This is a genomic window from Ruegeria sp. (assembly GCF_965199275.1).
Lineage (GTDB): Bacteria > Pseudomonadota > Alphaproteobacteria > Rhodobacterales > Rhodobacteraceae > Ruegeria.
Genome location: NZ_CBDAQX010000009.1, coordinates 1 through 57281, shown reverse-complemented (window position 1 = coordinate 57281; position 57281 = coordinate 1). Strand labels below are relative to the sequence as shown.

Annotated in this window: 56 protein-coding genes and 1 pseudogene (1 of these 57 running past the window's edge); 25 read left to right on the top strand and 32 right to left on the bottom strand. The window is 55.9% G+C overall.

All coding sequences use genetic code 11. The features are described from left to right. The 16 genes from ACOERD_RS06035 to ACOERD_RS05960 form a co-directional block, all read right to left on the bottom strand. Positions 1-268: the 5' end (the start) of an NAD-dependent epimerase/dehydratase family protein gene (locus ACOERD_RS06035; protein ID WP_419738387.1), read on the bottom strand. The gene continues 464 nt to the left of window position 1, outside the view; only the first 268 of its 732 coding nucleotides appear in the window; its start codon is at positions 266-268; its stop codon lies off the left edge, out of view. A gap of 250 nt (positions 269-518) precedes the next feature. Beyond that, positions 519-2495, bottom strand: a complete 1977-nt coding sequence (locus tag ACOERD_RS06030; protein ID WP_419738360.1) for a tyramine oxidase — start codon at positions 2493-2495, stop codon at positions 519-521. A gap of 22 nt (positions 2496-2517) precedes the next feature. Then, positions 2518-3924, bottom strand: a complete 1407-nt coding sequence (locus ACOERD_RS06025) for an aldehyde dehydrogenase family protein (protein ID WP_419738361.1) — start codon at positions 3922-3924, stop codon at positions 2518-2520. A 110-nt stretch (positions 3925-4034) separates the two neighbouring features. Then, positions 4035-5006, bottom strand: a complete 972-nt coding sequence (locus tag ACOERD_RS06020; RefSeq protein ID WP_419738362.1) for a helix-turn-helix domain-containing protein — start codon at positions 5004-5006, stop codon at positions 4035-4037. A gap of 538 nt (positions 5007-5544) precedes the next feature. Continuing rightward, the gene (locus ACOERD_RS06015) at positions 5545-6306 is read right to left on the bottom strand and encodes a Phenylacetic acid catabolic protein (protein ID WP_419738386.1); all 762 of its coding nucleotides are present in this window, start codon (positions 6304-6306) and stop codon (positions 5545-5547) included. 13 nt (positions 6307-6319) lie between these two features. Continuing rightward, positions 6320-7393: a 2Fe-2S iron-sulfur cluster-binding protein gene (locus tag ACOERD_RS06010; RefSeq protein WP_419738366.1), complete on the bottom strand. Its 1074-nt coding sequence runs from the start codon at positions 7391-7393 to the stop codon at positions 6320-6322. A gap of 13 nt (positions 7394-7406) precedes the next feature. Then, positions 7407-7868: a 1,2-phenylacetyl-CoA epoxidase subunit PaaD gene (gene paaD, locus ACOERD_RS06005; protein WP_419738367.1), complete on the bottom strand. Its 462-nt coding sequence runs from the start codon at positions 7866-7868 to the stop codon at positions 7407-7409. A gap of 6 nt (positions 7869-7874) precedes the next feature. Beyond that, positions 7875-8633: a 1,2-phenylacetyl-CoA epoxidase subunit PaaC gene (gene paaC / locus ACOERD_RS06000; RefSeq protein WP_419738368.1), complete on the bottom strand. Its 759-nt coding sequence runs from the start codon at positions 8631-8633 to the stop codon at positions 7875-7877. Beyond that, a complete protein-coding gene (gene paaB, locus ACOERD_RS05995; protein ID WP_170336421.1) occupies positions 8633-8917 on the bottom strand; it encodes a 1,2-phenylacetyl-CoA epoxidase subunit PaaB in 285 nt (94 codons plus the stop codon). The genes paaC (ACOERD_RS06000) and paaB (ACOERD_RS05995) overlap by 1 nt, the downstream gene beginning before the upstream one ends. Positions 8918-8940: 23 nt before the next feature. Further along, positions 8941-9972, bottom strand: coding sequence for an IS110 family transposase (locus ACOERD_RS05990; protein WP_419738385.1), 1032 nt, complete (start codon positions 9970-9972; stop codon positions 8941-8943). A gap of 354 nt (positions 9973-10326) precedes the next feature. Then, positions 10327-11184: a cytochrome P450 gene (locus ACOERD_RS05985; RefSeq protein WP_419738384.1), complete on the bottom strand. Its 858-nt coding sequence runs from the start codon at positions 11182-11184 to the stop codon at positions 10327-10329. Continuing rightward, entirely contained in the window at positions 11165-11515 is a 351-nt protein-coding gene (locus ACOERD_RS05980; protein WP_419738383.1) for a hypothetical protein, read from the bottom strand. Before ACOERD_RS05980 ends, ACOERD_RS05985 begins: the two co-directional genes overlap by 20 nt. Further along, on the bottom strand, positions 11515-12867 hold the full coding sequence (locus ACOERD_RS05975) for a TRAP transporter large permease (RefSeq protein WP_419738382.1): 1353 nt from the start codon (positions 12865-12867) through the stop codon (positions 11515-11517). The genes ACOERD_RS05980 and ACOERD_RS05975 overlap by 1 nt, the downstream gene beginning before the upstream one ends. After that, on the bottom strand, positions 12864-13370 hold the full coding sequence (locus ACOERD_RS05970) for a TRAP transporter small permease (RefSeq protein ID WP_419738381.1): 507 nt from the start codon (positions 13368-13370) through the stop codon (positions 12864-12866). Before ACOERD_RS05970 ends, ACOERD_RS05975 begins: the two co-directional genes overlap by 4 nt. 57 nt (positions 13371-13427) lie before the next feature. Continuing rightward, a complete protein-coding gene (locus ACOERD_RS05965) occupies positions 13428-14447 on the bottom strand; it encodes a TRAP transporter substrate-binding protein (RefSeq protein ID WP_419738380.1) in 1020 nt (339 codons plus the stop codon). 70 nt (positions 14448-14517) lie between these two features. Next, positions 14518-16551 (bottom strand): FAD-dependent oxidoreductase, encoded by a 2034-nt coding sequence (locus ACOERD_RS05960; protein ID WP_419738379.1) that lies wholly within the window; start codon positions 16549-16551, stop codon positions 14518-14520. Between the two features lie 103 nt (positions 16552-16654). On the opposite strand from ACOERD_RS05960, the gene paaG reads away from it, so the two are divergent. From paaG to ACOERD_RS05935, 5 genes are all read left to right on the top strand, one after another. Next, positions 16655-17440 carry a 2-(1,2-epoxy-1,2-dihydrophenyl)acetyl-CoA isomerase PaaG gene (paaG, locus tag ACOERD_RS05955; protein ID WP_419738378.1) on the top strand — a complete coding sequence of 262 codons (786 nt, stop codon included), beginning with the start codon at positions 16655-16657 and terminating at the stop codon, positions 17438-17440. A gap of 2 nt (positions 17441-17442) precedes the next feature. Then, positions 17443-17868: a hydroxyphenylacetyl-CoA thioesterase PaaI gene (gene paaI / locus ACOERD_RS05950; RefSeq protein WP_170693251.1), complete on the top strand. Its 426-nt coding sequence runs from the start codon at positions 17443-17445 to the stop codon at positions 17866-17868. 258 nt (positions 17869-18126) lie between these two features. Further along, positions 18127-19158 carry an IS110 family transposase gene (locus tag ACOERD_RS05945; protein ID WP_419737929.1) on the top strand — a complete coding sequence of 344 codons (1032 nt, stop codon included), beginning with the start codon at positions 18127-18129 and terminating at the stop codon, positions 19156-19158. A 22-nt stretch (positions 19159-19180) separates the two neighbouring features. Further along, complete coding sequence (gene paaK, locus ACOERD_RS05940) at positions 19181-20491, top strand: phenylacetate--CoA ligase PaaK (protein WP_170375277.1); 1311 nt, start codon at positions 19181-19183, stop codon at positions 20489-20491. Positions 20492-20494: 3 nt separating this feature from the next. Next, complete coding sequence (locus ACOERD_RS05935; RefSeq protein WP_170473483.1) at positions 20495-21091, top strand: TetR/AcrR family transcriptional regulator; 597 nt, start codon at positions 20495-20497, stop codon at positions 21089-21091. Here ACOERD_RS05935 and ACOERD_RS05930 read toward each other — a convergent pair. Beyond that, a complete protein-coding gene (locus ACOERD_RS05930) occupies positions 21040-21255 on the bottom strand; it encodes a hypothetical protein (RefSeq protein WP_419738377.1) in 216 nt (71 codons plus the stop codon). The genes ACOERD_RS05935 and ACOERD_RS05930 overlap by 52 nt on opposite strands. Here ACOERD_RS05930 and ACOERD_RS05925 point away from each other — a divergent pair. After that, positions 21248-22990: an IS1634 family transposase gene (locus ACOERD_RS05925; protein WP_419737624.1), complete on the top strand. Its 1743-nt coding sequence runs from the start codon at positions 21248-21250 to the stop codon at positions 22988-22990. The genes ACOERD_RS05930 and ACOERD_RS05925 overlap by 8 nt on opposite strands. A 325-nt stretch (positions 22991-23315) precedes the next feature. Here the strand turns inward: ACOERD_RS05925 and ACOERD_RS05920 are convergent, their stop codons facing one another. Continuing rightward, the gene (locus ACOERD_RS05920) at positions 23316-23744 is read right to left on the bottom strand and encodes a CAP domain-containing protein (protein WP_419738376.1); all 429 of its coding nucleotides are present in this window, start codon (positions 23742-23744) and stop codon (positions 23316-23318) included. Positions 23745-23959: 215 nt separating this feature from the next. Here ACOERD_RS05920 and ACOERD_RS05915 point away from each other — a divergent pair. After that, positions 23960-24661: pseudogene (locus tag ACOERD_RS05915) on the top strand (IS6 family transposase). A gap of 522 nt (positions 24662-25183) precedes the next feature. On the opposite strand, the gene istB (ACOERD_RS05910) reads toward ACOERD_RS05915, so the two are convergent. From istB (ACOERD_RS05910) to ACOERD_RS05880, 7 genes are all read right to left on the bottom strand, one after another. Further along, complete coding sequence (gene istB / locus ACOERD_RS05910) at positions 25184-25915, bottom strand: IS21-like element helper ATPase IstB (RefSeq protein ID WP_419737606.1); 732 nt, start codon at positions 25913-25915, stop codon at positions 25184-25186. Then, positions 25902-27410 (bottom strand): IS21 family transposase, encoded by a 1509-nt coding sequence (gene istA / locus ACOERD_RS05905; RefSeq protein ID WP_419737605.1) that lies wholly within the window; start codon positions 27408-27410, stop codon positions 25902-25904. Before istA (ACOERD_RS05905) ends, istB (ACOERD_RS05910) begins: the two co-directional genes overlap by 14 nt. Positions 27411-27807: 397 nt before the next feature. Continuing rightward, the gene (locus ACOERD_RS05900; RefSeq protein ID WP_419738375.1) at positions 27808-28149 is read right to left on the bottom strand and encodes a hypothetical protein; all 342 of its coding nucleotides are present in this window, start codon (positions 28147-28149) and stop codon (positions 27808-27810) included. A gap of 197 nt (positions 28150-28346) precedes the next feature. Further along, complete coding sequence (locus ACOERD_RS05895) at positions 28347-29528, bottom strand: ISNCY family transposase (protein WP_419737600.1); 1182 nt, start codon at positions 29526-29528, stop codon at positions 28347-28349. Beyond that, positions 29482-30720 (bottom strand): choline-sulfatase, encoded by a 1239-nt coding sequence (gene betC / locus ACOERD_RS05890; RefSeq protein ID WP_419738374.1) that lies wholly within the window; start codon positions 30718-30720, stop codon positions 29482-29484. Before betC ends, ACOERD_RS05895 begins: the two co-directional genes overlap by 47 nt. A 1-nt stretch (position 30721) precedes the next feature. After that, positions 30722-31639 carry an ABC transporter permease gene (locus ACOERD_RS05885; RefSeq protein WP_419738373.1) on the bottom strand — a complete coding sequence of 306 codons (918 nt, stop codon included), beginning with the start codon at positions 31637-31639 and terminating at the stop codon, positions 30722-30724. Positions 31640-31650: 11 nt separating this feature from the next. Next, on the bottom strand, positions 31651-32103 hold the full coding sequence (locus ACOERD_RS05880; RefSeq protein ID WP_419738372.1) for a hypothetical protein: 453 nt from the start codon (positions 32101-32103) through the stop codon (positions 31651-31653). A gap of 130 nt (positions 32104-32233) precedes the next feature. Between ACOERD_RS05880 and istA (ACOERD_RS05875) the strand changes: the two genes are divergently transcribed. The 12 genes from istA (ACOERD_RS05875) (at position 32234) to ACOERD_RS05820 (ending at position 42743) form a co-directional block, all read left to right on the top strand. Further along, the gene (gene istA / locus ACOERD_RS05875) at positions 32234-33742 is read left to right on the top strand and encodes an IS21 family transposase (RefSeq protein ID WP_419737605.1); all 1509 of its coding nucleotides are present in this window, start codon (positions 32234-32236) and stop codon (positions 33740-33742) included. Continuing rightward, positions 33729-34460: an IS21-like element helper ATPase IstB gene (gene istB / locus ACOERD_RS05870; RefSeq protein ID WP_419737606.1), complete on the top strand. Its 732-nt coding sequence runs from the start codon at positions 33729-33731 to the stop codon at positions 34458-34460. The genes istA (ACOERD_RS05875) and istB (ACOERD_RS05870) overlap by 14 nt, the downstream gene beginning before the upstream one ends. Before the next feature lie 189 nt (positions 34461-34649). Then, positions 34650-35330, top strand: a complete 681-nt coding sequence (locus ACOERD_RS05865) for a PaaX family transcriptional regulator C-terminal domain-containing protein (RefSeq protein ID WP_419738371.1) — start codon at positions 34650-34652, stop codon at positions 35328-35330. 195 nt (positions 35331-35525) lie between these two features. Next, positions 35526-36728: a 3-oxoadipyl-CoA thiolase gene (pcaF, locus tag ACOERD_RS05860; protein ID WP_419738533.1), complete on the top strand. Its 1203-nt coding sequence runs from the start codon at positions 35526-35528 to the stop codon at positions 36726-36728. 129 nt (positions 36729-36857) lie between these two features. Further along, a complete protein-coding gene (locus ACOERD_RS05855) occupies positions 36858-37307 on the top strand; it encodes a hypothetical protein (protein ID WP_419738370.1) in 450 nt (149 codons plus the stop codon). A 24-nt stretch (positions 37308-37331) separates the two neighbouring features. Continuing rightward, positions 37332-38309 (top strand): 1,2-phenylacetyl-CoA epoxidase subunit PaaA, encoded by a 978-nt coding sequence (paaA, locus tag ACOERD_RS05850; RefSeq protein WP_419738369.1) that lies wholly within the window; start codon positions 37332-37334, stop codon positions 38307-38309. A 23-nt stretch (positions 38310-38332) separates the two neighbouring features. Then, positions 38333-38617, top strand: a complete 285-nt coding sequence (paaB, locus tag ACOERD_RS05845) for a 1,2-phenylacetyl-CoA epoxidase subunit PaaB (protein ID WP_170336421.1) — start codon at positions 38333-38335, stop codon at positions 38615-38617. Continuing rightward, complete coding sequence (gene paaC, locus ACOERD_RS05840; RefSeq protein WP_419738368.1) at positions 38617-39375, top strand: 1,2-phenylacetyl-CoA epoxidase subunit PaaC; 759 nt, start codon at positions 38617-38619, stop codon at positions 39373-39375. The genes paaB (ACOERD_RS05845) and paaC (ACOERD_RS05840) overlap by 1 nt, the downstream gene beginning before the upstream one ends. A 6-nt stretch (positions 39376-39381) precedes the next feature. Continuing rightward, the gene (paaD, locus tag ACOERD_RS05835) at positions 39382-39843 is read left to right on the top strand and encodes a 1,2-phenylacetyl-CoA epoxidase subunit PaaD (RefSeq protein WP_419738367.1); all 462 of its coding nucleotides are present in this window, start codon (positions 39382-39384) and stop codon (positions 39841-39843) included. Between the two features lie 13 nt (positions 39844-39856). Continuing rightward, positions 39857-40930 carry a 2Fe-2S iron-sulfur cluster-binding protein gene (locus ACOERD_RS05830; RefSeq protein WP_419738366.1) on the top strand — a complete coding sequence of 358 codons (1074 nt, stop codon included), beginning with the start codon at positions 39857-39859 and terminating at the stop codon, positions 40928-40930. 13 nt (positions 40931-40943) lie between these two features. Continuing rightward, positions 40944-41705, top strand: a complete 762-nt coding sequence (locus ACOERD_RS05825; RefSeq protein WP_419738365.1) for a Phenylacetic acid catabolic protein — start codon at positions 40944-40946, stop codon at positions 41703-41705. A 126-nt stretch (positions 41706-41831) separates the two neighbouring features. Further along, positions 41832-42743 carry a GlxA family transcriptional regulator gene (locus tag ACOERD_RS05820; protein ID WP_419738364.1) on the top strand — a complete coding sequence of 304 codons (912 nt, stop codon included), beginning with the start codon at positions 41832-41834 and terminating at the stop codon, positions 42741-42743. Between the two features lie 3 nt (positions 42744-42746). Here the strand turns inward: ACOERD_RS05820 and ACOERD_RS05815 are convergent, their stop codons facing one another. Further along, positions 42747-43136, bottom strand: a complete 390-nt coding sequence (locus tag ACOERD_RS05815; protein WP_419738363.1) for a hypothetical protein — start codon at positions 43134-43136, stop codon at positions 42747-42749. Between the two features lie 188 nt (positions 43137-43324). Here ACOERD_RS05815 and ACOERD_RS05810 point away from each other — a divergent pair, with 188 nt between their 5' ends. From ACOERD_RS05810 to ACOERD_RS05800, 3 genes are all read left to right on the top strand, one after another. After that, the gene (locus tag ACOERD_RS05810) at positions 43325-44296 is read left to right on the top strand and encodes a helix-turn-helix domain-containing protein (RefSeq protein ID WP_419738362.1); all 972 of its coding nucleotides are present in this window, start codon (positions 43325-43327) and stop codon (positions 44294-44296) included. 110 nt (positions 44297-44406) lie between these two features. Next, positions 44407-45813 (top strand): aldehyde dehydrogenase family protein, encoded by a 1407-nt coding sequence (locus tag ACOERD_RS05805; RefSeq protein ID WP_419738361.1) that lies wholly within the window; start codon positions 44407-44409, stop codon positions 45811-45813. A 22-nt stretch (positions 45814-45835) separates the two neighbouring features. Continuing rightward, the gene (locus tag ACOERD_RS05800; RefSeq protein WP_419738360.1) at positions 45836-47812 is read left to right on the top strand and encodes a tyramine oxidase; all 1977 of its coding nucleotides are present in this window, start codon (positions 45836-45838) and stop codon (positions 47810-47812) included. Positions 47813-48129: 317 nt separating this feature from the next. Here ACOERD_RS05800 and ACOERD_RS05795 read toward each other — a convergent pair whose 3' ends face one another. The 5 genes from ACOERD_RS05795 to hmgA are packed head-to-tail and all read right to left on the bottom strand — an operon-like array spanning position 48130 to position 53617. Further along, complete coding sequence (locus ACOERD_RS05795; protein ID WP_170375314.1) at positions 48130-48318, bottom strand: DUF2783 domain-containing protein; 189 nt, start codon at positions 48316-48318, stop codon at positions 48130-48132. Between the two features lie 4 nt (positions 48319-48322). After that, positions 48323-49936 (bottom strand): FAD-dependent oxidoreductase, encoded by a 1614-nt coding sequence (locus ACOERD_RS05790; protein ID WP_419738359.1) that lies wholly within the window; start codon positions 49934-49936, stop codon positions 48323-48325. A 41-nt stretch (positions 49937-49977) separates the two neighbouring features. Next, the gene (locus ACOERD_RS05785; protein ID WP_170475171.1) at positions 49978-50928 is read right to left on the bottom strand and encodes an MBL fold metallo-hydrolase; all 951 of its coding nucleotides are present in this window, start codon (positions 50926-50928) and stop codon (positions 49978-49980) included. A gap of 36 nt (positions 50929-50964) precedes the next feature. Next, complete coding sequence (fahA, locus tag ACOERD_RS05780) at positions 50965-52224, bottom strand: fumarylacetoacetase (RefSeq protein ID WP_419738358.1); 1260 nt, start codon at positions 52222-52224, stop codon at positions 50965-50967. Positions 52225-52261: 37 nt separating this feature from the next. Next, positions 52262-53617 carry a homogentisate 1,2-dioxygenase gene (hmgA, locus tag ACOERD_RS05775; protein WP_419738357.1) on the bottom strand — a complete coding sequence of 452 codons (1356 nt, stop codon included), beginning with the start codon at positions 53615-53617 and terminating at the stop codon, positions 52262-52264. Positions 53618-53753: 136 nt separating this feature from the next. On the opposite strand from hmgA, the gene ACOERD_RS05770 reads away from it, so the two are divergent. Beyond that, positions 53754-54191, top strand: coding sequence for a MarR family winged helix-turn-helix transcriptional regulator (locus tag ACOERD_RS05770; RefSeq protein ID WP_419738356.1), 438 nt, complete (start codon positions 53754-53756; stop codon positions 54189-54191). Further along, positions 54192-54809, top strand: a complete 618-nt coding sequence (gene maiA, locus ACOERD_RS05765) for a maleylacetoacetate isomerase (RefSeq protein ID WP_419738355.1) — start codon at positions 54192-54194, stop codon at positions 54807-54809. 297 nt (positions 54810-55106) lie between these two features. Here maiA and ACOERD_RS05760 read toward each other — a convergent pair whose 3' ends face one another. After that, entirely contained in the window at positions 55107-56849 is a 1743-nt protein-coding gene (locus ACOERD_RS05760) for an IS1634 family transposase (protein WP_419737624.1), read from the bottom strand. On the opposite strand from ACOERD_RS05760, the gene ACOERD_RS05755 reads away from it, so the two are divergent. After that, positions 56842-57066, top strand: a complete 225-nt coding sequence (locus ACOERD_RS05755; protein ID WP_419738354.1) for a hypothetical protein — start codon at positions 56842-56844, stop codon at positions 57064-57066. The two genes, ACOERD_RS05760 and ACOERD_RS05755, sit on opposite strands and share 8 nt — an antisense overlap. The last annotated feature ends 215 nt before the right edge of the window (positions 57067-57281 follow it).

Sequence of the window (57281 nt, the reverse complement as noted above, 5' to 3'; positions counted from 1 at the left end):
TTGCCAAAACGTTGGCGGGCAAAACCTCGTCAAACCTGGCGTCTGGGTCTGGCACACCTGCGAGATGCACCACGGCATCCGCGCCTTGGCACAAAGAGTCGGCGACGCCTACATCAGCAAGATCAGATTGTTCAAAGCGATGTGGCCCCGAAACAGGGTGTTTGGGCTCCTTCAAATCTGTAAGCACAAACTTATACTGCTCTTGAAAAGCAGCAAAAAATGCCTGCCCAATCCGACCGGATGATCCGGTCAGCAAAACTTTCCGCATCTTCTTTCCTCTGAACGCTATGTGTCGGCGGCAAGTCCTAAAGAGATTACAAGCCAAAGGAAAGCTGATCTTCAGTTGACTTTGTCTTTCGGCAGCAAAGCCCGTATTGCACCGCCCCGAAACACAGTTCCCTCGCAGAAATCTGCGAGGGTGTTTTTCTGTAAGGGCCCATTGTGCCGTGCGCTATGCTTGGTCTTACGACACTTCCGGCAAGAAGCTTGACGCAATGGGCCGCCCTCTTTGGTTTCTATCACTCGCGGATCGTCAGCGCCGGGTTGTGGGCAAAGAAGTTGAACGGCATGATGTGAACCGTCTTCCACTCGGTCGACATCACAGGCCAGTCTTCCATCCGCGGGATGTGGTGGAACCCTGCGGTGAACCAGGACACAATATCCTGACCCATCAGCGGCTTGTCTTCTTTGACCCATTCCGCCAGCGTGTCCGAACCGTCGCTTTGCATCGCGTATTTACCACCCGCATAGCGCTGCTCTTGTTCATAGACAGTTGTCCAAGAGGAATACTCGATATAGGCGTTGCGCTTGAACGGCGGGTCGCTTTCAAAGTCGAACGGACCGTATGCGATCGAGCCGTGGTGGATCATCCAACCCGGAGTGTGGCCCAGATACCCTTCCGATTGCGGGTTCGAGATATGGACGTGACGCGGTTTGGAGGCGCTGAAGCGATAGCGTGCGTCCAACTCACTGTCCGGCATCACATGCTGCCAGGTCCACATCGATTTGCGCGGGCTGTCCGCAGGCACTTCGGCCGGAACGATTTCCATCAGACCCATGTGGTTGACCGGCTGGTCGATGTCAAAGTCGATCCGGAAGTTGAAGTAGTGGTCGTGGTTGGCCGCAACCAGATGCGGTGCAATCAGCGTGCCATACTTGGTGTCTTCCGCAGCGGTCGCATCATTCATCGAGGTGGAAACCACGCCTTTGACCGCGTCCAGACCGGTTGCGCCGATCTTGATGAACATCTGACCGTCCTGCTTGAAGCGGTAGTCGATCAGATAGTCATAGTTACCGACCTCTGACGCAGTACGCACAACCAATTCGGTTTCCGAGCGGCCTTCCGCAGGTACAAAGTTGTCGGGCGTCTGTGCAAAGATCTCAAAGTGGCGCCAAGCAGGGTCACCAATGTTGCGCTCGAAGATGCAGATCGCATCCGGGATTTCCAGCGGCATTCCTGCGTCATCCGCGATTACGGCAGGCAGGAAGGTTGCATATTCAGGGCAATCCACACCCGCACGCAACGGCGTCAGGAACAGACCGAACCCGTATTCGCCACTGTCCATATAGGTCCGCCAGTACCACCCCTCGGTCGGGTCCATATAGGGGACAAACACTTCGGACAGATGCGTCTGATAGATGACCGAGCGCCAATTGCCCTGATCGTTGACATCAATGTTCGAGACAACGAGGCCGGCACGCTTTTCCGCGCGCAGATTCATGCGCCAGATGTCCCATTCCAAATGATTGCCATCCAGAGTGTAGTTCGGGCCACCTTCCTGCGTCAGTAGAACCTTGTTGGTTTCCGGTCGCAGCTCGACCCGTTCGGCCACCTCTTCGGCCGTATAACCCCAGGCATCTTGCGGCAACGGGATCGCACCGGTATCGATGACCTCAACGACCTCTTGCTTGCCGATGTCGTAGATTGCGAACAATCCTTCGATCGGCTTTGCGTAGAAGTTCGAGCCCGTCGGGTTCTGATAGCAGGGCACTTTCATCAGGCGGGTGCCGTCGAATTCGGGGGTAAAGAAGTTGCCGGCAGTCAATGGCAGACAGAACGCGTCTTCATTTGTCAGGCCGCGCGCTTCGAGCCCCGCGATCATATCCGGGTGGCCCAAAGCCCCTTCCAGTGCACCGATGAATTCCGCAAACAATACCATCGGCTGACCCGAGCCTTCGATGGCAAAGTTTTCTTCAACGGTGCCTTGCGTGATGTTCACGATTGCTTCGCTGAATCCTTCGTCGGTGGTGTATTGCACCATCGCCTTGCGATCCAGTACGTCGCCTTCTTTCCAATCCAGAACTTCGGCTTTCGACGGCTCGTGAAGATCGATCAAAGGGTACAGTGTCTCGTCGGTGACGGTGCCGCTTTCTTTCAGGATCGTGTTGATTTGCTGGAGTTCGTCCGGCGTTAACCCGTCCAGGGGATGTGCCAAAGCGCTGCCGGCGAAAACGGCGCCCAGTGCAGTTGTGGCAAGGATACTTCTGATATTCATCTTTTCCTCTCCTGTCTTGTTCTTAGCTGAATACGACTTGGATATCGGTGTATTCGGCCAAACCTTCGTCCGCGAATTCGACACCGACGCCAGATGATTTGACCCCGCCGAACGGGGCGTTGGGTTGAATTGCGCCATGTTTGTTGATCCAGACCGAACCACACTCCATGCGGCTGGCAACGGCCTTGGCGGCGTCGATATCGGACGACCAAACCGAGCCACCCAACCCGTTCGGGCTGTCGTTGGCGGCCGCAATTGCGTCTTCCACTTCTGAATACTTGATGATTGGCAGCGCCGGGCCGAACTGTTCTTCATCGACCAGCGGATCGCCGTTATTCAGACCCGCAATAATCGTGGGAGGGAAGAACAGCCCATCGGCCGGCGCGCCGCCCAGCAAGACCTGGCCACGTTCTTTCGCATCGGCCACCAGGCGGCTGACCTTGTCAAACTGCATCTTGTTCTGGACCGGACCCAGGATCGCGTTGTCGTCCATGCCATCTCCCACCGGGATATTACGGGCGAAGGCCACCAGCGCGTCGCAAACCTCGTCATGAATGCTTTCGTGGACGTAAAGACGTTTCATCGCAGCGCAGGTCTGGCCGTTATTGATGAAACCACCCCAGAATAAACCTTCGGCAATCGCTTGCGGATCTGCGTCGGGCAGAACGATACCGGCATCATTGCCCCCCAATTCCAGGGTCAGGCGTTTCATGGTTTCCACGGCCGAGGCCATGACCTTCTGCCCTGTCGCACAGGACCCAGTGAAAACGATTTTGCGGATGTCCGGATGGGCCGACATGGCCCCTCCGATATTGTCGCCCTTGTCATCACTGGTGATCACGTTCACGACGCCCGCAGGCAGTACTTCGTTCATGATCTGAACAAGGCGCAGCGTTGACAGCGGGGTCAGAGGCGAGGGTTTGATAACCACCGTATTGCCGGTGCGCAGCGCTGGCATGATATGCCAGATCGCAATCATCACCGGGAAATTCCAAGGCGTGATAGAACCCACAACGCCCAGCGGTTTGCGGTGCAGTTCAACGCGGCCTTCGTTGTTATCTTGCAGCACTTTCATTGGTAGGGACAGCCCGGCAGTATATCCTGCCCAGGCCCCTGCCCCGCCCATTTCCCAGCGCGACCCAAGACCATTCAGCGGCTTTCCCTGCTCAGCTGTGATGATTTGTGCAAGCTCCTCGGAATGTTCTCCGATCTTCTGCGCAACGGCCTCGCATGCGGCCTGTAGTTCTTCGTCCGACTTGGCCGACCAGCTTTCGAAAGCAACTTTCGCAGCTTTAACAGCAGTATCCAGATCAGCGCTTGTCGCGTTGGGCGCACGCCCTGCGACTTCACCGGTTGACGGGTTCAATACGTCAAAGCTGGTGGCGGTAGATACCGGTTGACCCCCGATAGTCAGATCGTATTCGATCACGGCTTGTCCTCCCTAAATCGCGATGCCTGTGCGCGAACGCAGCAAGGCTGGGGAGCACTATTATCCGACCGGTCGGTCGAGTCTTGGGGTTTTGCGCCAAAAACTATGGCTTAGGACGACATATTTTTCCGCACCGCCCCGGGTGAGACACCAAATCGTTCCCGAAAGACCTTGTAGAAATGCGACAGGTCGTTGAAACCGGAATCATACGCAACCGCAGCGATCGTGTCGCGCCCTACGTCAGAGTTCACCTCTTTTAGCCGGGCTTTTGCTGTTTCAAGCCGCACGGACATAAGGCGTTTGCTGGCGGTTTCCCCAAGGGTTCCAAAATGACGCTGCAGCGTCCGAGGCGAAACCTGCAATGCTTCGGCCAATGCCTGCGGTCCAAATGCTGGATCCATCGCGTTCTGCTCAATCAGTTGAAGAGCGCGCGAGAGGACCGCGTTTGCTTCTCGCCCGCGTTGGTCTTCCTGATGGCTAACACAGCGGAAATACGCACCTAACAAGCTCAGAAATGCTTCGCCCAAATGAGGGGCCACAGCGGTCTCCTCGGTAAATATCTTGGCCAGCACGGCACGCATGGCGAAAAACAGGGGGTCGTTTCGATCTACCGAAATACCTCCCGTGCAGATCTCACCGAATCTGTGGACCATCTCGTCGCGTGGCAAATGGATCGAAATCTGACGCGAGTTCATCCCGTCATATACAAACTCGGAGCGTTTCGCGCTGTCGACCAGAAACATGTCGCCCGGTCCCAGCAAAACCGATGTATCATTCTGATGGATACGACAATTTCCCTTGTCCTGGATGAGAAGAAACAAGTGCTCTCCGGGGTCTTGTCGGATCATACGCTCGTCCCGAAAAACCCTTTGTGCGTCGAGTGATACGATTGCCGTCTCAAAGCGCGAGACCGGCAAGGTGGAGATGTCCCCGTCAATGCGTCCGCGCGTGGCAACACTGGATTCGACAGCAAACTGCCCGCAGATCTTTTCCAGATCCTGAGAAAACCCCTCTACAGATCGTGAACGCAAATTCGTCCGCACAAGCGGTTTAAAATATGCGCTGTCTAGCTGTGGCTTCATGGGTGACGGGCTTGCTATGACTGGATCAGCGTAAAGAGTACCCGCGATGTGAGTTTTCAGCAAAACGTTTTGTCATGTCTATGACTGGTGGATTTGGCGAGATAGGCCCGAGGCTTTGGCGTCAGTCCAGACCGAAGACCAGCCGACTTGGCCCTTGTGGCTACAAACCGGAATGATTGCAGGGATTTCGCTTGTACTCACCGGACTATATGTAACTCGGCCCAAACTGTTTGCGGTAGGACGATAACCACGGGCTGGCAAATTGGTTACGGCGCGTTCTCAGTTGTGAATAGCGAGGAGCCAAATTTTCAGCCTGTGAATTCGCATAGTCCAACTGGTCTTTGATTCCCCATTGAGCGAATTTCTGAACCCCCGGATAGTCGAGAATCTGAAGTGTTACCGAATGGCCCATTGCGATCAGTCGTCAGGCCACGTCCGACAAACCCCAGCCCTACACTGCTATTTTTCTTGTTATCCCAAGAACTTGAGCCTCGCCTCAGACTAGAGGACGGACCCAAAATCGGTCCAGTCAAGCGATTCACAAAGGCGTTTTCAGTCCCAAAGTCTTCAGCGTGTCATTCATCGTCTGGCTCCAGCGCTCTTTCAGGGAACTGTTTTTATTCCACCGCAGACCAAGAGATTTTAACAACTCGAACCGTTTCGGATCGTCGCCCCCGAAAGACACCGCGACGCGAGGCCACCAGTAGTCGACCGAGACTTGCATTTGCTCAGCTTTGCCTCGTTCGATCAACTTAATTGCGCCCTCCATAGCCAATTCGCCATGGTGTGCTTCAATCGGAGCGATTGAGCGGAAAGCCTCGGCTAAAGGTTGATAGGAAATCGTAGAATACTCAGCCAGTTGTTCGGCGACGGCGCGGCTCATGAGCAAATTCATGATCACGGCGTCCGTCCAACCCGAGAATGGATAGTTGAACACAGCCAAGCGCATATCATGTTCGGAACGCGTTGCTCCGATGTCCGCATCCCGGCTTAAACGGGCCGTCCACGGATGATGATTGGCGTAGCGTTCTGTGTCGGCTCCAAACTCTCCCATGATGTTCAGAACGCGATTTGCGTGATCCGTTTTTTCAAGCACAATTTTGGCGGCGGCGATACGTTCTTTAATTCCCGGCCCGAGGTTTATTACGTCAGCAAAACCGGCAGCGCCTGCCAATTCACTGTCAACAAAAGTTGCCATCAGTTTCAGCAGCTCAGCGCGATAGCGTGGTGGAACATTTGACGGGTTGGTCAGCACGCCGCCTGCGGCAAGATAGCTGTCGAGAGTCATAGTGTCGGTCATGTCTACCTCTCCTTTACTGATCGAAATCCACGACCACGCGGTCTGTTACTGGATAGGCTTGGCAGCTCAGCACATAGCCCTTCGCAACCTCGTAGTCCTCAAGTGCGTGATTGGCGAGCATCTCGACCTCCCCTTCCAGTACTTTGCAGCGACAGGTCGAACACACGCCGGCCTTGCAGGCATAGGGGGCGTCCATCGCATTCTCCAAAGCTGCATCGAGAATAGACAGGTCCTTGGGAACGGTCAGGGTTTGGGTAGAGCCATCCAGCGTAATGGAAGCGCTGGTCTGATTGTCCGTCCGGTTGGCATCCGCAGAACTTGCCTTACGCTTTGCACGGCCTGGCTGCGCGCTGGCGAACAGTTCGAATTTTATCTGGCTGTCGTCTAGCCCATGTTCGCGCAGGGCAGCCGCAATGCCCAGCATCATGGGTTCAGGTCCACAAATAAACGCCGTGTCGACGTTTTCGATGTCGACCCAGTGCTTGAACAACTCGGCGCATTTTTCCTGTGTCACCAATCCGGTGAACAGGTCGATTTCCTGAGAGTCCGTCTCAAGAACGTGGATAACATTGAGGCGGCCCATATAGAGGTTCTTGAGGTCCTCCAGTTCTTCGCGGAACATGATCGTATTGATGCCTTTGTTGGCATAGATCAGCGTGAACCGCGATTGGGGTTCACGTGCGAGCGTCGTTTTGAGGATCGACAGAACGGGTGTAACGCCTGAACCGCCGGCAAAACCAAGATATTGCTTTTCGGCATTTGCATCGATCGGAGCGTGGAAGCTGCCCATCGGCGGCATGGCCTGTACGATGTCTCCGACAGTCAGCTCTGTGTTTGCCCAACCAGAGAAAGCCCCGCCATCGACACGCTTGATGCCGACCTGCAAAACTCCATCGTCTTTGCCCGCACAGATCGAGTAGGACCGGCGCAGTTCTTCGCCATCAAAATCGCGCCGGAACGTCAGGTATTGACCGGCGGTAAAGTCAAATTCTTCTGCCGCGCCGTTCAAGGGCTCCAGTGTCAATACCACCGCATCGCGGATCGTTTTGTGGATATCGGTGACCTTAAGGTCGTGGAAACGTGCCATCCGGTGCTCCTCCTCAGATGCACTTGAAATAGTCAAAAGGTTCCAGACAGTCGGTACAACGCCAGTGCGCCTTGCACGGGGTCGAGCCGAACTGGCTGACCTTCTCAACCGCCTTGCTGCCACAATGCGGGCACCGCTCCGGGCCGCCTGCCGGTTGCGGCGGGGCGATGCCGTATTCTTCCAGCCGCGCACGGCCCTTGTCGCTGAGCCAATCGGTGGTCCAGGCGGGTGAAATTGTGGTTTCGATCCGGATGTCTTCGATCCCGTGATGCCGTAGCGCGGTTTCAATGTCCATGCTGATGACCGACGTTGCTGGACAGCCGGAATAGGTCGGTGTCACCGTCACCTTCAAGGTTCCGGCATCCCAGCACACATCGCGTACAATCCCCAGATCAACCACGGAAATGACTGGTATTTCAGGGTCGGGCACGGCATCCAGCCAGTCCCATATCTGATCTGTCGGCACCCGTTCCATATCGGCTTACCAGCTTGCGCCGGGATAGGCGCGTTGCAGCCATTGCATCTGAGTCAGCAGGTGCCCCAGGTGTTCGGTATGCATCTGCCCGTTGCGCCCGCCCTTATGCGCGAAATCGCTTTCCGGGATTGTGAGCGTCGCATCCGCCAAAACCCGCTGGACCAACGCATCAAACTCGGCACGCAGATCGGCGGGATTGGGCGCAATACCGGCCTTTGCCATTTCGGCGTCCACCTCGTCGGTGGCGAACATCTCACCAACATAAGGCCACAGATAGTCCAGCGCCGCCTGCATCCGGTCGTGGCTTTCAGCCGTTCCGTCGCCCAATCCGACAACCGTGTCACCCGAGCGTTCAAGATGATAGGCGACCTCTTTGCTGGCCTTGGCCGCAATTGCGGAAACACGTTCATCTGACGACTTGATCAGACGCCCCAGCATGATCGAATGCCACGCGTCAAAAAGAAACTGGCGCATCAGGGTCCGGCCGAAATCTTCGTTCGGAACCTCGACCATCAGAACGTTGCGGAAATCCCACGCATCGCGCAGGAACGCCAGGTCATCAGCACTCTTGCCGCCGTCAACCTCGCCGGCAAGGCCCAGCCACATTTGGGTTTGGCCGATCAGATCCAACGCGGTATTGGCCAGCGCGATATCTTCTTCGAGTACGGGCGCATGACCGCACCACTCGCTCACGCGGTGACCGAGGATGAGTGTGTTATCACCCATTCTAAGCAGAAACTGCAGGAAAGCTCCATCGCGGGTCATCACATCGCCCCCACTTCTTCGGGTATGTCGAAAAATGTCGGGTGACGGTACACCTTGCTTTCGCTGGGTTCGTAAAGCGGGCCTTTGTCACTGGGTGATGAGGCCGAGATATTGTTCGCTTCGACCACCCAGATCGACACGCCTTCATTGCGGCGCGTATACACATCGCGTGCGTTCTTGATTGCCATTTCCGCATCCGGTGCGTGCAGCGAACCAACATGACGGTGGCTCATACCGTGCTGACCGCGGATAAAGATTTCCCACAGGGGCCATTCGTTTTTCATAGGGTTTCCTCCTATGATGATTGTCAAGCATGACATTGATTTTGTTTGATTTTAAATTCGACAAAATCGTCGAAGACCCAGCCGTTCTTGAGCGTGTCATAGATGATCTTGAGCAGCTTGCGGGCAGTGGCTATGATCGCCTTGCCCGCGCCACGGCGTTCCTTGATGCGCCGATAATGGCTGTTGAGATATCCCGAATAGCGGATCGCGATGAGCGTACATTGCACCAGCGTGGTGCGCATGAGCTTGTTGCCGCGCTTCGTGATCCGCCCGTGATGTTCGGTTTCGTTTGAGTTGCTCACCTTGGGCACGATGCCGACATAGGCGGCCAGCTTGTCCGCGTCGGAGAAGTCTTCAACCCTGCCGATCCCCGCCAGCAGGACCGCGGCAGATCGCGCACCGATCCCCTTGATGCTGGTGAGCCCCTCAAAGCCTTTCATGGCCGAGGCGGCCTCCTCGATGGCCTTGTCGAGACGGCTCAGGGTTTCGGTCAGGCCGAGCGCCTGGTCCCGCAATGCCGCCAGTTCGACCTGCTCAAGCGGTGTGAAGCGGCTGAGATCCAGGTCGCGCAGGCGCTTCTTGCTGGACAACCCTTCCTTCTTCAGCTTCATGCCGTGGCGGACAAACATCGCGTGGATGCCGTTCAGCAGCATGGTGCGCTGTTTGACCAGCATGTCACGCGTCCGGGTCAGCGAGGCCAGTTCGCTTTCCTGAGTGGACTTGAGCCGGGTTTCCGGCAGCATGTCCTTCGACAGGAAAAACGCCAGGGCGCGGGCATCGTTGCGATCGGTTTTCTTCACCGATGTGCGGATCACTTTAAACTGGCGCGGGTTGACCACAACGATCCGGCCGACACAGGGTTCCACCTCACCGCAGAACCAGGCCGTGTTGCCGGTGGCCTCGACCGCCAGTTCGTCATCCGCATCAAGGCTCTGACAGAACCGCTCAAGCGCCTGCGCGGACAGATGAAAGGTTTGGAATGTTTCCGATCCGTCCGTCTCACGCCGACAGATCGTGAAGGAATTCGTATGAAGATCGACACCTATGTAAGCCATGGCTATACTCCCTGCTCAAGGAGGCGGAGCCCCCAATGGGGCGTGAACGGCCAAACCAAGCTCCTATGCAGGATCACCGGCCAAAACCGGGCCCTATGGGGGCTGTTCGGAAACAGGCGAAAGCTAAGCTCCTCAACAGGGTCACAATGCCCTAAGACACAATTCAGCCTGAGACCTATCCGCCTCCCCGAATCCTCTAACAGATTCAGGGCGTTTGGCCGATCACAAATCATTCATACCCCCTCCTCATTCTTGAGATGATCTTCGCGGCCCTACGCCCGCAATTTTCAACATCATATTATTTACCGTATGGTCGGTCAATAAAAGACCGAAATTTTTGCTCTTTCAGGCAGTTCAAACTTGCGCGGGCAGCTGAGCGAACCCGCGAAAGCGAATACGCCCTCCGCGTTTTGCACCATCTGCGATCTGATAGTTTGGAAAGCGGTTCAAAAACCGGCTGACCGCTATCTTGCCCTCCATCCGAGCAAGAGTCAGACCCACGCAGGTGTGCGGGCCACCGGCAAATGCGTGGTGCTTGTTGGGTCGGCGGTCCAGAAGCATGTCGTCTGGCCGGTCAAACTGCCTTGAGTCGCGGTTGGCGGCACCAATGCACAGATGAACATCCGTACCCGCCGGAATATTTTGCCCATGCAGTGTTACATCTTCGGTGGTCAGGCGATTACCAAACTGGTTAGGGCTTTCCAGACGTAAGAACTCGTCCACCGCCGTAGCAATTTGGTTAGGCCTGTTCAGCAATTCGGTCCGTTTGTCTCGATGCCGATCCAGCAAATCCAACGCATTGCCAATCAGGTTTGTCGTGGTCTCGTGCCCCGCATTCAGAATGAAGATGCAGTTCTGGTAAAGCTCAACCTCAGTCAGGCCGCCGTTCGGGTCGTCTTGCATCAACCGTGTCAGGACGTCCGTCTCCGGATTGCCGGGGTTAGCTCTTCGATCATCGACGATTTGCCCCAAGAAGGTCTTGAACTCCAAGACTGCGCGATTGCCCCAATCTTCCTGCTCAGATGTCAATTGCGGCTCCAGGGCGCCAAGAATGGCCAGAGACCAGTCTCGCAACGGTCCGCGTTCGGATCTGGGAATGCCCAACAGGTTGCCGATGACTTCAATCGGGATCGCTCCGGCAAAATCCTCGATCAACTCCACCGCTCCCTTGGCCTGCATCTGGCCCAGCAAGTCATCGACAAGCTGGATCAAACCGGGCTCCATCTGCGCCAAGGCACGCGGGTTCATCGCCCCAACCATCACCTTCCGGACGCGGGTGTGCAGGGGGGGGGTCGTTGAACACCAGACTGGTAGTGTGATGTTCATACAGCGGGCTTTCGACCCCGTACTTGGGACCAAACACCGCCTTTTTGTCCGAGATGAACCGCGCCGTATCCCGATAGACCAGATCCAGATCCTCGTACCGCGACAGGATCACAGAGCCGTCAGACTGAGGGCAAACCGGTGTATCCTCGCGTAGTGCCGCATAAGCTGGATAGGGGTTCTCGTGAAACCCGTCAGGAAGTGCGGTCAGTGAGAACATTAGTGGCCCATCGCCCCCATATGCTCGGGCAGAACCAGCACCAACCACGGCACCAAAACGATCAGGGCCAGACGGAAGATGTCGGCAATCCAAAATGGAGTAACACCCTTGAAGATCGTTGCCGTCGAAACATCCCCTACCACACCTTTCAGAATGAACACGTTCAAACCGACCGGTGGGGTGATCAGACTGATTTCCGTCACGACAACGACCACAATCCCGAACCAGATCGGGTCATATCCCAGCGACGTCACTAGCGGAAAGAAGATCGGGACAGTTAGCAAAAGCATCGATAGCGATTCAAATATACAACCCAAGATGATGTAGATACCAAGGATCATCAGGATCACCACAAAAGGTTCAACGTCGTACGCCGTGACCAAAGTGATCAGCGCCTCGGGCAGACCTGCAAGGTTAATGAAGTTCGAAAAAATCTGAGCCCCGATCAGAACCGAGAACAGGGCCGCCGCAGTATACGTAGTTTCTTTCAGCACTTCAAAAGTCGAAGCCAGGCTCAGCCCACCGCGCGACAGGGCAATCAAGAACGCCCCCATTGCGCCCATTCCTGCTGCTTCCGTTGGACTGAAGGTCAGGTTCAGCGGGTGGAAGTCAAATGCGCCGTACAGCCCGCCGATGACCAGAAAGAACAGTAACAACACCGCCCAAACTGACCGCAGAGCGGTCAACCGTTCACCCCAGCCATGTTTCTCGCCAGCCGGACCTGATTCCGGATTGCGCCAGACAGTCCAGCGGACTGCGAACAGGTACAGAAGAATGCCAAGAACACCGGGAATGATGCCAGCGACAAACAGTTTTCCGATGGATGTTTCGGTCAACAAGCCATAGATAACAAGGATCACGGACGGAGGGATCAGAATAACCAGCGTGCCACCCGCCGCAATTGAAGCAGTCGACAGCTCATCCGAATACCGGTAGCGGCGCATTTCCGGCATGGCGACCTTGGACATCGTTGCCGCCGTCGCCAAAGACGAGCCGCAAATGGCCGAAAACCCACCACAGGCGGCAACCGTAGCCATCGCGATCCCACCTTTGAAATGCCCAAGAAAAGCGTTCGAGACGGCGTAGAGTTCGCGCGCAAGCCCGCCCTTGTTCACGAACAATCCCATCAGGATAAACAGCGGAATAACCGAAAGACCGTAATCTTGTGCGGTGTCAGTGATCTGGCGACCTACCATTGACATCGCCGCCTTCAGGCCGCGTTCCGAGAGAATGCTGCCTCCGCGTTCATATGCAAAACCCAGCGTCCCGACGAGGCCCATTGCGAATACAATCGGCAAGCGCAGGAGTACGAGAATGAGAACTAGTGCAAAACCGATTAGCGCGGCAGTCATTGGGTGTGCTCCGACAAAGTATGGGGGGCAAAGATGTACAGAAGGCCTGTCGTGATCATCGCAACGGCCGTGATCGCGGTCGACGCGGCAATGAACCAGCCGACATAGAAAACGGGGATCGACAAGTACTCGGTCACGTCACCGTAGTCCCGCGCCCGTTCGGCAAGGATCCAGACCCGCTGTATGGGCCAGAAGAGCATGATGCCTGAAGTCAGATAGACAACTGCATCCCGTGCGCGGCTCAGACGTAAACGCGTAAACAATCCATCTGTCAGGTCGACCGCAATTTGACCCTTTCCAGCTGAGATCATCGGCAGAACCGAGAAAACGAGGATCACCATTAGAATACGTGTCAACTCAGTCGCCGCTTCGATCGGAGCGTTGAACACGGACCGAAGGACAACGTCGCAGAACGTCATCACCATGAGGATAAACAGCGCCCCACAAGCCATCAGCGTAGGAAAAACACTAATGCGGCGCGCGAATGTTACGAGAGATTGCATGTTAGCTCCCCGTCGGGTCGAAACGGTTGGCGGTTAGAAACCGCCAACCGGGTGATTTTATTGCGCGGCCATTTCGGTTACGATCATGTCATATGCGGCCTGAGCATCGACGCCAGTTCCGTTGACTTCGTCGATAACCTTGGTGCGCACATCAACTGCGATCGTATCGAATTTTTCCAGGTCTTCGGCGGACGCCGCGTTGATCGCGTTGCCTTCGGTGCCTTCAGTGGCTTCACGGCCGATTGCATCAATCTCATCCCAGATTTTCCCGATTTCGCGACTCAGTGGTTCTCCGAAAACCTTTTCCTCCAGTGCCTGCTGCAGTTCGGCAGGCAGATCGGCAAATGTGTCTTCATTCATGATGAAGGCGAAGGATCCGCGATACAGGCCACCGGGCAATTCGTAGACGTTCTGGGCAACTTCGGTCAGCTTGAAGCCCTTGCGGGATTCAAATGGCATCACGACACCATCGGCTGCTTTCGAAGCCAGCGTTTCGTACACTTTCGGAGCAGGCACCTGGATACCGGTTGCGCCCAGTGCTGTTCCGACATCGCCACCAACACCGCCAGGGATGCGAACCTTAAGGCCTGATACCTCGTCCAGCGTGGTAACAGGGCTGCTGGAATGCAATTGGGCTGGTCCATGCGTATGCAGCGCGATCACCTTGACGCCGCGATGTTCGTCGGCCGCCTTCAGGTGCTTGTCATAGGCGCGCCAATAGGCCACCGATGCGGCTTCGGCCGAGCCTTCATATCCGGGCAGTTCGATCATCTTGGTGGTGACAAAACGGCCGGGCTGGTAGCCGTGGAAAATGATCGAGGCATCCGCCGCCCCATCCATGATCAGGTCCATCTGAGCCGGCGGCGGTGCGATGCCAAGTTTCAGTTCGGCGGTGACTTGGCCATCGGTGGCTTCTTCAACCATTTCGACGAATTTCGGCCACATCTTGGCGTTGATGCCATGGGTTGGCGGCGCCCAGCTGGAAATAGTCAGCGTATAGTCTGCCGCCATCGCAACGGTACCCGAAATGGCAAGTGCCGCCGAAGCCAGCAAGGTGCTCAAGTTGCTGAGTTTCATGTTCTGTCTCCTCCCTGTGAAACATGCATTTTGAATGCGTTAATGGTTGCTTTTGTAACCATCAACACTTTTAAGGCGCCTTCGTTTGGGCCGCGATGGCCCAAGACGCCGGACTTTCCTCGGCCACGGTCAGCATAACCGACCGGGACACGTCACTCCCAATTTCCTTGCGATAGTTCATTGGCCCCCCTCGCCAACGCGGGAAACCATAGCCGTGGATCTGAACCATATCGACGGCTTCTGCGTTTTCGGCGATCCCTTCTTGGATGATCAAAGCGCCCTCATTCGCCATGACCGCCAGAAGGCGAGACGATATTTCCTCGGCCGTAAAGGTCCGGCGGGTAGTGCCCTGCGCAGCGGAATACCCTTCGATCAAAGCCTCAACTTCGGGGTCGCGGATCGGTTTGCGATTTCCGTCTTCGTACCGGTACCAGCCTTTGCCGGATCGCTGCCCAAACCGCTCCATCTCACATAGCTGGTCGGCAATGGTAACATAGCGTTCGTTCGGGTCGCGCGTGGCAGCGTTGCATTTTCGGTTTGCCCAGGCGATTTGCAACCCGGTCAGATCCTGCAACTCGTAGGGCCCCATCGGCATGCCGAAATCCCGCATCGCCTGATCAATTTCATGGGGCAACGCCCCGTCTGCCAGCAGATAATCCGCAGCGCGCCGATAGGCGGCCAGCATGCGGTTACCAATGAACCCGTCGCAAATGCCGGACAGAACCGAGACCTTGTGCAGCTTCTTGCCCAGCGCAAAGCCCGCGGCCACCACTTCGGGGGCGGTTTGCGGGGTGTGCACGATCTCGAGCAGTTTCATGACATGAGCCGGGCTGAAGAAATGCAACCCTATGCACCGTGTCTGGTTTTCGATGCCCGCAAAGATTTCAGCCGGGTCCAGATAAGATGTATTGGTGGCAAGAATTGCGTTTGCGTCCATGTTCTGTGCCAATTCGGTAAAGACCTGCTGTTTGACCGATAGGTCCTCGAAAACGGCTTCGATGGCCAATTCCGCGTCAGCTGCTTCGGCATAACTGTCAACGGCGCGAAATCGGGACAGGCAAGTCTGGCATTGCGCCTCGGTCATCTTTCCGCGTTTGACCGCGCCCTTCAACAGGCCTTCAACCCGATCATGGGCTGCCAATGCGGCCTCGGAGTCGCGCTCGATCAACGTGACAGACAGGCCAGCCGTAAGAGCGGCGGTTGCAATTCCGGCCCCCATCAAGCCGCCGCCCACCACAGCAATACGGCTGAAGCTGCGCGGCTGGACGTCTTTGATCATCGCAGGCTTGGAGACACTACGCTCCGCAAAGAATGCATGACGCAGCGCGCGGCTTTCCGCAGTTTGGCGAAGCACCAGATGGCGCGCCCGTTCCATCGGCTGCCCTTCGGAAAACGGCTTCTGGGACCAGGTTAACGCGGTCAGGTTCTCCAACGGCGACTGCTGTCCCTTGGCACGCTTTTTCAGCGATGCCCGAGAGGTCTCGATCAGATCCGGCGCAAAATCAGCGACACTACGTTGGCTGACAGGCACAGGACGGTCGGGCAGATCGGCCACAAAACTCTCGACCGCCGCTTCAAGATCGTCGACCACCAGGTCGACCGCCCCAAGCTGCAGCATCTCTTCCGCCTTCAGCACTTTGCCTGTGCAGGCCAGATCGATTGCCGCTTCCATCCCCACAAGGCGTGGCAGACGTTGCGTGCCGCCCGCGCCGGGGATCAATCCAACATTGACCTCTGGCAGACCAAATCCCGTCCCGTGGACAGCAATCCGCCAAGCGCAAGCCATCGCAATTTCGAGTCCGCCACCCAGAACGTTCCCGTGCATACAGGCAATAAAGGGAACCTCGCTGTCTTCGATCATTTGGACGACATCGGGCAAGTGCGGCTCGACCGGCGACTTGTCAAATTCGGACATGTCGCCTCCCGCGACAAAGGTCCGGCCAGAGCATTGCAGTACGGCCACGCGAGCGCCGTTGACCGCAGCAACTGCATCTACCAGCCCTTGCCGGACACCAGTCGAGGTCGCATTCACTGGCGGATTATCAACGGTAACCCACGCAACATCGCCCTTCAGTTCAACATTCACAAGTGACGTTTGCGACATGGCTGTGCCCTTCAAGCGATTCAGATTCGAGATGTGTTTATATATTGACCAACCGTTCGGTTAATGCAATGATAAAGTTGAAACGACATCAGGTAGGACAGTTATGAGCGATACGATTCTTGTAGAAGATCACGGGAACTGGGTGGAAATTACTCTGAATCGCCCCGACAAGCTGAACGCCTTCAATGATGAGATGCACAACGCGCTTCAGGACGCACTGAAATCCGCCAGAGATAGCGGTGCGCGCGCGATTCTGTTGACGGGTGCCGGGCGTGGCTTTTGCGCCGGACAGGATCTTGGTGACCGCGATCCATCGAAAATGGACGGCCCGCCTGATCTGAGCAAAACCGTGCGGACCTTCTATGCGCCTTTGGTGCGATTGATCCGGTCGCTGAACTTCCCGGTTATTTGTGCTGTGAACGGTGTTGCTGCCGGAGCCGGGGCAAATCTGGCACTGGCCTGCGACATGGTTTTGGCGGGTGAAAGCGCCAAGTTCATTCAGAGTTTCGCCAAGGTCGGTCTGATCCCTGATACTGGCGGCAGTTGGCACTTGCCCCGCCTGTTGGGAGAGGCCAGAGCCAAAGGACTGGCGCTTACGGCACAACCTTTACCCGCAAAACAAGCAGAAGACTGGGGCCTGATCTGGAAAGCCCTGCCCGACGACCAGTTGATGACCGAAGCCCGCGCATTGGCAAACCAATTTGCCAACGGTCCGACTGTTGGGCTGGGCAAAACGAAGCAGTGCATTCAGACCGCGGCGACCACCACCCTTTCTGATCATCTTGAAATCGAAGCGGACGCTATGAAAATCTGCGGGGAAAGCGCGGACTATGCCGAAGGCGTGTCCAGCTTCCTCGAAAAACGCGTACCAAGTTTTCAGGGCAAATGACGATGACCCCGCAAGAACGCGCCGCTAAATCTGCCGCTGCTATGTGGGCCAATGATGAGGCCAGCAAATGGTTCGGCATGGAACTCGTTAACGTCGACGAAGGCCGCGCTGTTCTGGCACTGACCGTCGCAACTCATCACTGCAACGGCCATGGCATATGCCACGGCGGCGTCACCCATGCCCTGGCAGACAGCGCCTTCGCCTTTGCCTGCAACAGTCGCAATGTGGCGACCGTCGGCCAACATACAATGATGAGCTATCTCGCACCGGGCCGCCTGGGAGACCGCCTGACCGCAACCGCAACAGAAACCGCTGTCGCAGGTCGGAGCGGTGTCTATGACGTGCGCATCACAAATCAAGATGGCATGACTATCGCCGAATTCAGGGGTATGTCCCGCGCGGTTGGTGGTCAGAATTTTGACGAATAGAAATACGCTGGAGGAGGGGGTATGAATGATTTGTGATCGGCCAAACGCCCTGAATCTGTTAGAGGATTCGGGGAGGCGGATAGGTCTCAGGCTGAATTGTGTCTTAGGGCATTGTGACCCTGTTGAGGAGCTTAGCTTTCGCCTGTTTCCGAACAGCCCCCATAGGGCCCGGTTTTGGCCGGTGATCCTGCATAGGAGCTTGGTTTGGCCGTTCACGCCCCATTGGGGGCTCCGCCTCCTTGAGCAGGGAGTATAGCCATGGCTTACATAGGTGTCGATCTTCATACGAATTCCTTCACGATCTGTCGGCGTGAGACGGACGGATCGGAAACATTCCAAACCTTTCATCTGTCCGCGCAGGCGCTTGAGCGGTTCTGTCAGAGCCTTGATGCGGATGACGAACTGGCGGTCGAGGCCACCGGCAACACGGCCTGGTTCTGCGGTGAGGTGGAACCCTGTGTCGGCCGGATCGTTGTGGTCAACCCGCGCCAGTTTAAAGTGATCCGCACATCGGTGAAAAAGACCGACAAGAACGATGCGCGCGCTTTGGCCTTCTTCCTGTCGAAGGACATGCTGCCGGAAACCCGGCTCAAGTCCACTCAGGAAAGCGAACTGGCCTCGCTGACCCGGACGCGTGACATGCTGGTCAAACAGCGCACCATGCTGCTGAACGGCATCCACGCGATGTTTGTCCGTCACGGCATGAAGCTGAAGAAGGAAGGGTTGTCCAGCAAGAAGCGCCTGCGCGACCTGGATCTCAGCCGCTTCACACCGCTTGAGCAGGTCGAACTGGCGGCATTGCGGGACCAGGCGCTCGGCCTGACCGAGACCCTGAACCGTATCGACAAGGCCATCGAGGAGGCCGCCTCGGCCATGAAAGGCTTTGAGTGGCTCACCAGCATCAAGGGGATCGGTGCGCGATCTGCCGCGGTCCTGCTGGCGGGGATCGGCAGGGTTGAAGACTTCTCCGACGCGGACAAGCTGGCCGCCTATGTCGGCATCGTGCCCAAGGTGAGTAACTCGAACGAAACCGAACATCACGGGCGGATCACGAAGCGCGGCAACAAGCTCATGCGCACCACGCTGGTGCAATGTACGCTCATCGCGATCCGCTATTCGGGATATCTCAACAGTTATTATCGGCGCATCAAGGAACGCCGTGGCGCGGGCAAGGCGATCATAGCCACGGCCCGCAAGCTGCTCAAGATCATCTATGACACGCTCAAGAACGGCTGGGTCTTCGACGATTTTGCCGAATTTAAAATCAAACAAAATCAATGCCCTGCTTGACAATCATCATAGGAGCAACGCAATGGACGCCCTGTCCCCCAACAAAGCTGAATTGGACCCGATCGAAATCGCATCGATCGACGAAATCCGTGCGACTCAGCTTGAACGCCTCAAATGGTCGGTCCGACATGCCTACGAAAACGTGGCGATGTACAAGCAGCGCTTTGATGAGGCGGGTGTCCATCCGGATGATTTGCAACAGCTTTCGGATATTTCGAAGTTCCCATTCACATATAAAAACGATCTGCGCGACAACTACCCTTTCGGCCTTTTCGCCGTCCCGCGCAGTGAGATTATCCGACTGCACGCGTCTTCCGGGACAACCGGCAAACCAACTGTGGTGGGCTATACCAAAGCTGATATCGATAACTGGGCAGATTTGGGTGCGCGTTCGTTGCGGGCGGCAGGTTTGCGCAAGGGCGATTTGGTCCACAACGCCTATGGCTATGGCCTGTTTACTGGTGGTCTGGGCGCCCACTACGGGATCGAGCGCTTAGGTGCGACCGTTGTCCCCATGAGCGGCGGGCAGACCGAGAAACAGGTCGGCTTGATAAATGATTTTCAGCCCGACGGGATCATGGTGACGCCGTCATACATGCTCAACATCCTTGAACAGTTCCACAAGTCCGGGCTCGACCCCAGAAAAAGCTCTCTCAAGGTCGGCATTTTCGGAGCAGAGCCCTGGACAGACGCAATGCGAACGGAGGTTGAATCCGCATTCGACATGCACGCGGTCGATATCTACGGCCTTTCTGAAATCATGGGCCCCGGCGTCGCGAGCGAGTGCGTCGAAACAAAAGATGGTCCCGTAATCTGGGAGGATCACTTCCTACCAGAGATCATTGACCCGGCCACAGGCGAAGTACTGCCCGACGGCGAAACCGGCGAGTTGGTGTTCACCACTTTGACCAAAGAAGGTTTGCCAATGATCCGCTACCGAACGCGCGATCTGACCTGTCTGTTGCCTGGAACGGCGCGCTCGATGCGCCGGATGGCAAAGATTACTGGCCGCAGCGACGACATGATGATCCTGAGGGGCGTGAATGTTTTCCCCAGCCAGATCGAAGAGCAGGTCATGGCGACGGGCGGTCTGGCCCCCTACTATCAAATCGAACTGTACAAATCCGGCCGAATGGACGCGATGCGGGTGTTTGTCGAAGCGTCAGCAGACTCAACCGACGAGATGTCAAAGACTGCCGCAGCCCGAATGCTGACTAAGCGCATCAAGGACGTTGTTGGCGTTTCAACGGAAATTGTTGTAGGTGATCCAGGCGACGTCGAACGCTCTCAGGGCAAGGCGAAGCGCGTCATCGACAACCGCGATAAGGAATAAGCCGTGGCCCGGACAATCGCCAAAGACCACGACCAGAAGCGGGAACAGATTCTCAAAAGAGCTGCGAAAATCTTTGCGGATCAGGGGTTCGACCGCGCCTCGATGACCTTGTTGGCAAAAGAGTGCGGGATCTCCAAGGCGAACATATACCATTATTACGACAGTAAGGATGCCATCTTGTATGACATCCTTGAGACCTATCTTCGGGATTTACGTGACCGCATTTGCAACGTTGATTTCGAAGGGCTTGAGCCAGAAGAGAAACTTCGAAAGGCTGTCCGCGAAATCTTGTTCGCCTATCAAGGTGCTGATGACGAGCACCGGGTTCAGATCAGCGGTATGAACGCCCTCGCCGACGACCAGCAAAAGAAACTGCGCGAGTACCAGCGTGATATGGTCAACTTCATCAACAATATCCTTCGGGAGCTGTCTCCGGAGACATTGGGTGATGACAAGGCCAAGCTGCGCGGAGCCACAATGTCAGTCTTCGGCATGCTGAACTGGTATTACATGTGGAACACTGGAGCCGGAACCAAGGCGCGTGAAGACTACGCTGATCTGGTCAGCACACTGACGGTCCACGGCATTCGAAAGCTGTAGGTGGGAAGCACTCTTCTTTCCTGACTTCCGACCTTTTTGTTGATCTGACTGGGTTTTTGGTTTGTTTTCAGGTGTGGTTGCTCAGAGGCGCGTTGTAGTGCCCCATTATTATAAAAAGTATTGACATGGGCCTTCAGATGGCTAACCTCTTCGCCCATGTTCATCCGCACCAAACATGACGCAAAGCTCAACCGCACACGGATCCAGATCGTTGAATCCGTCCGCACCGGCTCCAAGGTACGCCAGAAGATCCTGCGCCATGTGGGTGTGGCCCATAACGACAGCGAGATTGAGGATATCAAGCGTCTGGCGGGCCGCTTGATGGAGCAATTACGCATTGATCGCTCGCCGCAAATGGAACTGTTCACGCCCACGGAATATGCCGATCTGCAGGCGCTGGTGCGCCGCGCTCCGCGGCCGGACAAGCTTGGCGTTGATCTTGCCGAGTGCCGTGAGGAGGCGCGGGTCTCTCTGGGTCTGCGGGATGTCATGGGGACGATGTATGACCAACTGGGTTGGGGGGCCCTTCTGGGGGCGGCGCGTAAAAGTGCCAATCGCATTGTGAAAGAGCTGGTTATGGCGCGGATCGCACAGCCCGAGAGCAAGCGCGCGACCGTGGAGGCGTTGGAGAACCAGGCAGGCATCACGCTCAATCTGGACGTGGTCTATCGGAGCATGGATTACATCAATACGCCGGTGATAGACGGGATTTGCAAAACCTCTCACGCGGCGGCAGAGAAGTTGCTGGGCGGGCCAGTGACCGTGCTGTTCTACGATTGCACGACCCTGGCCTTTGACACCGAGCGCGAGGACCCGGCCGAGGATGCGGACGGGGTCGAGCAGGATCATCTTCTGGCCAAGGGCTTCAGCAAGGATGGCAAGCATCACCGCGCTCAGGTCATGCTGGCGCTGATCGTCACCTCCGATGGGCTGCCTGTGGGCTATGAACTCTTCCCGGGAAACACCTGGGAAGGTCATACGCTGGAAGCTGCGCTGAAGGCGTTGGAGGGACGCTTCGACGTGGCCAGGGTCACGTTCGTGGCCGATGCCGCCATGCTCAGCAAGGACAACCAGCAGATGTTGCAGAACAAGGGTCTGCCCTACATCCTCGGCTATCGCATGAAGTCCGCCCCGGCCGCCGTGAAGGCGAACATTTTGAGCCCGGAGGGACGCCAGCCTTGGGCTGGACACGGTTCTGAAGAGGCAACCGAGAAGGGCTGGTACAAGGTGATCGACCAGGAGGGAGCGCGGGTCATTGTGACCTGGTCACCCACCCGGGCACGCAATGATGCCCACAAGCGCGACAAGGCAATCGAAAAGCTGCACAAGAAGCTCAAGCGCTCTCGCAAACCCGGCAGCTTCAGCAGCCGGGGATATGGCCGCTTCCTGGCCTTCCCCGACAGCGGGGACGTCACGCTGGATGATGCAAAGATCAAGGCAGCGGCACAATGGGACGGGCTGCATGCCATTGTTGTTCATGGTGCGGACGAACTGGAGGCACAGGACGTCATTGCCCGCTATCACCAGTTGTGGGAGATCGAAGCCTGCTTCCGCACCAACAAGCACGATCTGAAAATCCGGCCCATCTATCACTGGTCGCCGCGTCGGGTCCGGGCCCATATCGCCATCTGCTACATGGCCTTCTGCTGCCTGCAGCACCTGCGCAAGCATCTGGACCTGCTCGGACACCCGATGAGCCCGGCTCGTATCCGCAACGAGTTGAACGCATTGCAGCTCTCGATCCTGCGCCACAAAGGCACCCCTGACCGCTACGGCATGCCAAGCCATGCCACGGTCGATGCCAGACGCATCCTCACCTGCGTCGGCCTGACCTGGAACGAAGCCCCTTTCAAGATACCCCCCGGGCGCACCCGAAAAACTGGCCAGACCAAAGCCTGAGCTCCCTCAACACTCCGAAACAATCGCTGGCGAAAAAAGTCCGTGTAGTGCCTTTTGGCAACCAAGGCATAATAATATCAATGACTTATACGAAAAAATGTCGGAAGTCAGGAAAACACTCGCAGTGGTATGCGTCGTCACACGAACTCTTGCCATGCTACCATATGCACCTCAGCCTTGGAGACGCCTCGCTCGCTAGCCGTTCAATGCCCAATATGGATTAACATTGAGAAGATTAGATGCGCATAGCGTTTAATTGGGCCGTGTCGAACAAATGGATTGGCCGTCACCATTGTTTCAACTGACCCGCTGATCCTGCGCAAAACTAGCAAGGGGCGGCCAAAACCATTACCCAAGTTCGATCCGCGGCTTCGTAGAGCGCGAATTCCCTAGCCTCGCGAGAGAGCATGTTCGCTCGATGTCCGGGTGATCGAGCCCAAGCCGACACGACTGCTTCCAACCCTTGCTGCCCCTTTGCGATGTTTTCGGCAACGAAACACCATTTGTAGCCTGACCCGAGAACCCGCCTTCCTACATCAGACCCGTTTGATCCGGTGTGCGAAAAGAAACCTCTCTTCGCCATGTCCTCTGCATGAGATTTCGCAGCTTTTTCCAGTTTTTGGCTATATTGCAAGACGTGAAGACCTTGGCTTTCGCGAAGTGAATTCAATGCGTCCGTTGCCAATTTGTTAGCCACGACGGTCGAAGGGAGCAGGTACGCCAAGACGAGCAGTACACGGAACATTTCAGTCATCCCCAGATTCTTCCAATAGTTACAACTCTGGTTTGCTACAAACGAAGATAATTGGTCGTAGGTTTTGCTACTATAAATTTGCTCCTTCAGGGACTAGATATGCGCAGGCCAAGATAATCGCGGCCTAATGGGCTCTGTTGCAAGCTTTTAGCAATTGGCGGTGTAACGGCTGCGAAGTGAATGACCTCGGGTCTTAACCATTTGAAATCCTACTCATGATTTCATTCAAAGGAGCGAAGTATCCGAAAGACGTTATCCAGTTCATGGTCTTCTTTTATGTTCGCTATGGTGTTTCCTGCCGCGATTTGGAAGAAATCATGTACGAACGAGATGTTCCGGTCGACCACAACAAGCTGAACAGTTGGGGCACGCAATTTTCCGGTGCAATCGCTGAAGCAGAACTTCGGCGGAAAGAGCCATGCGACCGCTCCTGGAGAATGAACGAGACTTACATGTAAAGGTAAAAGGAACTTGGGTCTGTCATTACCGCGCCGTAGACAAACATGGCAAAATGCTTGATTTCATGCTTTCAGAACGTCGAAACAAACTGGCAGCCACAAATTTCTTCGCCAAAATGCAGGAGCATCAACGGCCTTCTACGTAAGATTGTCATCGACAAAAGCGGCGCAAACACTGCGGGTAACAAAGCAATCAACAGAATGCTCAAAGGCTTTGGTTGCCCTATACTAATAGAGATTGTCAGGCGAAAGAACTCGAACAATATCATCGAACAAGACCACCAATCCAATAAGAGGCGAATACGACCGATGCTTGGGTCAAACGCCGTAGCATCAGCAGCTGCAACGCTGGATGGAATCGAAGTGGCTCACATGATTTGCAAAGGTCAAGTCACGCCCGTTCTCAACCGAAGATCCAACGCCTCAAAAACCCAGGTTCTGTGTTTTCACCAAGGTTGATTTTGAGCCCAAAGCAGAAACACTCGCCATCTCAGCAGCTCTTATCCGTAGAAGTGCGGTCCTTCCTCTCGAAGTAGACTAACGACCTTATCAATCGCAGGATGGCGTCTCGATCTATGTGGAAGCTCGAGGGCCAACACCCGACCCGTTCCGATACTTTCCGATGAAACTTTCTTGAGTTGCCCAGACTGAAGCGCCTGCTCAACCAGGCAGCTATGTCCCACAAGCACACCCGCACCGGACTTCGCTTCTTCTACGGCAAGGGCGTATAGCGAATATCTCGGCCCCCTTTGGGGATCACCAACTGAAACACCCGTCGCCTCTGACTGTCAATCGGCATTGAATAATGACCCCCCATCGGCGTCCAAATTTGACCCCCCTTGGAGCTAAGAGGGGCGTTGAGGGGGTCGTGTTTAGGTTGATTCAGGAGGGGGTGGACAGCAGGTCAAACCGAAAAGAGAGCGTAGCTCGACTGAAGGTTTGACCTGCTGTCTGTTTTGAATTTATTCCCCGATTTCGAGGTTAGTCGCGGTGGTTAATTCGCCAGCTTTCGTTCCCGGTTTCGATGATATCGCAATGGTGTGTCAGTCGATCCAGGAGAGCAGTGGTCATTTTGGCATCTGTGAACACACTCGGCCATTCAGCAAATGCGAGGTTGGTTGTTAGCAGAATAGACGTTCGCTCGTACAGTTTGCTGATGAGATGGAAGAGTAATCGTCCACCAGACTCTGCGAACGGCAGATAACCGAGTTCGTCTATAATCACGAGGTCGACGCGGATCAGCTGCTCGCTGAGCCGCCCGGCGTTGCCTTCGCGATGTTCAGCCTCCAGCTTGTTCGCGAGATCCACAGCGCTGAAGAACCTGACCCGCCGGCGGTTATTGACCGCGTGGCCCCCGATCGCTGTTGCGAGATGCGTTTTGCCCGATCCGGTTCCACCGACCAGCACGCCATTCCTGGCCTGGTCCATAAAATCGCCGTCATGAAGATTGCGCACGACTTCCTCGTTGACGGGGCTGACCGTGAAGTCGAACTCAGGTAAGGACTTGCAGACCGGGAACTTTGCGGCACCCATCTGATACCGGATCGAGCGCGCAGTCTTTTCGGCCAGTTCGGCCGTGAGGAGTTCGGCCACGACCTGTTGGGGCCGCCAGTTGTTTTTGGCTGCGGCCTGCATCACTTCGTCAAAGCAGTTGACGATGCCTGGCAACTTCAGTTGACGGGCAAGTTCGAGAATTTCCTTACGCAGTTGCATGGGAGCCTCCAAGCCTGTCATAGCGAGCGCAATCCGCGATCGGTGCCATTTTCAGCTGCAGGTGGGCAGGCGGCTCAATCGCCTTTGGCGGCGGGGGATTGGTGCGCCGAGAGACAATGTTCAGGATCGCATCGGCCTTGCGCAGGCCAGATTTTAGAGCTTCTTCGCAGGCAGCCTCGACCACATCAATGTCGTGCTGGTAAGCAGCGAAAAGAATATCGGCAAGTTGCCGGTCTCCGTCGGATGTGCCCCGCAGATGGGTCCAGATCTGCGTCATTGCCGGTGGTAGGTCCCAGTCACGGAACGGTGCTCCATTGCGCAGAGCGCCAGGCTTGCGCTTGAGGACGGGCACATAGTGCCAAGGGTTGAAGATCGTTTTTCCTCGGCCGAAGCACCGTTCGTGCTCTCCGACAATCTCACCGTCTTGGCGCAGGACAATCCGCGTGGCGTAGACCTGCAACTGGACCTGACGTCCAACAGCTCTTGCCTCAACGCTGTATTTGTTTCTTTCGAAGTTGATCAGGCAGGTTCGGCTCACGGCGACCGTCTTTTCACGGAACCCGACGAAGGGCTTCTGCAGATGCGTCAGCAGCGGCTTTTCCTGCTGGAACTCCTCCCAGACCGTCACCTCCAGGTTTTCCGGATGCCGCAGTTCTTTTGCGCGTTTGATCGCGTCTTTTTGCAGCCGGGCATTCAATTCATCGAAGTCGGCCACCTCCAGACGCGGTGTAAAACTATAGGCGCGGCTCTCCTTGACCAGATTCTCAACCTGACCCTTCTCCCAACCGGCCGCGCGCGTACAGGCGATCGGGTTCACCAGATGATGAGAACACATCCGGGAGAATGCCTTGTTGAACTTTCTTTCCTTGCCCGACAGGATCGCATCGACGGCGGTCGTCATGTTATCGTAGATCCCGTTGATGCAGCCTCCACCAAAGAATTTGAAGGCCTCGTCGTGGGCATCAAAGACCATCTCCTGCGTCTCGCGCGGATAGGCAATGGAGAATGGCATGCGGCTATGGCAAAGTTTGAAATGGGCAACCTTCACGGTCGTGAGTGCACCGTCCATCAAAACCGTCTCCACACTCCAGTCGAACTGGTACGCCTCCCCAGGATCAAAGATCAGCGGGATGAACGCCTGCGCCTGTTGTCGGCCGTGCGCAATGCGCCAATTCTTTGTGTAGCGTCGAACACTGTCATACCCGCCGCCAAAACCATCATCGGAGAGTTCCTTCCAGATTTTGGTCATCCGCTTGCGGTGTTTCTTCGGAAGCGCCTCGTTCTCCTCAAGCGTTTCATCCAGACGCGCGCGCCAAGGCCCGAGCACCGGGTATGGCTGCGATTTGCGCTCATATTTGAACTCCGTCACTCCCGATCGGATTATCTTTCGAACCGTTGCACGGCTCAAATTGAGCGAACGGCAAATTTCCTTGATGCTCTTTTTTTCGATCAGGTGTAAGCGACGCACTTTTCTAATAGTTTCCACGCAAATCATCCCGCTTGCCTCTCCATCGACTGCTCAATGAAAAGGATGTCTACAACCATAGGGAGGGGTCAAATTTGGACGCCGATTTCCCCGCTTAGGGGGTCAAAATTGCACGCTTTTCTACACCAAATAGGTCTTGTCACTTTCGACTGGGAACCGTCGCGCTATTCTAATCCGCGCCTATTGCTATTGCGCTTTAAGAAGAAACCTACATTTTCTCGGGTTTTCTGTGAACCTTAGGGCGGCGACACACTGTGTTCCGCGGGACTGACCTCATCTTCCCGGGCAACTCTGAACCGCAGCGAAAGTTTCCTTCCTCCGGTCGCAATACAGCGTCATCAAGCCTTAACCGTTGACAGGTTTGAGCCCAGACAGCCGTTACAAATTTTGGCTCATTGGTTTGGCGTCAGATATAGTCGAACGCCCATTCGTTGTAGCCCTGTTCTCCGCGGTACCATAGAACTTTGTCGGTTTCAGACTCACCGTGGTTCCAACGCTGCTTGATGCCTTGCCACATTGCCTTGCGAACCAGCGCACGTCGCTTCTGGCTGAGGGCTATGCTTTCCATCAACTCAGCTTCATTCCATTTTTCTGCAACTTCTTGGATGAATCCGTGGACCAATTCGCGATGGCTCTCGGCGTGTGCGAGGTTTGTGCGCTCATTCGGGTCGTCCGACAGATCAAAGAGCATGATCCCGTCATGGGACGAGGAAATGAACTTGTAGTTGCCTCGGCGGATCATGAACATCGGAACCTTGGTCGCCTCGGCCAGATACTCGGCATAGACTGCGCGTTCAGGCGGAGGATGTCGAGAACATTCTGAATTGTCCGGTGTAGGTAACATGCCAATTGTCCGCTTCAGTTGATTGCGCGGTGGCCCAATTCGGAGGGAGCCGTAGGCGACCGTAGATTTGGGCCACCGCGTTCGCGCCACGTCGAAGCGGGTCACGCGACTTTGTGTTTGCTATCCTCCTGTGTGATGGGTGATCCGTCAGGCTGGTAGCGGCCAATGCATCTCGGGCCGTGGAAGATGACCAGTTGACCATCGGGGTATTCGTGGACCCTGACCTTCGCCTTGACGAAATGATGACGGTGCCTGTCTGCCGCGATCTGCATGACCAGGCCCTTGTAGCGCACCGTATTGTCGTTGCCGACGACGCGGTCTTCCTGCACACACAGGGTGTCGCGCACATTGCCTGTAAACGGCACGAAGGCCGAGGTCGTATCCTCCGGCTCCCTTGCAAACAGGGCATTGTGTTCGGGAAGATAGACCTCTTTCAGGAACTGATTGGCCTCTTCAATGGTTGTGATCCCATGGGACCGCAGTTCCTGCGGCAATCGGTTCTGGAACGTGCCAAACATGCGTTCAGACCGTCCACGGGCCTGCGGTGAATAGGCCGGGATCAGCTCAATGCCGAGTTGCTGCAAGGCGCGCCCGACCTGGGTCAGATTGTCCTTGTCCACTTTGCCGCCCGCTTCGGGCGTATGCCAGTAATGAGAGCCCCGATCGGCATAGAGCGAGCAAAACAGACCTTGCGCCTCGATCACCTCTGTCAGCCCCTGAAAACTGCTCATCGTCCCTTCTTCCTCGACAAAGAATGCCGAATAAACCCGGTTGGTGGCATCGTCCATGGTGACGATCAGATCCCACCACTGACCCGGAACCCATTCATGGCTGGAGCCGTCCTGATGCAACATCATGCCAACCATCGGACGGCGGGGCCGCTTGCGCCGATGGGCACCTCGTCGGGGTGCTGCCTGAACCCGGCCGTGGCGCTGCAGTGTAAGCCGCACCCAGTTGTAGCTCTGTGTGAAACCATGGTGGGCCACCAGCTTCTCGTGGAAATGCTTCGGCGTGTAATCCCAGTACTTGGTATCAAACAGTTCAAGCATCTCCATGACCTTATCCGTGGCAACACGATTGTTGGCCAGTTTGCCAAGCCGACGGTCGTACAGACCTTCTGCACCATCCGCCTCAAATCGATCCTCCCAACGCCTGACGGTGCGCACGGATACACCCAGTATCTCAGCCGCCTGTTCTTGCGTCAGCTTGTTCGCGCTTCGCCGCGAATACACATCTTCAAACTTCATCAGTCGAACTTCCTGTAACACTTCTGCTCGGTTCATAACGCCTCCTCTCAGAGACAGAATAGAACCGGACAGATCGCATGTTACATACACCGGACATATCGCGTGTTAGCGACACGCGTTCAGGCGGAGGATTGCCCTTGTTCAGCAGAGACAATAGATTCATGCCCTCCAACGCCTCTACAGGCTCTTCAATTTCGGCAATGCTGTTCAGTGTGGGCAGAAGATCGACAAGAGAAGTCAATTCCTGAACCCGTTGTGGTTCGATACTTGCGCCAGAGATGATCAACGGAATGCGCAGAGATTTTTCGAAAAAATGCTTTTTGAACCACATGCCGCGTTCGCCCAGCATTTCGCCGTGATCCGAAGTGAAAACAATTACGGTGTTTTGGTCCGCGCCGGTTGCTGTCAGGGCATCCATGATCCGAGTCATCAGGCTATCGATATAGCTGATAGACCCATAGTAGGCGCGGATGGCGCGGGCCACGTCCTCATCACTGAACTGGATGCCCAACATACCAAAATCCTTGAGTAGGCGGACAGAGTGAGGATCATGCTCATTTTCCGACAATGCCCCAACAGCGGGCATGGGAATGTCTTTTCCTTCGTAGAGGTCCCAGAACTCTTTCCGGCACAGGTAGGGTTCGTGCGGATGGGTGTAAGAAACTTGCAGGAAGAACGGGCGTTTGTCGTCACTGCGCGCCATATCGAAGATGTGCTGTATCGCCTTGAAAGTGACCTCTTCATCATAGTCGATCTGGACGGACCGTTCGCAGATCCCGGCAATACGTACGGCCCGGGGATCGTTCGTATCGCGTTTGCCTTCGTTTTCCCAATTGGGGACCCATGCGAAATCACCGGGGTAGAGATCGGCCGTCAGGCGCTTTTCAAACCCGTGGAACTGATCAGGGCCGATGAAATGCATTTTGCCGGACAGGGCAGTTTGATAGCCCGCCGCACGCAGATAATGCGCGTAGGTTGGGATCTCCGCCGAAAACTCTGCTGCGTTGTCGTAAGCGCCAACTTTCGACGATAGCTGCCCTGTTGCCATTGAAAAGCGGGACGGCGCACAGAGAGGGTAGTTGCAATAGGCGTTCTCAAACACCACGCCACGCGCGGCCAAATCGTCAATGGTCGGGGAGTGGCAGATGTTGTCTCCGTAGGTTTGTAGGGCGGACGCTGTCAGCTGATCGACTTGAAAGAAGAGGATATTTGGGCGAGAGTCGGTCATGTTACCCTCGTCCCATGAGGTTGCGGACATATCCAACCGGGCCGGTTTCGTACCATTTTTTGTGACCACGCTCACGCGATGAAATGCCGAAGCTTTGCGATACACGGTCAATAACAATGGCCAGAAATACGATGCCCAACCCACCGACGGTCGCCAGACCCATGTCCAAGCGCCCGATGCCGCGCAGAACCATCTGGCCCAAGCCGGTCACGGAAATCATCGAAGACACCACAACCATGCTTAGCGCCATCATGATGGTCTGGTTCACACCGTCCATGATAGTGGGCATCGCCAAGGGCAGCTCGACCTTATACAGCGTTTGCCGGTTCGAAGCACCAAAGGCGCGCGCGGCCTCGACCATATCGCCCCGAACCTGTCGGATGCCCAGATTGGTCAGGCGCACCACCGGCGGCAAAGCGTAGATAAAGGTCACGATCACGCCCGAAACATTGCCGATCGAAAACAGCATGACGATGGGCACCAGATAGACAAAGGACGGGATCGTCTGCATCAGATCTAGCATGGGCTGTAAGACCGTCCAAAATCGATCATTCTTGGCCGAATATACACCTAGCGGAATGCCGATCAGCGAACAGAACACCACGCAAGTCAGAACAATGGACAGGGTGGTCATGCTTTCTTCCCACGCGCCCATCAGGCCGATAGCAAGCATACAAGCCGCCGAGATTGCACCTAAACGGCGACCGCCTGCCTGCCAGGCCACCAAAATGATTAATGCCAGAACCACCAAGTCTGGGGCCTGGGTCAGAGCGTCCTCCAATCCGGTCAGAACGATTTCAAACGGCACCTTGATCGCCTGAAAGATGAAGCGGAAATTGGTCACCACCCATTGCAGGAAGGATTCAACCCATGTGCCAACGGGGACCCATTCAGTGTCAAAAATGTTCCAGATATCCATGATTTCGCCCCTTACCCGCGTAATGCGGTCAACGCGTCTTTGATGGTGATCTGCCCAATGGAGGCATGATCCGGACTAACGACGGTGACCGGAGACTGATCCTCCATGAAGAGATCGATGATCTCTCCCAGCTCAGCATCGACGCGCACGGTTTTGTCGGTAGCGTCCTGCCCGTTCAGCGGTTCCATGATGGTTTCAGCCTTGACCAGCGCGACGCGGCTGATGCCTTTCACAAACTCTGCGACATAGTCGTCTTTGGGGCTGGTGACGATTTCTTCGGGTGTACCAATCTGAACGATCTCACCGTCATTCATGATGGCGATGTGATCTCCCATCCGGATGGCTTCATCTAGATCATGCGTGATGAACAGCGTGGTTTTGTGCATATGCGCCGAAAGGTTCAGAAACTGGTCCCGCAATTGGCGACGGATCAGAGGATCAAGCGCCGAGAACGGTTCGTCCATCAGCAGGATTTCTGTGTAGAAAAGCGTGCAATTTTGACCCCCTAAGCGGGGAAATCGGCGTCCAAATTTGACCCCTCCCTATGGTTGTAGACATCCTTTTCATTGAGCAGTCGATGGAGAGGCAAGCGGGATGATTTGCGTGGAAACTATTAGAAAAGTGCGTCGCTTACACCTGATCGAAAAAAAGAGCATCAAGGAAATTTGCCGTTCGCTCAATTTGAGCCGTGCAACGGTTCGAAAGATAATCCGATCGGGAGTGACGGAGTTCAAATATGAGCGCAAATCGCAGCCATACCCGGTGCTCGGGCCTTGGCGCGCGCGTCTGGATGAAACGCTTGAGGAGAACGAGGCGCTTCCGAAGAAACACCGCAAGCGGATGACCAAAATCTGGAAGGAACTCTCCGATGATGGTTTTGGCGGCGGGTATGACAGTGTTCGACGCTACACAAAGAATTGGCGCATTGCGCACGGCCGACAACAGGCGCAGGCGTTCATCCCGCTGATCTTTGATCCTGGGGAGGCGTACCAGTTCGACTGGAGTGTGGAGACGGTTTTGATGGACGGTGCACTCACGACCGTGAAGGTTGCCCATTTCAAACTTTGCCATAGCCGCATGCCATTCTCCATTGCCTATCCGCGCGAGACGCAGGAGATGGTCTTTGATGCCCACGACGAGGCCTTCAAATTCTTTGGTGGAGGCTGCATCAACGGGATCTACGATAACATGACGACCGCCGTCGATGCGATCCTGTCGGGCAAGGAAAGAAAGTTCAACAAGGCATTCTCCCGGATGTGTTCTCATCATCTGGTGAACCCGATCGCCTGTACGCGCGCGGCCGGTTGGGAGAAGGGTCAGGTTGAGAATCTGGTCAAGGAGAGCCGCGCCTATAGTTTTACACCGCGTCTGGAGGTGGCCGACTTCGATGAATTGAATGCCCGGCTGCAAAAAGACGCGATCAAACGCGCAAAAGAACTGCGGCATCCGGAAAACCTGGAGGTGACGGTCTGGGAGGAGTTCCAGCAGGAAAAGCCGCTGCTGACGCATCTGCAGAAGCCCTTCGTCGGGTTCCGTGAAAAGACGGTCGCCGTGAGCCGAACCTGCCTGATCAACTTCGAAAGAAACAAATACAGCGTTGAGGCAAGAGCTGTTGGACGTCAGGTCCAGTTGCAGGTCTACGCCACGCGGATTGTCCTGCGCCAAGACGGTGAGATTGTCGGAGAGCACGAACGGTGCTTCGGCCGAGGAAAAACGATCTTCAACCCTTGGCACTATGTGCCCGTCCTCAAGCGCAAGCCTGGCGCTCTGCGCAATGGAGCACCGTTCCGTGACTGGGACCTACCACCGGCAATGACGCAGATCTGGACCCATCTGCGGGGCACATCCGACGGAGACCGGCAACTTGCCGATATTCTTTTCGCTGCTTACCAGCACGACATTGATGTGGTCGAGGCTGCCTGCGAAGAAGCTCTAAAATCTGGCCTGCGCAAGGCCGATGCGATCCTGAACATTGTCTCTCGGCGCACCAATCCCCCGCCGCCAAAGGCGATTGAGCCGCCTGCCCACCTGCAGCTGAAAATGGCACCGATCGCGGATTGCGCTCGCTATGACAGGCTTGGAGGCTCCCATGCAACTGCGTAAGGAAATTCTCGAACTTGCCCGTCAACTGAAGTTGCCAGGCATCGTCAACTGCTTTGACGAAGTGATGCAGGCCGCAGCCAAAAACAACTGGCGGCCCCAACAGGTCGTGGCCGAACTCCTCACGGCCGAACTGGCCGAAAAGACTGCGCGCTCGATCCGGTATCAGATGGGTGCCGCAAAGTTCCCGGTCTGCAAGTCCTTACCTGAGTTCGACTTCACGGTCAGCCCCGTCAACGAGGAAGTCGTGCGCAATCTTCATGACGGCGATTTTATGGACCAGGCCAGGAATGGCGTGCTGGTCGGTGGAACCGGATCGGGCAAAACGCATCTCGCAACAGCGATCGGGGGCCACGCGGTCAATAACCGCCGGCGGGTCAGGTTCTTCAGCGCTGTGGATCTCGCGAACAAGCTGGAGGCTGAACATCGCGAAGGCAACGCCGGGCGGCTCAGCGAGCAGCTGATCCGCGTCGACCTCGTGATTATAGACGAACTCGGTTATCTGCCGTTCGCAGAGTCTGGTGGACGATTACTCTTCCATCTCATCAGCAAACTGTACGAGCGAACGTCTATTCTGCTAACAACCAACCTCGCATTTGCTGAATGGCCGAGTGTGTTCACAGATGCCAAAATGACCACTGCTCTCCTGGATCGACTGACACACCATTGCGATATCATCGAAACCGGGAACGAAAGCTGGCGAATTAACCACCGCGACTAACCTCGAAATCGGGGAATAAATTCAAAACAGACAGCAGGTCAAACCTTCAGTCGAGCTACGCTCTCTTTTCGGTTTGACCTGCTGTCCACCCCCTCCTGAATCAACCTAAACACGACCCCCTCAACGCCCCTCTTAGCTCCAAGGGGGGTCAAATTTGGACGCCGATGGGGGGTCATTATTCAATGCCGATTGACAATCACTGCGTTGACAAGCCTTGTCGGCATCAAGGCCGAAGCAACCAGAGTTGCATTGCATCGATTGCGCAAAGAGGGATGGATCGAAAGCACTCGTGTTGGACGCGCAAGCGTCCATCGACTTACGGAATATGGTCGTAATCAAAGCGCAACTGCCGCGCCGCGCATTTATGCCCGCGAAACGACCAAACCAGACATCTGGCATGTGCTGATCTCGAGCAACTCGGAAAAATCCCGAAAGGAATTGGCAGATCTGTTGCTAACTGGGGAATATATCTCTTTGAACCCGGCAACAGCGATGGCGTCGGGACCGATGCCGGACGATTTGGAAGAATTGCTGGGATTTGAAGCCAACGCGATTTCGGTTCCCGAATGGCTACGAGGATTGTTCGGGCCGGAGCCGCTGAAAACTGCGTATGACGATTTTTGGAAGTCGGTCCAAGCTATCGGCGATTTGTTGCCGCCAACTGGCGTGGATGATCCATTGAAAACGGCGGCACTGCGTGTACTCATTGTCCACAATTGGCGCCGCATCATACTGCGCCACCCGGTCTTGCCGGCGGATTTTCTGCCAGGTGACTGGAAAGGGCCTGCGTGCCGCGAGGCAGTTTCCAAGCTTTTGGATATGTTGCCTCGCCCGCAACTAGCAGCTCTGGAAGCAGAGCTGAGCACTTAGATTTTGGGCTAAATACCTTTCGAGCATCGCGAAAAAATGCAGGTTTGGCGTCTGCGGCAAGCTGATTTTTTAAATGTTACGATTTTGTCAAAAATATCTTTTTTTGGTAACATGAAGCTTGCTAAGAATCAGCGAAAACATTATAAACCGACCATACGGTCTATAATAGACGTGAAGGTACAGGAGAATTCACAGATGGATGCATTCATTTGCGACGCGACGCGCACTCCGATTGGTCGGTATGGTGGTGCACTGTCTTCAGTCCGCACGGATGATCTGGCGGCCATTCCGCTGGCCGCTTTGAAAGAGCGCAACCCACAGGTCGATTGGTCCAGCGTCGATGATGTCATCTATGGGGATGCTAACCAGGCTGGTGAAAGCAACCGGAACGTGGCGCGGATGGCGGCCTTGTTGGCCGGATTGCCGATTGAAGTTCCTGGAACCACCGTGAACCGCCTTTGCGCCAGTGGCATGGATGCAGTTGGAATGGTTGCCCGGGGCATCAAGGCGGGCGATTACGATCTGGCTATCGCGGGTGGTGTTGAAAGCATGTCCCGTGCACCCTTTGTGATGCCCAAGGCGACATCTGCATTCGCACGTAGCAATGCAGTTTACGACACGACCATCGGCTGGCGCTTTGTGAATCCGAAGATGAAGCAGGCCTACGGTATCGATTCAATGCCGCAAACCGCTGACAATGTCGCCGAAGACTATAGCATCAGCCGCGCGGATCAGGACAGTTTCGCGGCGCGCAGTCAGGCCCGGTGGGCCGCCGCGCATGAGGCGGGGCTGTTCGCAGACGAAATCACTCCGGTCTCGGTTCCACAACGCAAGGGCGACCCGATCGTGGTCGATACCGATGAACATCCCCGTCCGGGAACAACGGCCGACAAGCTGTCGGGCCTAAAGGGAGTGAACGGGCCGGACAAAACCGTTACTGCGGGCAATGCTTCTGGCGTTAACGACGGAGCCGCAGCCATTTTGATGGCGAATGAGACGGCGGCTGCGAAGAACGGCCTAACTCCGATTGCGCGGGTTGTGGGAATGTCGGTGGCTGGCGTCGCGCCGCGCATTATGGGGATTGGGCCTGTGCCGGCCAGCCGCAAAGTTTTGGCGCGGGCCGGGTTAACCATAGAACAGATGGATGTGGTAGAGTTGAACGAAGCTTTTGCGTCGCAAGGGCTGGCAACACTTCGCGAACTGGGCCTTGCTGACGACGCACCGCATGTGAATCCGAATGGCGGTGCCATTGCCATGGGGCACCCTCTGGGCATGTCCGGCGCACGGCTGGTTTTGACCGCTGCATATCAACTGCGGCGGAAAGGTGGGCGGTATGCTCTTTGCACGATGTGCGTGGGCGTCGGGCAGGGTGCAGCCCTCATCCTGGAACGGGTATAGCAAGGAGAGTGTGGTTTTGACTGACGCAATCCAGATTATCGACCACAGCGAACGGGTCGAGCGTTATTTGAACCGTATCAAGACACCATCGGAGACGATTTCAAGGCTTACCGAGGTCATGTTTATCGTGTGATTACCTACGCCATGCACTTCCTCGGCTGCGATGACACGCATCGTGCGTTGGTCGAGACGGCCTTCGTCTATCACGATATCGGGCTGTGGACAAAAAACGATCTGGCTTACCTGGAGCCATCCGAAGAATTGGCTCTTCGGGACAATGCTGAAAAAGGTTGGGGGTTGGATCCGGATTTGCTTCGCAACGCCATCCATTGGCACCACAAGGTAACACCATACCGTGGGCCGAATGCTGACGTGGTCAATGCCTGTAGAAAAGGTGACTGGATCGATGCAACGGGAGGCAAGATGCGCAAAGGACTTTCGCGCGATCAAGTCGCCCAAGTCGAGGCCGCTATTCCCAGCTACGGATTTGCAGACGTTTTGCAACGCTTGGCAACGGATCTTGGTGGCACCGCATTCAAAGGAAACATGCGGGTTTTGAGTCACGTATTCAAAATCTGATCCCATCCGATAGGAGGAAATACGATGTACGCACAAATGGTTAAGTCTGAGGCCACAAATGATGACCCCAAAAAGCTTGCCGAATTCCAGGCAAAGATTGACGCGGACATCAAGATTGAGCCGAAGGACTGGATGCCGCAGGGGTATCGCAAGACCCTGATCCGCCAAATTGGTCAGCACGCCCATTCTGAGATCGTTGGACAACTGCCCGAGGGCAACTGGATCACCCGCGCGCCCACGCTGGAACGCAAAGCGATCCTGCTGGCCAAGGTGCAGGATGAGGCCGGACACGGGCTATACCTGTATTGCGCGGCAGAAACACTGGGCGTCAGCCGGGACGAGCTGACCGAGATGCTGCTGGACGGTCGGATGAAGTATTCGTCGATCTTCAACTATCCCACCCTGAACTGGGCCGATATCGGTGCGGTTGGCTGGCTGGTCGATGGGGCCGCGATCATGAACCAGGTACCGCTGCAGCGGACATCATTCGGGCCTTATTCGCGCGCCATGATCCGTATCTGCAAGGAAGAAAGCTTTCACCAACGTCAGGGATACGATGCCATCCGCAAGATGGCCGAGGGGACGCCGGAACAGAAGAAGATGGCTCAAGATGCCCTGAACCGCTTTTGGTATCCGTCGTTGATGATGTTCGGGCCTTCGGACAAGGATTCGGTGCATTCGACCCAATCCATGGCCTGGAAAATCAAGATGAACACCAATGACGAGCTTCGCCAGAAATTCGTCGATCAGACCGTACCACAGGCCGAATTCCTCGGGCTGACCGTCCCTGATCCAGACCTGAAATGGAACGAAGAACGCGGTCACTACGATTTTTCGGAACCGAACTGGTCCGAGTTCTTCGACGTCATCCAAGGCAATGGGCCTTGCAACACCGACCGCCTGGCCGCGCGCAACAAGGCCTGGGACGACGGACAGTGGGTGCGTGATGGTTTGCTGGCCCACGCACAAAAGAAACGCACCGGTCAAGTGGCCGCTGAATAAGTCTGACCTGAGGAGGAAACCCTATGAAAAACGAATGGCCCCTGTGGGAAATCTTTATCCGCGGTCAGCACGGTATGAGCCACCGTCATGTTGGTTCGCTGCACGCACCGGATGCGGAAATGGCAATCAAGAACGCACGCGATGTGTATACGCGCCGCAATGAAGGCGTGTCGATCTGGGTGGTCGAAGCGAACAATATCTCGGCCTCATCACCCAGTGACAAAGGCCCGCTTTACGAACCCAGCGAAAGCAAGGTGTACCGTCACCCGACATTTTTCGACATACCCGAAGAAGTGGGGGCGATGTGATGACCCGCGATGGAGCTTTCCTGCAGTTTCTGCTTAGAATGGGTGATAACACACTCATCCTCGGTCACCGCGTGAGCGAGTGGTGCGGTCATGCGCCCGTACTCGAAGAAGATATCGCGCTGGCCAATACCGCGTTGGATCTGATCGGCCAAACCCAAATGTGGCTGGGCCTTGCCGGCGAGGTTGACGGCGGCAAGAGTGCTGATGACCTGGCGTTCCTGCGCGATGCGTGGGATTTCCGCAACGTTCTGATGGTCGAGGTTCCGAACGAAGATTTCGGCCGGACCCTGATGCGCCAGTTTCTTTTTGACGCGTGGCATTCGATCATGCTGGGGCGTCTGATCAAGTCGTCAGATGAACGTGTTTCCGCAATTGCGGCCAAGGCCAGCAAAGAGGTCGCCTATCATCTTGAACGCTCGGGTGACACGGTTGTCGGATTGGGCGACGGAACGGCTGAAAGCCACGACCGGATGCAGGCGGCGCTGGACTATCTGTGGCCTTATGTTGGTGAGATGTTCGCCACCGACGAGGTGGACGCCGAAATGGCAAAGGCCGGTATTGCGCCCAATCCCGCCGATCTGCGTGCCGAGTTTGATGCGTTGGTCCAGCGGGTTTTGGCGGATGCGACGCTCACAATCCCGGAAAGCGATTTCGCGCATAAGGGCGGGCGCAACGGGCAGATGCATACCGAACACCTGGGGCACCTGCTGACTCAGATGCAATGGCTGCAACGCGCCTATCCCGGCGCAAGCTGGTAAGCCGATATGGAACGGGTGCCGACAGATCAGATATGGGACTGGCTGGATGCCGTGCCCGACCCTGAAATACCAGTCATTTCCGTGGTTGATCTGGGGATTGTACGCGATGTGTGCTGGGATGCCGGAACCTTGAAGGTGACGGTGACACCGACCTATTCCGGCTGTCCAGCAACGTCGGTCATCAGCATGGACATTGAAACCGCGCTACGGCATCACGGGATCGAAGACATCCGGATCGAAACCACAATTTCACCCGCCTGGACCACCGATTGGCTCAGCGACAAGGGCCGTGCGCGGCTGGAAGAATACGGCATCGCCCCGCCGCAACCGGCAGGCGGCCCGGAGCGGTGCCCGCATTGTGGCAGCAAGGCGGTTGAGAAGGTCAGCCAGTTCGGCTCGACCCCGTGCAAGGCGCACTGGCGTTGTACCGACTGTCTGGAACCTTTTGACTATTTCAAGTGCATCTGAGGAGGAGCACCGGATGGCACGTTTCCACGACCTTAAGGTCACCGATATCCACAAAACGATCCGCGATGCGGTGGTATTGACACTGGAGCCCTTGAACGGCGCGGCAGAAGAATTTGACTTTACCGCCGGTCAATACCTGACGTTCCGGCGCGATTTTGATGGCGAAGAACTGCGCCGGTCCTACTCGATCTGTGCGGGCAAAGACGATGGAGTTTTGCAGGTCGGCATCAAGCGTGTCGATGGCGGGGCTTTCTCTGGTTGGGCAAACACAGAGCTGACTGTCGGAGACATCGTACAGGCCATGCCGCCGATGGGCAGCTTCCACGCTCCGATCGATGCAAATGCCGAAAAGCAATATCTTGGTTTTGCCGGCGGTTCAGGCGTTACACCCGTTCTGTCGATCCTCAAAACGACGCTCGCACGTGAACCCCAATCGCGGTTCACGCTGATCTATGCCAACAAAGGCATCAATACGATCATGTTCCGCGAAGAACTGGAGGACCTCAAGAACCTCTATATGGGCCGCCTCAATGTTATCCACGTTCTTGAGACGGACTCTCAGGAAATCGACCTGTTCACCGGATTGGTGACACAGGAAAAATGCGCCGAGTTGTTCAAGCACTGGGTCGACATCGAAAACGTCGACACGGCGTTTATTTGTGGACCTGAACCCATGATGCTGGGCATTGCGGCTGCCCTGCGCGAACATGGGCTAGACGACAGCCAGATAAAATTCGAACTGTTCGCCAGCGCGCAGCCAGGCCGTGCAAAGCGTAAGGCAAGTTCTGCGGATGCCAACCGGACGGACAATCAGACCAGCGCTTCCATTACGCTGGATGGCTCTACCCAAACCCTGACCGTTCCCAAGGACCTGTCTATTCTCGATGCAGCTTTGGAGAATGCGATGGACGCCCCCTATGCCTGCAAGGCCGGCGTGTGTTCGACCTGTCGCTGCAAAGTACTGGAAGGGGAGGTCGAGATGCTCGCCAATCACGCACTTGAGGACTACGAGGTTGCGAAGGGCTATGTGCTGAGCTGCCAAGCCTATCCAGTAACAGACCGCGTGGTCGTGGATTTCGATCAGTAAAGGAGAGGTAGACATGACCGACACTATGACTCTCGACAGCTATCTTGCCGCAGGCGGCGTGCTGACCAACCCGTCAAATGTTCCACCACGCTATCGCGCTGAGCTGCTGAAACTGATGGCAACTTTTGTTGACAGTGAATTGGCAGGCGCTGCCGGTTTTGCTGACGTAATAAACCTCGGGCCGGGAATTAAAGAACGTATCGCCGCCGCCAAAATTGTGCTTGAAAAAACGGATCACGCAAATCGCGTTCTGAACATCATGGGAGAGTTTGGAGCCGACACAGAACGCTACGCCAATCATCATCCGTGGACGGCCCGTTTAAGCCGGGATGCGGACATCGGAGCAACGCGTTCCGAACATGATATGCGCTTGGCTGTGTTCAACTATCCATTCTCGGGTTGGACGGACGCCGTGATCATGAATTTGCTCATGAGCCGCGCCGTCGCCGAACAACTGGCTGAGTATTCTACGATTTCCTATCAACCTTTAGCCGAGGCTTTCCGCTCAATCGCTCCGATTGAAGCACACCATGGCGAATTGGCTATGGAGGGCGCAATTAAGTTGATCGAACGAGGCAAAGCTGAGCAAATGCAAGTCTCGGTCGACTACTGGTGGCCTCGCGTCGCGGTGTCTTTCGGGGGCGACGATCCGAAACGGTTCGAGTTGTTAAAATCTCTTGGTCTGCGGCGGAATAAAAACAGTTCCCTGAAAGAGCGCTGGAGCCAGACGATGAATGACACGCTGAAGACTTTGGGACTGAAAACGCCTTTGTGAATCGCTTGACTGGACCGATTTTGGGTCCGTCCTCTAGTCTGAGGCGAGGCTCAAGTTCTTGGGATAACAAGAAAAATAGCAGTGTAGGGCTGGGGTTTGTCGGACGTGGCCTGACGACTGATCGCAATGGGCCATTCGGTAACACTTCAGATTCTCGACTATCCGGGGGTTCAGAAATTCGCTCAATGGGGAATCAAAGACCAGTTGGATTATGCGAATGCCCAAGCTGAAAACCTTGGATCCACGCTATTCACAACTGAGATTGCGCCACAACCAAATGGCCGACCTGGGGTTATCGTCTTTCCTCCCGCATTGTCCTTTGACCCACCCAAACTCCCGAGCGGGTGGCAGGATCGACTGGTGGAGCTTCACCGATCCGGTACCGTTTTGGCGTCAGTTTGCTCTGGGGCTTTCCTGCTGGCAGAGACCGGATTGCTTGATGGTCGGCGCGTAACCACGCATTGGCGTCACTCGGCTGTGTTCCATCGGACCCACCCAAGCGCAATAATAGATACGGACCGTCTCTTGGTAGATTTGGGAAGCATTGTGACAGCCGGCGGTGTAATGGCCTGGACCGATCTGACCTTGCATATGATTGAACGAATAGCGGGGCGTAAACTCATGTTGGATGTGGCCCGAATGTTCGTGCTGGACCCGCCGGACAGGGAACAAAGTTACTACGCAACCTTTACGCCAGACACCAAACACGCGGATATCCAAATTCTTGCGGTGCAGAACCAATTGCAGACCAACCTAAAGACAAGACACACAGTTGCAGACCTAGCGCAAATCGGCAGAATGTCGGAACGCAGTTTGTTGCGCCGGTTCAAAAAGGCCACGGGCATGACGCCCGTGGCCTATCTACAATTGTTGCGGATCGAAGCTGCCCGATCCCGGCTGGAACTGACGCTCGACAGTTTCGAGCGTATCAGTTGGGACGTGGGCTATGGCGATGCCGCGACCTTTAGGCGGATTTTCAAGCGTATTGTCGGTTTGACCCCCGCAGACTACCGCCGTCGTTTTGGACCAAACGCCTAAACTTCAGACTTTGGGCCGGGTTAAATAGAGGCCGGTGAGAACGAGCCAGATCATTGCAATCATTCCGGTTTGCGCCCAATACGGCCAAGTCGGCTGACCTTCGGTCAAGACCGATGCCAGAGCCTCGGACATGTTGACAGAGGTCAGACCCAGAACAGTGGCAAACAGAACAGCCAATGCTATCGGCACCACCTTGATATCGCGAGAGGCGGCGTAGAACAGGCCGACATAGCTGATCACAGCGAACGAGATGATCTTGTCCTGATACGCATAGAAAGGCGTGTCATAGTAGACGAACAGAATTGGCAGCTTGATTCCAAAGAAATGAGCTGTGGCCATTGCGATGAAGTAGGCCACACAGGCCAGCAGGCCGAGGCGTAGAAGGTTGGGCATGATGATATCCTAATCTTGGTTATGCTCCCTACATGCCCTGCAACGCACAATGAAATCAGAGGCGATATTGCCATCAATCGGGCTGATACCGCCAAACCCACCGAGCTTGCAGAATACAAAACGCTTTGCTGAAAACTCACATCGCGGGTACTCTTTACGCTGATCCAGTCATAGCAAGCCCGTCACCCATGAAGCCACAGCTAGACAGCGCATATTTTAAACCGCTTGTGCGGACGAATTTGCGTTCACGATCTGTAGAGGGGTTTTCTCAGGATCTGGAAAAGATCTGCGGGCAGTTTGCTGTCGAATCCAGTGTTGCCACGCGCGGACGCATTGACGGGGACATCTCCACCTTGCCGGTCTCGCGCTTTGAGACGGCAATCGTATCACTCGACGCACAAAGGGTTTTTCGGGACGAGCGTATGATCCGACAAGACCCCGGAGAGCACTTGTTTCTTCTCATCCAGGACAAGGGAAATTGTCGTATCCATCAGAATGATACATCGGTTTTGCTGGGACCGGGCGACATGTTTCTGGTCGACAGCGCGAAACGCTCCGAGTTTGTATATGACGGGATGAACTCGCGTCAGATTTCGATCCATTTGCCACGCGACGAGATGGTCCACAGATTCGGTGAGATCTGCACGGGAGGTATTTCGGTAGATCGAAACGACCCCCTGTTTTTCGCCATGCGTGCCGTGCTGGCCAAGATATTTACCGAGGAGACCGCTGTGGCCCCTCATTTGGGCGAAGCATTTCTGAGCTTGTTAGGTGCGTATTTCCGCTGTGTTAGCCATCAGGAAGACCAACGCGGGCGAGAAGCAAACGCGGTCCTCTCGCGCGCTCTTCAACTGATTGAGCAGAACGCGATGGATCCAGCATTTGGACCGCAGGCATTGGCCGAAGCATTGCAGGTTTCGCCTCGGACGCTGCAGCGTCATTTTGGAACCCTTGGGGAAACCGCCAGCAAACGCCTTATGTCCGTGCGGCTTGAAACAGCAAAAGCCCGGCTAAAAGAGGTGAACTCTGACGTAGGGCGCGACACGATCGCTGCGGTTGCGTATGATTCCGGTTTCAACGACCTGTCGCATTTCTACAAGGTCTTTCGGGAACGATTTGGTGTCTCACCCGGGGCGGTGCGGAAAAATATGTCGTCCTAAGCCATAGTTTTTGGCGCAAAACCCCAAGACTCGACCGACCGGTCGGATAATAGTGCTCCCCAGCCTTGCTGCGTTCGCGCACAGGCATCGCGATTTAGGGAGGACAAGCCGTGATCGAATACGATCTGACTATCGGGGGTCAACCGGTATCTACCGCCACCAGCTTTGACGTATTGAACCCGTCAACCGGTGAAGTCGCAGGGCGTGCGCCCAACGCGACAAGCGCTGATCTGGATACTGCTGTTAAAGCTGCGAAAGTTGCTTTCGAAAGCTGGTCGGCCAAGTCGGACGAAGAACTACAGGCCGCATGCGAGGCCGTTGCGCAGAAGATCGGAGAACATTCCGAGGAGCTTGCACAAATCATCACAGCTGAGCAGGGAAAGCCGCTGAATGGTCTTGGGTCGCGCTGGGAAATGGGCGGGGCAGGGGCCTGGGCAGGATATACTGCCGGGCTGTCCCTACCAATGAAAGTGCTGCAAGATAACAACGAAGGCCGCGTTGAACTGCACCGCAAACCGCTGGGCGTTGTGGGTTCTATCACGCCTTGGAATTTCCCGGTGATGATTGCGATCTGGCATATCATGCCAGCGCTGCGCACCGGCAATACGGTGGTTATCAAACCCTCGCCTCTGACCCCGCTGTCAACGCTGCGCCTTGTTCAGATCATGAACGAAGTACTGCCTGCGGGCGTCGTGAACGTGATCACCAGTGATGACAAGGGCGACAATATCGGAGGGGCCATGTCGGCCCATCCGGACATCCGCAAAATCGTTTTCACTGGGTCCTGTGCGACAGGGCAGAAGGTCATGGCCTCGGCCGTGGAAACCATGAAACGCCTGACCCTGGAATTGGGGGGCAATGATGCCGGTATCGTTCTGCCCGACGCAGATCCGCAAGCGATTGCCGAAGGTTTATTCTGGGGTGGTTTCATCAATAACGGCCAGACCTGCGCTGCGATGAAACGTCTTTACGTCCACGAAAGCATTCATGACGAGGTTTGCGACGCGCTGGTGGCCTTCGCCCGTAATATCCCGGTGGGAGATGGCATGGACGACAACGCGATCCTGGGTCCGGTCCAGAACAAGATGCAGTTTGACAAGGTCAGCCGCCTGGTGGCCGATGCGAAAGAACGTGGCCAGGTCTTGCTGGGCGGCGCGCCGGCCGATGGGCTGTTCTTCCCTCCCACGATTATTGCGGGTCTGAATAACGGCGATCCGCTGGTCGATGAAGAACAGTTCGGCCCGGCGCTGCCAATCATCAAGTATTCAGAAGTGGAAGACGCAATTGCGGCCGCCAACGACAGCCCGAACGGGTTGGGTGGCTCGGTTTGGTCGTCCGATATCGACGCCGCCAAGGCCGTTGCCAGCCGCATGGAGTGTGGTTCGGTCTGGATCAACAAACATGGCGCAATTCAACCCAACGCCCCGTTCGGCGGGGTCAAATCATCTGGCGTCGGTGTCGAATTCGCGGACGAAGGTTTGGCCGAATACACCGATATCCAAGTCGTATTCAGCTAAGAACAAGACAGGAGAGGAAAAGATGAATATCAGAAGTATCCTTGCCACAACTGCACTGGGCGCCGTTTTCGCCGGCAGCGCTTTGGCACATCCCCTGGACGGGTTAACGCCGGACGAACTCCAGCAAATCAACACGATCCTGAAAGAAAGCGGCACCGTCACCGACGAGACACTGTACCCTTTGATCGATCTTCACGAGCCGTCGAAAGCCGAAGTTCTGGATTGGAAAGAAGGCGACGTACTGGATCGCAAGGCGATGGTGCAATACACCACCGACGAAGGATTCAGCGAAGCAATCGTGAACATCACGCAAGGCACCGTTGAAGAAAACTTTGCCATCGAAGGCTCGGGTCAGCCGATGGTATTGTTTGCGGAATTCATCGGTGCACTGGAAGGGGCTTTGGGCCACCCGGATATGATCGCGGGGCTCGAAGCGCGCGGCCTGACAAATGAAGACGCGTTCTGTCTGCCATTGACTGCCGGCAACTTCTTTACCCCCGAATTCGACGGCACCCGCCTGATGAAAGTGCCCTGCTATCAGAACCCGACGGGCTCGAACTTCTACGCAAAGCCGATCGAAGGATTGTTCGCAATCTACGACATCGGCAAGCAAGAGGTCGTTGAGGTCATCGATACCGGTGCGATCCCGTTGCCGCAAGATGCCTGGGGTTATACGGCCGAAGAGGTGGCCGAACGGGTCGAGCTGCGACCGGAAACCAACAAGGTTCTACTGACGCAGGAAGGTGGCCCGAACTACACTCTGGATGGCAATCATTTGGAATGGGACATCTGGCGCATGAATCTGCGCGCGGAAAAGCGTGCCGGCCTCGTTGTCTCGAACATTGATGTCAACGATCAGGGCAATTGGCGCTCGGTCATCTATCAGACGCATCTGTCCGAAGTGTTTGTCCCCTATATGGACCCGACCGAGGGGTGGTACTGGCGGACCTATATGGACAGTGGCGAATACGGGTTCGGTCTGTTCCTGACGCCGTTGCGTGCGGGTGTGGATTGCCCTGAATATGCAACCTTCCTGCCTGCCGTAATCGCGGATGACGCAGGAATGCCGCTGGAAATCCCGGATGCGATCTGCATCTTCGAGCGCAACATTGGTGACCCTGCTTGGCGCCACTTTGAGATCTTTGCACAGACGCCCGACAACTTTGTACCTGCGGAAGGCCGTTCGGAAACCGAATTGGTTGTGCGTACTGCGTCAGAGGTCGGTAACTATGACTATCTGATCGACTACCGCTTCAAGCAGGACGGTCAGATGTTCATCAAGATCGGCGCAACCGGTCTGGACGCGGTCAAAGGCGTGGTTTCCACCTCGATGAATGATGCGACCGCTGCGGAAGACACCAAGTATGGCACGCTGATTGCACCGCATCTGGTTGCGGCCAACCACGACCACTACTTCAACTTCCGGATCGACTTTGACATCGACCAGCCGGTCAACCACATGGGTCTGATGGAAATCGTTCCGGCCGAAGTGCCTGCGGACAGCCCGCGCAAATCGATGTGGACCTGGCAGCATGTGATGCCGGACAGTGAGTTGGACGCACGCTATCGCTTCAGCGCCTCCAAACCGCGTCACGTCCATATCTCGAACCCGCAATCGGAAGGGTATCTGGGCCACACTCCGGGTTGGATGATCCACCACGGCTCGATCGCATACGGTCCGTTCGACTTTGAAAGCGACCCGCCGTTCAAGCGCAACGCCTATATCGAGTATTCCTCTTGGACAACTGTCTATGAACAAGAGCAGCGCTATGCGGGTGGTAAATACGCGATGCAAAGCGACGGTTCGGACACGCTGGCGGAATGGGTCAAAGAAGACAAGCCGCTGATGGGTCAGGATATTGTGTCCTGGTTCACCGCAGGGTTCCACCACATCCCGCGGATGGAAGACTGGCCTGTGATGTCGACCGAGTGGAAGACGGTTCACATCATGCCGTTCAATTTCTTCGCGCATAACCCGGCGTTGACGATCCGCGAGTGATTGATGGCAAATGAAATTAAAAAGGGCGGCCTGCAATAGGCCGCCCATTTATTTCTTGTTTTCTTGTTTTCTTGTTTTCCATTAGTTTTGCTGCATCGAATGCAGACCATCCAGGATCTGATCAGCCTGCTCGATCGATGTACGTTTAGGGGCGGGGGAAGGATGATGTCGTTGGCGTCGATCCGTACCCAACGCCATCATCGTATAGCTATTGATAGATGCGGCGCATTTCGGGCGCGAGTTCCGGGTCTTTCGGGGCGAAATGGTTTCGCTGGTCCCAGTACAGCCGAAAAGTCGACGGGCCGGCAACCAAGAGGTCAGTTTTCCTTCGCGGCCTTCAGTGCCTGGTTAAGTGTTTCTCGATCTCCGATGTGATTGGAGAGGATGAGAATGAGGCGCGCGTTCAGGGCTTCGCTTTCCTCATCCGACAGCCCTTCATGCACTGCGATAAGGTCTGCATAAAAATCATCCGGTGAATACAGGTTTGGTTCGGTAATCAGGGGCATCAGCTTATTCCTTTCCGCAGGCTTTAAGGACTGCTGAACGCAGAGCAGCCTCGTCGTAATCGCGCCAGCGCGCCGCGACATGCTGATCGGGGCGGACGAGGTAGACCGCCTGGCTTTCGGAGCCAAGGTAACGTTCCGCTACTGTGTCCGAAGCCGTAAGGGACACGCTTCTGACCGTGATACCGTCGATATCGAGGCTGTTCGGAACTTCGGTGTTGAGTGCCAAAATCACGAAGTCGTTTCCAAGCCGATCCAGAAGGAAGCCGTCGCCAACCGGGGCATCCTTGCATGGAGATCCCACTCTGGACGTGTCAGGACCTCCTGCGAGGTCATCCGCTCCGTTCAGGGACGAGTGATCATAGGTACAGGGCACTGACAGTCGCCCCGAATTTACCAGAGGCCGCGCAAATGTATGGCGTTCGGCCAGACTAAGCACAGCGTCTCGGAAATTCTTGCTTACCTTCGATTTTGGCGTGATGAAATCAGTTGAGCGGGTCGAATTAAGTATGTTTTCGTCCGCTCCGTAGATCCGTTCGTCATCATAGGTGTCCAGAAGGCTTTCCGGTGCCTTGCCCGAGATAACGAGGCCAAGCTTCCAACCAAGGTTGTCGACGTCCTGAAAGCCGGAATTCGCGCCGCGTGCCCCGAAGGGCGACACTTGATGCGCCGCGTCGCCAGCAAAAACAACGCGCCCGTGGCGGAATTTGTTCATACGCCGGCACTGGAAGGTGTAGATGGATGACCAGACCATTTCATATTCGACGTCATCGCCCAACATCGCATCCAGCCGCTTGCGGATGTTTTCCTCTTTCAACTCTTCCTTGCGATCGACATCCCAGCCGATCTGGAAGTCCACGCGCCACACGTCATCAGGCTGTTTGTGCAGCAAAGTCGAGGCGCCGGACTTAAAGTAGGGCTCGAACCAGAACCAGCGTTCTGTCGGGAATGTGTTGTTCTTCATCCGGATATCAGCGATCAGAAAGCTGTCCTGAAAAACCCGGCCTTCAAATCCCAGATCCAACATGTCGCGTGTTGGCGAACTTGCGCCATCGCAGGCGATCATCCAATCCGCCTCAAGCTGGTAAGGCCCGTCCGGAGTTGTGACGGACAGAACAACATGGTCGTCCTTGACGTCTACAGCTTCGACCCGGTTCTTGCCTCGGATTTCAATAGGCGCGCCGCGTTCCTGTTCCGCGCAAATCGCTTCGAAAATGAACTTTTCGAAATAAGGCTGCTGCAAGTTGATGAAGGCCGGGTTGCGATGGCCGGATTCAGGCAGAAGGTTGAACTCAAAGACCTTTCGGTCGTCCTGAAACACCTTCCCAACATTCCAGACGACCCCTTTGTCGAGCATTGGCGCGCCACAGCCATAACGGTCGGCGATTTCCAGTGTTCGCTTGGCAAAGCAGATGGCACGGCTGCCCATGCCGATCCCTTCGTGATCGTCCAGAACCAACGCCGGAATGCCCTGTCGACCAAGGTCCAGCGCGGCGGCCATTCCGATAGGACCGCCTCCGACGATGACAACCGGGTGGCGCACCACAACGGGCGCGTCTTGATCTTTTGATTTCTCATAAGGGTAAAGCTTGAAGGCGAGGGAATATCGGTCCTGAAGCATCGAAATACCTAGCTTGTTGAGTTCGGAGGAGATGAGTGGGTTCAGCCTTGCAACTGTTCCCACATTTCCAGATCACGTTTGTCAGTCCAGATGCGAGGGTGGGCGATCCCCCGAGCTTCGTCATAGGCACGGCTGACGTTGAATGGCAGGCAGTGCTCGTAGATCGCATAGTCCTTGAACTTAGGATCGCAGGCGTCGCGAACGGCATCCCAGGCGTCTTTCAGACTGCCGCCTTTCATCGCAACCCTTTTGGCGGGTTCGTAGGTTGAGTTGACGAAGTCGCGGGTGCTTTCGATGGCCCGTTCGACCGCTTCTTTGCCGATCAGCGCGCCGCCGCGACCCGGTGCGATGGCGTCGACGTCATAAGCTTTGATATTGTCCAGCGTCTGGCCCCAATCGGCAAAGTGACCATCCCCGCAATAGCAGGCCGAGTGGTCCTCGACGATGTCGCCGGTGAACATGACGTTCTGATCAGGCACATGGATCACCGCATCGCCTGCCGTATGCGCGCGGCCGATCTGTTTGATATCCACGCGGCGGTTGCCCAGATAGACCGTCATGCTGTCGCTGAAAGTGGTGGTGGGCCAGGTCAGGCCGGGGATGCTTTCATGACCTTCGAACAGGCGTGGAAAACGCTGGAACTCGCTGTCCCAGTCCTCTTGCCCGCGTTCCACGACCATCGAGCGTGCCACATCCGACATGATAACCTGCGGAGCGTTGAAGGCCGAGGCGCCCAGAACGCGCACCGCGTGATAGTGCGTGAGCACAACATGGCTGATCGGTTTGTCGGTGACTTCACGCACCTTCTCGATCACTTTGTTCGCCAGACGTGGGGTGGCCTGAGCTTCGACAATCATGACGCTGTCGTCGCCGATAATGACGCCCGAATTCGGGTCACCTTCGGCAGTAAAGGCCCATAGGCCCTCGCCGATCTCATCGAAGGTAATTTTCTTTTCTGTCATATCGCCTTGCGATGCGAATGCTTTAGCCATGGGAGTCCTCCGGTGCCCGAGAGGGCGATTTTCGTGTCAGTTACGTTTGTAAGGATCGTCGAGTGCTGCGAGGACTTGCCCCGTGCATTCGCCGAAACCGATCCGATAGCCGTCGCCCATAGCCGCGCCCGTCAGCGTTAGGGTGTCGCCGTCTTCAACAAAGCTGCGGGTCTCACCGGTGTCGAGAGCAAATGGCTCCTTGGCACCCCAGCTGAGTTCCAAAAGGGACCCGCGATTGTGTTTTTCCGGACCGGAAATTGTGCCCGAGCCCAGAAGATCGCCGGTATTCATCGGGCAACCGGACGTGGTGTGATGGGCCAATTGCTGAGCCGCCGAATAGTACATCTCATTGTAATTGGTTCGGGCAATGGTTGTCGCCGCCTTACCCTTCGGAGCCAACGTGACCGTAAGGTCGATGTCGTATAGCATCGGGCCACAATCCTTCAGGTGGTCAAGCAATTCGAATTCACGCGCAGGGGTGTTGCAGCGGAATGGCTCAAGCGCAGCTTTGGTCACGATCCAGGGGCTGATCGAGGTTGCCGTGGCCTTGGCCTGAAATGGCCCCAGCGGCTGGTATTCCCAAGCCTGAATGTCGCGGGCAGACCAGTCGTTAAGCAGTACGTAGCCAAAAATGTTGCTATCCGTTTCTTGAACCGAGATCGGACCATCCGAAGGGGTTCCAACGATGGCGCCCAACTCAAGCTCGATATCGAATCGCTGCGACGGGGCAAACCAGGGCAGGGTGTCGTTTAGACCTTTCAGCTGACCCCAAGGGCGTCGGATGTCCGTGCCCGAAACAACCACTGATGAGGCACGACCGTTGTAACCGATCGGGACGTGCAGCCAGTTCGGGGGCAACGCGTTTTCCGGCCCGCGGAACATGGTGCCAACATTGAAAGCATGGTGTCGACCCGCGTAAAAATCTGTGTATTCGCTAACGGCGAAAGGCATATGCATCTCGGCATCGTCTTGCGCGACGAGCAGGAGCTCAACTTTATGCTGTTCTTCGGCGTCTTCGGCCAACAGGCTCATCAGCCGGTCCCGCAATGCCGCCCACACAGCCGGACCCTCTTCCATCAATGGATTCCAGAAAGGCAGATCGAACAGGGGTTCGTCGCTCAGCGAAATCAGGCCTTCGGCCTCGGCGGCGGAGACGTCCAGGATCATATCGCCGATGGCCACGCCACAACGGGGTTCGTCGCCTTCGGTCGAAAAAACCCCATAGGGTAGGTTGTTCAAGGGAAAAGGATGGGCTTCATCATTGGCCGATATCACCCAGGAGTTCATCAAAGGCATTTTGTATCCAGATTTTGTCACGAGCGGATTAGTTGTTTCACTTTTTGCCGGGCGTGCCGTCGAATTTCTTTTCGATGTCCGCCCAGCAGTCAATATAGTCGTCCTGCAAGGGTGCCTCGGTTGCGGCGAAGGCGGTCAGATGCTGTGGGAAGCGGGTTTCGAACATGAAGGACATGGTGTGGTCCAACTTGTCCGGCCCCAGATTGGCGTTTGAGGCTTTTTCGAATGCTTCGCGGTCCGGGCCGTGGGGGATCATCATATTGTGCAGGCTCATGCCGCCGGGGACAAAGCCCTGAGGTTTGGCGTCATACTGGCCGTAGATATTACCCATCAGCTCGGACATGATGTTCTTGTGATACCACGGCGGGCGGAACGTGTCCTCGGCCACCATCCAACGCTCGCGGAACAGGACGAAGTCTATATTGGCCGTGCCGGGCTGGCCCGAAGGCGCTGTCAGGACGGTGAAAATCGACGGATCCGGGTGATCGAACAGGATTGCGCCGACAGGGCAGTAGGTGCCTAGGTCATATTTGTAAGGCGCATAGTTGCCGTGCCAGGCCACCACGTCCAGCGGGCTATGACCGATCTGAGTGACGTGGAATTGCCCGCACCATTTGATCGTCACAGTCGAGGGCACCTCTCGGTCCTCGAACGCGGCGACAGGTGCTTTGAAGTCGCGCGGATTGGCCATGCAATTGGCGCCAATCGGGCCGCGACCCGGCAGCTCGAATTTCTGCCCGTAGTTCTCACAGACAAATCCGCGTGCTGGACCTTCCAGCACTTCAACACGGTAGAGCAACCCGCGCGGCAGGATCGCGATTTCCTGTGGCTCCAGATCAATGATCCCCAGCTCGGTCACAAAGCGCAGGCAGCCGTCTTGCGGCACCACCAGCAGCTCGGAATCGGCCGAGAAGAAATAGTCATCCACCATCGAGTCGGTGACCAGATAGACATGGCTGGCCATGCCGACCTGCGTGTTCACATCCCCCGCCGTCGTCATGGTGCGCATGCCGGTCAGCCATGTCAAAGAGGTGTCAGAATGCGGAACCGGGTCCCAACGATACTGGCCCAGGCTGATCACATCCGGGTCGATACAGGGCGCGGATTTCCAGTAGGGCAGGTCGATTTTCTCATAGCGATGCGAATGCTTGACCGAAGGGCGAATGCGATAGCACCACGTCCGCTCGGGTGGATTCGCGGTGAAGGCCGTGCCGCTGAGCTGTTCGCCATAGAGGCCATAGTTGCAGCGCTGCGGGCTGTTCATGCCCTGCGGCAACGCGCCAGGCAAAGCCTCGGTCTCAAAGTCATTGGCCCAACCGGGCATGTAACCCTTTGAAATGGTGTTCCCATCTTCGGCAACGGTCAATCCGCTATGTTCAACGAGCACATTCATCTGAATCTCCTGCTCACTCGATTCGGCAAGACTTTGGGTTCGCAGTAAATATTTGTTGCATTTGCAACGTTGTCAATATTTTTGTTGCAGATGCAATGAAAATCTGAATTCAATAGCGCCGAAAGGAAGTCCCTGCATGAGCACCAAAAACTTGCCCGAGTTCGATTTGGAAGGGTTCTTGCCATACCGGCTTACGGTGCTGGCCGCGCGACTGAGCGCAGAAATGGCGCAGAAGTATAAACACGAGTTTGGCGTATCGAACCCGGAATGGCGCGTCCTTGTGAACGTTGGATATGCTGAAAACCCGTCGGTTCGGGACATTGAGAAACGAGTCAGTCTAGAGAAGTCAAAGGTCAGCCGTGCGGCCGCACGGCTTGAATCCCGCGGACTGATCACCAAGGTTGAAGACCCTGCCGACAGACGACTTGTCAAACTCGACCTTACGGAAAAAGGCGTGGATCTTCTCAGCCAATTGGTTCCTATTGCACTGTCGTTTCAATCCAGCCTGGAAACCAAACTTGGTGAGTCTGAGGAAGCGCTGAATGCCGCCCTCGACCTGCTTTCGGAAGAATAAATGATTAAGCTTTATGACTATTGGCGCTCTTCAGCCAGCTACCGCGTGCGGATCGCGTTGGGCCTTGCCGGGGAAAGCTGGGAAACCGTCATCGTGAACCTGCTGGAAGCTGAGCAGCAGTCCGACGCGCATCTGTCCAGAAACCCTCAGGGTCTGGTGCCGGTGTTGGAAATAGACGGGAATAGGTTCACCCAGTCGCTAGCGCAGATCGAGTATATTGACGAAACCAGAGGCCTTGGCCTTTTGCCCCCGGACCCCGTGGGCCGCACCGAGGTGCGTGCGTTGTCTTATGCTGTGGCAATGGATATCCATCCGGTTTGCAACCTTCGAGTGGTGAAATGGGCCGTAGAACACTCAGGGAACCAGATTTCGAACGAAGGCTGGATGCAGCATTTCATCGGCGAAGGTCTGGCGGCTTACGAGGAGATGACGCAGGGCGGTCCGTTTTCCTACGGTGACCGTGTAACGCTTGCCGATGTTTGCCTGATGCCTCAGCTTTACAATGCGAAAAGGTGGGGTGTTGAATTGGCGCACCTGCCCAAGATTTCTCGGATCAAGGACAGCTTGGATCAGATCCCGGCCTTTCAGAACGCCCATCCGAACAACAGCCCGCATTAACTGTTTTCGTTCTCGCGACTCTGCCCATAGTCAGCCACAGCCTTTTCAAGAGCGCGAAGTCCATCCTTAAGCTTGTCTATGTCCTCATCGCTCATGCTGTCAATCGGCATTGAATAATGACCCCCCATCGGCGTCCAAATTTGACCCCCCTTGGAGCTAAGAGGGGCGTTGAGGGGGTCGTGTTTCCTGACTTCCGACATTTTTTCGTATAAGTCATTGATATTATTATGCCTTGGTTGCCAAAAGGCACTACACGGACTTTTTTCGCCAGCGATTGTTTCGGAGTGTTGAGGGAGCTCAGGCTTTGGTCTGGCCAGTTTTTCGGGTGCGCCCGGGGGGTATCTTGAAAGGGGCTTCGTTCCAGGTCAGGCCGACGCAGGTGAGGATGCGTCTGGCATCGACCGTGGCATGGCTTGGCATGCCGTAGCGGTCAGGGGTGCCTTTGTGGCGCAGGATCGAGAGCTGCAATGCGTTCAACTCGTTGCGGATACGAGCCGGGCTCATCGGGTGTCCGAGCAGGTCCAGATGCTTGCGCAGGTGCTGCAGGCAGCAGAAGGCCATGTAGCAGATGGCGATATGGGCCCGGACCCGACGCGGCGACCAGTGATAGATGGGCCGGATTTTCAGATCGTGCTTGTTGGTGCGGAAGCAGGCTTCGATCTCCCACAACTGGTGATAGCGGGCAATGACGTCCTGTGCCTCCAGTTCGTCCGCACCATGAACAACAATGGCATGCAGCCCGTCCCATTGTGCCGCTGCCTTGATCTTTGCATCATCCAGCGTGACGTCCCCGCTGTCGGGGAAGGCCAGGAAGCGGCCATATCCCCGGCTGCTGAAGCTGCCGGGTTTGCGAGAGCGCTTGAGCTTCTTGTGCAGCTTTTCGATTGCCTTGTCGCGCTTGTGGGCATCATTGCGTGCCCGGGTGGGTGACCAGGTCACAATGACCCGCGCTCCCTCCTGGTCGATCACCTTGTACCAGCCCTTCTCGGTTGCCTCTTCAGAACCGTGTCCAGCCCAAGGCTGGCGTCCCTCCGGGCTCAAAATGTTCGCCTTCACGGCGGCCGGGGCGGACTTCATGCGATAGCCGAGGATGTAGGGCAGACCCTTGTTCTGCAACATCTGCTGGTTGTCCTTGCTGAGCATGGCGGCATCGGCCACGAACGTGACCCTGGCCACGTCGAAGCGTCCCTCCAACGCCTTCAGCGCAGCTTCCAGCGTATGACCTTCCCAGGTGTTTCCCGGGAAGAGTTCATAGCCCACAGGCAGCCCATCGGAGGTGACGATCAGCGCCAGCATGACCTGAGCGCGGTGATGCTTGCCATCCTTGCTGAAGCCCTTGGCCAGAAGATGATCCTGCTCGACCCCGTCCGCATCCTCGGCCGGGTCCTCGCGCTCGGTGTCAAAGGCCAGGGTCGTGCAATCGTAGAACAGCACGGTCACTGGCCCGCCCAGCAACTTCTCTGCCGCCGCGTGAGAGGTTTTGCAAATCCCGTCTATCACCGGCGTATTGATGTAATCCATGCTCCGATAGACCACGTCCAGATTGAGCGTGATGCCTGCCTGGTTCTCCAACGCCTCCACGGTCGCGCGCTTGCTCTCGGGCTGTGCGATCCGCGCCATAACCAGCTCTTTCACAATGCGATTGGCACTTTTACGCGCCGCCCCCAGAAGGGCCCCCCAACCCAGTTGGTCATACATCGTCCCCATGACATCCCGCAGACCCAGAGAGACCCGCGCCTCCTCACGGCACTCGGCAAGATCAACGCCAAGCTTGTCCGGCCGCGGAGCGCGGCGCACCAGCGCCTGCAGATCGGCATATTCCGTGGGCGTGAACAGTTCCATTTGCGGCGAGCGATCAATGCGTAATTGCTCCATCAAGCGGCCCGCCAGACGCTTGATATCCTCAATCTCGCTGTCGTTATGGGCCACACCCACATGGCGCAGGATCTTCTGGCGTACCTTGGAGCCGGTGCGGACGGATTCAACGATCTGGATCCGTGTGCGGTTGAGCTTTGCGTCATGTTTGGTGCGGATGAACATGGGCGAAGAGGTTAGCCATCTGAAGGCCCATGTCAATACTTTTTATAATAATGGGGCACTACAACGCGCCTCTGAGCAACCACACCTGAAAACAAACCAAAAACCCAGTCAGATCAACAAAAAGGTCGGAAGTCAGGCGGCCATTTCTCGGATCTTATCAAGTGTTCTTTCGCGCACCGAACGATCCAACCAAAGCCATTGTGTCAATCGGCATTGAATAATGACCCCCCATCGGCGTCCAAATTTGACCCCCCTTGGAGCTAAGAGGGGCGTTGAGGGGGTCGTGTTTAGGTTGATTCAGGAGGGGGTGGACAGCAGGTCAAACCGAAAAGAGAGCGTAGCTCGACTGAAGGTTTGACCTGCTGTCTGTTTTGAATTTATTCCCCGATTTCGAGGTTAGTCGCGGTGGTTAATTCGCCAGCTTTCGTTCCC

Bases quoted from the DNA above. Each gene is read 5' to 3' on its own strand.
- ACOERD_RS06030 (WP_419738360.1), bottom strand. From the start codon at position 2,495: ATGAATATCAGAAGTATCCTTGCCACAACTGCACTGGGCGCCGTTTTC.
- ACOERD_RS06020 (WP_419738362.1), bottom strand. From the start codon at position 5,006: ATGAAGCCACAGCTAGACAGCGCATATTTTAAACCGCTTGTGCGGACG.
- ACOERD_RS06015 (WP_419738386.1), bottom strand. From the start codon at position 6,306: ATGACCGACACTATGACTCTCGACAGCTATCTTGCCGCAGGCGGCGTG.
- ACOERD_RS06010 (WP_419738366.1), bottom strand. From the start codon at position 7,393: ATGGCACGTTTCCACGACCTTAAGGTCACCGATATCCACAAAACGATC.
- paaD (WP_419738367.1), bottom strand. From the start codon at position 7,868: ATGGAACGGGTGCCGACAGATCAGATATGGGACTGGCTGGATGCCGTG.
- paaC (WP_419738368.1), bottom strand. From the start codon at position 8,633: ATGACCCGCGATGGAGCTTTCCTGCAGTTTCTGCTTAGAATGGGTGAT.
- paaB (WP_170336421.1), bottom strand. From the start codon at position 8,917: ATGAAAAACGAATGGCCCCTGTGGGAAATCTTTATCCGCGGTCAGCAC.
- ACOERD_RS05990 (WP_419738385.1), bottom strand. From the start codon at position 9,972: ATGGCTTACATAGGTGTCGATCTTCATACGAATTCCTTCACGATCTGT.
- ACOERD_RS05980 (WP_419738383.1), bottom strand. From the start codon at position 11,515: ATGTTCTCACTGACCGCACTTCCTGACGGGTTTCACGAGAACCCCTAT.
- ACOERD_RS05975 (WP_419738382.1), bottom strand. From the start codon at position 12,867: ATGACTGCCGCGCTAATCGGTTTTGCACTAGTTCTCATTCTCGTACTC.
- ACOERD_RS05970 (WP_419738381.1), bottom strand. From the start codon at position 13,370: ATGCAATCTCTCGTAACATTCGCGCGCCGCATTAGTGTTTTTCCTACG.
- ACOERD_RS05965 (WP_419738380.1), bottom strand. From the start codon at position 14,447: ATGAAACTCAGCAACTTGAGCACCTTGCTGGCTTCGGCGGCACTTGCC.
- ACOERD_RS05960 (WP_419738379.1), bottom strand. From the start codon at position 16,551: ATGTCGCAAACGTCACTTGTGAATGTTGAACTGAAGGGCGATGTTGCG.
- paaG (WP_419738378.1), top strand. From the start codon at position 16,655: ATGAGCGATACGATTCTTGTAGAAGATCACGGGAACTGGGTGGAAATT.
- paaI (WP_170693251.1), top strand. From the start codon at position 17,443: ATGACCCCGCAAGAACGCGCCGCTAAATCTGCCGCTGCTATGTGGGCC.
- ACOERD_RS05945 (WP_419737929.1), top strand. From the start codon at position 18,127: ATGGCTTACATAGGTGTCGATCTTCATACGAATTCCTTCACGATCTGT.
- paaK (WP_170375277.1), top strand. From the start codon at position 19,181: ATGGACGCCCTGTCCCCCAACAAAGCTGAATTGGACCCGATCGAAATC.
- ACOERD_RS05925 (WP_419737624.1), top strand. From the start codon at position 21,248: ATGTTCATCCGCACCAAACATGACGCAAAGCTCAACCGCACACGGATC.
- ACOERD_RS05930 (WP_419738377.1), bottom strand. From the start codon at position 21,255: ATGAACATGGGCGAAGAGGTTAGCCATCTGAAGGCCCATGTCAATACT.
- ACOERD_RS05920 (WP_419738376.1), bottom strand. From the start codon at position 23,744: ATGACTGAAATGTTCCGTGTACTGCTCGTCTTGGCGTACCTGCTCCCT.
- istB (WP_419737606.1), bottom strand. From the start codon at position 25,915: ATGCAACTGCGTAAGGAAATTCTCGAACTTGCCCGTCAACTGAAGTTG.
- istA (WP_419737605.1), bottom strand. From the start codon at position 27,410: ATGATTTGCGTGGAAACTATTAGAAAAGTGCGTCGCTTACACCTGATC.
- ACOERD_RS05900 (WP_419738375.1), bottom strand. From the start codon at position 28,149: ATGTTCATGATCCGCCGAGGCAACTACAAGTTCATTTCCTCGTCCCAT.
- ACOERD_RS05895 (WP_419737600.1), bottom strand. From the start codon at position 29,528: ATGAACCGAGCAGAAGTGTTACAGGAAGTTCGACTGATGAAGTTTGAA.
- betC (WP_419738374.1), bottom strand. From the start codon at position 30,720: ATGACCGACTCTCGCCCAAATATCCTCTTCTTTCAAGTCGATCAGCTG.
- ACOERD_RS05885 (WP_419738373.1), bottom strand. From the start codon at position 31,639: ATGGATATCTGGAACATTTTTGACACTGAATGGGTCCCCGTTGGCACA.
- ACOERD_RS05880 (WP_419738372.1), bottom strand. From the start codon at position 32,103: ATGGACGAACCGTTCTCGGCGCTTGATCCTCTGATCCGTCGCCAATTG.
- istA (WP_419737605.1), top strand. From the start codon at position 32,234: ATGATTTGCGTGGAAACTATTAGAAAAGTGCGTCGCTTACACCTGATC.
- istB (WP_419737606.1), top strand. From the start codon at position 33,729: ATGCAACTGCGTAAGGAAATTCTCGAACTTGCCCGTCAACTGAAGTTG.
- pcaF (WP_419738533.1), top strand. From the start codon at position 35,526: ATGGATGCATTCATTTGCGACGCGACGCGCACTCCGATTGGTCGGTAT.
- paaA (WP_419738369.1), top strand. From the start codon at position 37,332: ATGTACGCACAAATGGTTAAGTCTGAGGCCACAAATGATGACCCCAAA.
- paaB (WP_170336421.1), top strand. From the start codon at position 38,333: ATGAAAAACGAATGGCCCCTGTGGGAAATCTTTATCCGCGGTCAGCAC.
- paaC (WP_419738368.1), top strand. From the start codon at position 38,617: ATGACCCGCGATGGAGCTTTCCTGCAGTTTCTGCTTAGAATGGGTGAT.
- paaD (WP_419738367.1), top strand. From the start codon at position 39,382: ATGGAACGGGTGCCGACAGATCAGATATGGGACTGGCTGGATGCCGTG.
- ACOERD_RS05830 (WP_419738366.1), top strand. From the start codon at position 39,857: ATGGCACGTTTCCACGACCTTAAGGTCACCGATATCCACAAAACGATC.
- ACOERD_RS05825 (WP_419738365.1), top strand. From the start codon at position 40,944: ATGACCGACACTATGACTCTCGACAGCTATCTTGCCGCAGGCGGCGTG.
- ACOERD_RS05820 (WP_419738364.1), top strand. From the start codon at position 41,832: ATGGGCCATTCGGTAACACTTCAGATTCTCGACTATCCGGGGGTTCAG.
- ACOERD_RS05815 (WP_419738363.1), bottom strand. From the start codon at position 43,136: ATGCCCAACCTTCTACGCCTCGGCCTGCTGGCCTGTGTGGCCTACTTC.
- ACOERD_RS05810 (WP_419738362.1), top strand. From the start codon at position 43,325: ATGAAGCCACAGCTAGACAGCGCATATTTTAAACCGCTTGTGCGGACG.
- ACOERD_RS05800 (WP_419738360.1), top strand. From the start codon at position 45,836: ATGAATATCAGAAGTATCCTTGCCACAACTGCACTGGGCGCCGTTTTC.
- ACOERD_RS05795 (WP_170375314.1), bottom strand. From the start codon at position 48,318: ATGCCCCTGATTACCGAACCAAACCTGTATTCACCGGATGATTTTTAT.
- ACOERD_RS05790 (WP_419738359.1), bottom strand. From the start codon at position 49,936: ATGCTTCAGGACCGATATTCCCTCGCCTTCAAGCTTTACCCTTATGAG.
- ACOERD_RS05785 (WP_170475171.1), bottom strand. From the start codon at position 50,928: ATGGCTAAAGCATTCGCATCGCAAGGCGATATGACAGAAAAGAAAATT.
- fahA (WP_419738358.1), bottom strand. From the start codon at position 52,224: ATGCCTTTGATGAACTCCTGGGTGATATCGGCCAATGATGAAGCCCAT.
- hmgA (WP_419738357.1), bottom strand. From the start codon at position 53,617: ATGAATGTGCTCGTTGAACATAGCGGATTGACCGTTGCCGAAGATGGG.
- ACOERD_RS05770 (WP_419738356.1), top strand. From the start codon at position 53,754: ATGAGCACCAAAAACTTGCCCGAGTTCGATTTGGAAGGGTTCTTGCCA.
- maiA (WP_419738355.1), top strand. From the start codon at position 54,192: ATGATTAAGCTTTATGACTATTGGCGCTCTTCAGCCAGCTACCGCGTG.
- ACOERD_RS05755 (WP_419738354.1), top strand. From the start codon at position 56,842: ATGAACATGGGCGAAGAGGTTAGCCATCTGAAGGCCCATGTCAATACT.
- ACOERD_RS05760 (WP_419737624.1), bottom strand. From the start codon at position 56,849: ATGTTCATCCGCACCAAACATGACGCAAAGCTCAACCGCACACGGATC.